Raw genomic sequence first — 57,671 nt, 5'->3', positions numbered from 1 at the left:
CGGCCAGGAGCGTGGACTTGCCGGAGCCGTTCGCGCCGGTGATGGCCACCCGGTCGGCCCAGTCGATCTGCAGGGTGACCGGGCCCAGGGTGAAGTCGCCGCGGTGGACCTCGGCCTCGCGCAGGGTGGCCACTACCGCGCCGGCGCGGGGAGCGGTGGCGATCTCCATGCGGAGTTCCCACTCCTTGCGTGGCTCCTCGACGACCTCCAGGCGCTCGATGAGGCGTTCGGTCTGCCGGGCCTTGGCCGCCTGTTTCTCGCTGGTCTCGCCGCGGAACGCCTTCACGTTCTTGTCGTTGTCGGTGGCCTTGCGGCGCGCGTTGCGCACACCCTTCTCCATCCAGGCACGCTGGGTGCGCGCCCGTTCCAGGAGGTCCTCCTTCTTCTCCGCGTACTCCTCGAACTGCTCACGCGCGTGCGCCCTGGCCCGCGCGCGCTCCTCCAGGTAGCTGGCGTAGCCGCCGCCGAAGAGATTCACCCGCTGCTGCGCCAGGTCGAGTTCGAGGACCTTCGTGACGGTCCGGGTGAGGAACTCGCGGTCGTGGCTGACCAGCACGGCTCCGGCGCGCAGCCCGGCCGTGAACGCCTCCAGGCGGGCCAGCCCGTCCAGGTCCAGGTCGTTGGTCGGCTCGTCGAGCAGGTACAGGTCGTAGCGGCTGAGCAGCAGCGACGCCATGCCCGCGCGGGCCGCCTGCCCGCCGGAGAGCGCGGTCATCGGCAGGTCGACGATGTCGGTGAGCCCGAGTTCGGCCGCCGCGGCCCAGGCGCGTTCCTCCAGGTCGGCGCCGCCGAGGTCGAGCCAGCGTTCGAGGGCGGCGGAGTACCGGTCGTCGGCGCCCGCGGTGCCTGCCGCGAGGTCTTCCGCAGCGGCGTCCATGGCCGTCTGTGCCGCGGCCACGCCGGTGCGCCGGGCCAGGAACGCGCGCACGGTCTCGCCGGCGCGCCGCTCCCGCTCCTGCGGCAGATATCCGACGTTGGCGGTGGGCGGGCTGAGTGAGACGGTTCCGCTCTCCGTGGGGATCAAACCAGCGAGGGTACGGAGTAACGTCGTCTTTCCCGCTCCGTTGACCCCCACCAGGCCGATCACGTCTCCCGGCGCGACCACCAGGTCCAGTCCCGAGAAGAGAATGCGGTCCCCGTGCCCGGCGGCGAGTTCCCGGGCGATCATCGTGGCGCTCATCAGGACGCCATCGTAGTCAGCCCAGTTTCGCCCCGTAGACGTGCTCCACCGCGATCACGAGCAGGACCCGCCGGTCGGACACCATGACCGACCGGTACTCGTCCCAGTCCGGGTGCTCGCCGGCCGCCGCCCGGTAGTAGCCGACCAGCGCCTCCACCTCCGGCCCGTGCGGGTCGGTGCCGGGGCCGATCAGCGTGGCGGTGCCGTCCGCGGTGGCCCACGCCCACCCGTCCTTGCTGGTCACCTCGATGCTGACCCGCGGGTCCCGCCGCAGGTTCGCGGTCTTGGCGCGCCCCTCGACGATCGAGACGTGGATCAGGTCCTTCTCGCGGTCGTAGTGGTGTGTCACCGGCGAGAGCTGCGGCCGGCCGTCCGCCTTGATGGTGGCGAGCACACCGAGCCGGCTCTCCGCGATCAGTGTGCGCGGGTCGAACTGGGTTGTCGTCATGTCCTGTGCCAAGTCCGCCCGCGCGCCGCCTATTCCTCGATCGGCACGGCGGCGCCGCTGACCCGGACGCCGGGTTCGCCGGCGACGAGGCGGACGGTGATGCGGCTCGGGCGGCCCAGGTCGTCGCCCTGGCGCAGGTGCAGCGTGGCGTCGTCGCCGGTCAGGCCGAGTGCGCGCAGGTAGCCGCCAAACGCCGCGGCGGCCGCACCGGTGGCCGGGTCCTCGTAGACGCCGCCGACCGGGAACGGGTTGCGCACGTCGAACTCGGTGTCGCCGGCCCGGAACACCAGCTGGATCGTGATCCAGCCGCGCGCGGTCATCAGCTCGGTCAGCGCCGGCACGTCGTAGTCCAGGGCCGCCAGGCGCTCGCGGCCGGCTACGGCGATGACCGGGTGGTGCGCTCCGGCGTAGGCGACGCGGGGCGGCAGAGCGGTGTCCAGGTCCGCGGGCTTGAAGCGCAGCGCCTCGAGCAGCGCGGCCAGGTCGGGCTCGGCGAGGTCCGTGACGGACGGCGGCACGCTGGTCAGCGTCGCCACCCCGGCGGTCACGGACACCGGCACCTCACCGGCGTTGGTCACGAACAGGTGGTCGCCGGGGCCCAGCGCCACCGCCGTCGCCACCGTGGCGTGACCGCAGAACGGGACCTCGGTGAGCGGGCTGAAGTAGCGCACCCGGTACGCACCAGCGGGGCGGCCGGTCACGAACGCCGTCTCCGAGTAGCCGACCTCGGCCGCGATCGCGAGCATCGCCTCGTCGCCGAGGCCGGACGCGTCCAGCACCACGCCGGCCGGGTTGCCCCCGTCGGGATCCGCGCTGAATGCCACGTACCGTTGAATTTCCGTCATGCTGCGAAGCGTGCCTCGCCTCGCCCGGCGCAAGCCAGAGCCAATCTCGCGTGCCTGGATGTGTCGCCCGGCACAGCGCTCGCACAGTCGATGTTTGTCACCGGGCCGGAGTAGCGTTCGTTCGGTGACAGAGGCGATCACACCGAACCAACCCGACGGCCTTCCGCGCACCCTGGGCGAGCTGCGTGCCACCGGGCACGAGTTCCGCACCGTCAAGGAGGAGCTGCGCGACAACCTGCTCCAGAGACTCAGCTCCGGCGAGCCGCGCTTCCCCGGCATCGTGGGCTACGACGAGACCGTGCTCCCCGAGGTGGAGCGCGCGCTGCTGGCCGGGCACGACATGGTGCTGCTCGGCGAGCGCGGCCAGGGCAAGACCCGGCTCATCCGGGCGCTGGGCGGCCTGCTCGACGAGTGGACCCCCTACATCACCGGCTCCGAGCTGCACGAACATCCCTATCACCCGCTGACCCCCGCCGCGCGCCGGCTGGCCGCCGAGGCCGGTGACCTGCTGCCGGTGTCCTGGCTGCACCGCTCCGAGCGCTACGGCGAGAAACTCGCCACCCCGGACACCAGCGTCGGCGACCTGATCGGCGACGTCGACCCGATCAAGGTGGCCGAGGGCCGCGCCCTGGGCGATCCGGAGACCATCCACTTCGGCCTGGTGCCCCGGACGAACCGGGGCATCTTCGCGGTGAACGAGTTGCCCGACCTGGCCGAGCGCATCCAGGTGTCGCTGCTCAACGTCCTGGAGGAGCGCGACATCCAGGTCCGCGGCTATCAGCTGCGCCTGCCGCTCGACCTGCTTCTGGTGGCCTCCGCCAACCCGGAGGACTACACCAACCGCGGCCGGATCATCACCCCGCTCAAGGACCGGTTCGGCGCGGAGATCCGCACCCACTACCCGGTCGACCTGGAGCTGGAGACCGCCCTGATCCGGCAGGAGGCCGCCCTGGTCGCGGCCGTGCCGGAGCACCTGATCGACGTGCTGGCCCGCTACACCCGGGCGGTGCGCGAGTCCCCGTCGGTCGACTCCCGCTCCGGGGTGTCGGCCCGGTTCGCGATCGCGGCGGCCGAGACGGTCGCCGCCTCCGCGCTGCGCCGGGCCGGCCTGCGCGGTGAGCGGGAGGCGGTGGCCCGGATCTGCGACACCGTCTCGGTCACCTCGACACTGCGCGGCAAGGTCGAGTTCGAGAGCGGCGAGGAGGGCCGGGAGACCGAGGTCCTGGCGCACCTGCTGCGGGTGGCGACCGCCGAGACGTTCCGGGCGCGGCTGGCCGGGCTGGACCTGTCCGGCTTCACCGACCTGGTCGCCGAGGGCGCCATCATCGAGACCGGTGACCTGGTCAGCGCCGAGGAACTGCTCGCGCAGATCGGCACGGTGCCGGGCCTGGCCAAGGTCCTCGACCGGCTCGGCCTCGGCGACGCGCCGAGCCCCGGCCAGGCCGCCTCGGGGGTGGAGTTCGCCCTGGAGGGGCTGCACCTCACCCGCCGGCTGGCCAAGGAACTCACCGATGACGGCCGCACCCTCTACGGGAGCTGACCGATGAGCGCGTTTCGATATGGGGCGTGGCGCGACGGGCCGGACCCGCTGGCACCGCCCTTCGACGTGCGGGCCGCGGTCGACGAGATGGGGGAGCGCGTCCTGGAGGGCGAGAGCCTGCGGGACACGCTGCGTGACCTGATCCGGCGCGGGCCGCGGGACGGCCGCGGGCTGGACTCGTTGCGCGAGCGGGCCCGGCGGCTCCGGCGCGAGGCCCTGCGCCGGGGCAACCTGGACGGCGCTGTCACCCGTGCCCGGCAGATGCTCGACCAGGCGCTGGCGGCCGAGCGGGACGCGCTCGCCGCGCGGGACGACGACGCGGCGCGCTTCAACGAGGCGGTGCTGGACAGCCTGCCGCGGTCGGTCTCGCAGGCGGTCTCGGAGCTGTCCGACTATCAGTGGGCGTCGGACGAGGCGCGGGCCGTCTACGAGCAGATCCTGGAGGGGTTGCGGCAGGAGGTCGTGTCGCAGCGGTTCGCCGGGATGAAGCAGGCGTTGCAGGACGGCGACTTTTCCGACATCTCCGAAATGTTGGCTGATCTGAACGACCTGTTGGGGCGGCATGCGCGGGGCGAGGACACTGACGACGCCTTCCGGGAGTTCATGGCGAAGCACGGCCGGTTCTTCCCGGACAATCCGGGCAACGTCGAGGAGCTGATCGACTCCCTCGCACGGCAGGCGGCGGCGGCCGAGCGGCTGATGCGCTCGCTCAGCCCGCAGCAGCGCGAGGAGCTGCAGAGCCTGATGGAGCAGGCACTCGGTGACGGGCCGCTGCGGGGGCAGCTCGGCGAGCTCACCGACAACCTGCGCGCGCTGCGCCCCAACCTCAACTGGGGACGCGGCGAGCGCATGCGCGGCCCGAACGATCTGGGGTACGGCGACGCGGCCTCGGCGCTCGGCGAGATCGCCGACCTGGACGAGCTGATCGACCAGCTCGGCCAGGAGCACCCGGGCGCCACCCTGGACGACGTCGACGTGGAGGCGGTCGAACGCCAGCTCGGCCGCGGCGCCGCCGACGACCTGCGCCGGCTGCGCGAGCTCGAACGCGAGCTGCGCCGCCAGGGCTGGGTGCAGCGCGACGCCGAGGGGCTCGTCCTCTCCCCGAAAGCACTGCGGCGGCTCGGCCAGACCGCGCTGTCGCAGATCTTCCGGGACATCGCCGGCAAGCGCGGCGAGCACGACATGCGCGACGCCGGCGCGGCGGGCGACCTGATCGGTTCCTCCCGGCGATGGGAGTTCGGCGACGACCAGCCACTCGACGTGGTCCGCACGATCGGCAACGCGGTCCGCCGCCGGGCGTCCTCCGCCACGGTCCAGCCGCTGCCCGTTCAGTTGCGGCCCGAGGACTTCGAGGTGGCCGAAACCGAACGCCGCGCCTCAGCAGCCGTCGCGCTCTGCGTCGACCTGTCCTACTCGATGTACGCCGACGGCCGCTGGGGCCCGATGAAACAGACCGCCCTGGCCCTGTCACATCTGGTCGCCACGAAATACCCGCAGGACGCGCTCCAGGTCATCGGCTTCGGCAAATACGCACAGAACCTCTCCCAGGGCGAACTCGCCGCCATCGAGCCAACCGTGGAGAAGGGCACGAACCTGCAGCACGCCCTCAAACTGGCCGGCCGCCACCTGCGCCGCCACCCGGGCGCCGAACCCGTCGTCCTGATCGTCACCGACGGCGAACCCACCGCCCACCTGGAGGACGACGGCGAGGCCGTCTTCTGGTGGCCACCGCTGTCCGAGACTGTTCAGGCCACCGTCCGCGAGGTGGACCAACTGACCCGCTTCGGCGCCACCCTGAACGTCTTCATGCTCGGCGAGGACCCGGGCCTGCGCCGCTTCGTCAGCGCGGTCGCCCAGCGCAACGGCGGCCGCGTCTTCAGCCCCGAACCGGGCGAACTCGGCCGCTACGTCATCGACGACTACGTCCGGGCCCGCCGAGGCCGCCCCTGACGCCGCTAGGCCTGAGGTTCACTGTCTTGTCCGGGGCGCAGCCGTTTCTCGCTGCTCGGTCCTGTGTGTGCTTTGGAGGCAGAACGATCGTTCTTTCTGCTGCGCTGCTCGGTAGACAGAACGCGCGTTCTGTCTACCCGGGCGGCACCGAGTGGAATGTCGCGGCGCAGCTGACCCGGGCGGCGTCTCGCGGCGTGCCGAGGCTGACCCGGGTGTCAACCGCGCGCACAGCTGACTCGGGCGGCAGGTGTCGTGGCGTGGCCCAGCTGAGGCGGCCACCACAGCCTCACCCGCGCGTGTGAGTTTCGGGCGCCTCGGTCGGCCGAACTCGACACGCCGGGGTGGGGTGCGCTTGGTGTGTGGAGCTGGGGTTTGTGGGTGGGCCGAGTTTGACACGGTGGGGTGGGGTGCGTTTGGTGTGTGGAGTTGGGGTTTGTGGGTGGGCCGAACTCGACACGGTGGGTGGGGTGGGGGGTGGGGTGGGGCGCGCGTGGGGTTAGCGGCGGAGGGTGTCTACCGGGGCCTCGCCGTAGCGTTGGCGGTAGACGGCGGCGAAGCGGCCCGCGTGGGTGAAGCCGTAGCCGTAGGCGATCTGCGCGACGGTCGTGCCGGGCAGGGCGTGGCGCAACTCGTCGTGGACCAGGCCCAGGCGGAGCTGGCGGAGGTAGGCCATCGGGGGCATCCCCGCGTACCGCTGGAAGCTCTGCTGCAGTGACCGCACGCCCACGCCGGCGATGCCCGCGAGATCGGCCACGGTGAACGGGCGGCCCGGTTGCGCGCGCATCGCCTCGACCACCCGCTTGATCGCGCCCGGCGCGGCGAGGACCGGGCGCTGGCGCTCCAGCTGGTCGCGGTAACGGTGACCGGTCGACAGCAGCAGGCCTGTGATCATGCTTTCCCGCAGGCGTGCGCCGACCACCGGGTGGGAGGTGAGGCCGCACGGGGTTCCGGTGTCCTCGGCGATGATGCGGACCAGCCGGGCCCAGGTCGCACCGGGGCCGCGGGTCAGGTCGAGTTCGCGGCCGAGGTCGAGTGGGCCGCGGATCGGGCGTTCCAGCATGGCGGAGAGCTGGTTCTCCAGCTCCGTGAGGCTGATTTTGACGGCGAGGATCCGGCAGTCGCCGTCCCACTGGTCGATGACGGTGTCGCCGAGCGGGTGCAGGACGGCGGCGCGGTCGGTGGTCGCGCGGAGGATCTCGTCGCGGCCCTGGTGCCAGTTGAAGCCGCCGGCGAGGGGCATGTTGACGTGGTAGCTGTTCAGCTCGCCGGCGGCGACGCGCACGTCCACGCCGAACCGCAGGTTGCCGAATGTCACGCCGGGGTCGCCGGCGATCGCGAAGCTGGCGGTCCAGGCCTTCGGCCAGCGGATCACGTCCACGTCGATCGCGTAGAAGTGCCGTGACAGTACGGCACGAGCCTCGTCGACGTCCGTGAGCGAGTGAGTCGTTGCACGCACGTCTAACAGCTTGACGATTCAACGAACACGTTGACAAACGTCGTGCAGCGCGTCAGTGGCCCCGAAGGCCTGGTCAATGCGGGCAAAACGCCGTCAATTAGGGCGCCTTTGTCACCTGATGTGATGGTTGGGTAGCAGATCTTGCCGACCTGGACACAGCGACCGTGTTCCGGCCGACTGGGCGATATCGGGTGGCCGGACGGCGGACCGCCCACCCCGCCTTCGCACGGTGATCGGCAGTGAACTAGCCTCCTAGGAAGCCTTAGAGGGTGTGACTGCGCGTCGGTGGGGAAGACGCGGCTGGTTATAGTTGCTCGGCGCGCTGCCGCCCCGGGGGACGCGGGCGGCGATGCAACGCCGGGCCGAGGGGGAGAGGAAGTCGCGATGTCGCAGCAGCCTGCGCCGTCCATCGAGACCTCCAACCGCATCTTCACCCTGCCCAACGTGATCAGCTTCCTGCGGCTGCTCGGCGTGCCGCTCTTCCTCTACCTGCTGCTCGTCGCGGAGCAGGACATCGCCGCGGTGATCGTGCTGGCCGTGGGCGGGTCGACCGACTGGGTCGACGGCTACATCGCCCGCCGGACGAATTCGGTGAGCCGGCTGGGTGAGCTGCTCGACCCGTTCGCCGACCGGCTCTACATCCTGGCCACCCTGATCGGCTTCACCGTCCGCGACGTGGTGCCGTGGTGGTTCACCGGCGCACTGCTGCTGCGCGAGGCCGTGATGGCCGTGGTGCTGCTGATCCTGCGGCGCCGTGGCTTCGGCCCGCCGCCGGTGCACTACGTCGGCAAGACCGGCACGTTCCTGCTGCTCGCCGCGTTCCCGATCATTCTGCTGGCCAAGGCGGTGCCGTCGATCGACTGGTGGGCCGTGCCGGTCGGCTGGGGCCTGGCCTGGTGGGCGCTGGGGCTCTACTGGGCGGCCGCCGGCCTCTACATCGTCCAGGCCGTCCAGATGCTGCGCTCCGAGACGGTTGAGCCGTGACGGTTCCGGATCCGGACGGCGGCCCGGGGAAAAGGGATCCGGACGGCGGTTCGGGAGAAAGGGATCCGGACGGCGGTTCGGGGAAACGGACCTATGCGCCGGACTTCCTGACCGAGCTGTTCCGCAATCCGCTCGACCCCGGCTATGCCGACGCAGCCGCGCGCCGCGAGCGGACCGGCGGCCGGAGCGGGACGCGCAAGCGGGTGGCCGGTGCCTCGTCGGCCGTCGTGCTCCTGCTGATCGGTTTCCTGCTGGTGGTGGCTTACCGGCAGACGATGGAGGAGGAGCCGGCCCGCACGCAGGCGCGCCAGGAGCTGGTCGAGCAGGTGGAGCGGCGCCGGGAGGAGACCGAGCGCCTGCAGGCGCGGGCGGACAAGCTCTCCGGTGAGGTCGCCGAGCTGCGCGAGCGCGAGCTGGGCGAGACCGCGGTGGCCCAGCTGCGTGATCTGGCCGCGGCGGCGGGGCTTGAGACGGTACGCGGTAACGGCGCCAAGATCACGGTGGCGGACGGCCCGACGTCGATCGACGCCGTCACGGGGGAGCGCCGGACCGACGGCCAGGTGAAGGACACCGATCTGCAGCTGGCGGCGAACGCGCTGTGGTCGCTGGGTGCCGAGGCGATCGCGATCAACGGGGAGCGCCTGACCGTGACCTCGACGATCCGCCAGGCCGGTGAGGCGATCCTGGTCGGTGTCCGTCCGGTAACTACGCCGTACGAGGTGGTGGCGATCGGTCCCGCCAAGCTGGCCGACGAGTTCCGCGGTGGGTACGCCGGCCAGTTCTTCGACACCCTTTCCGACCGTTACGGCATGTCGTTCGACGTGGCCGAGGTCAAGAACGTGACTCTGGACGCGGCGGCCGAGCTGAAGCTGCGCGCCGCCGAACCGAGTGTTGCCCCGCCCGCCCCGTCGGGCTCGTCGTCGCCGGCCGGCTCCCTGTCTCCCGTGCCGTCCGGTTCAGCCTCGGAAGGCGGCCGATGATCGCTGTACTGGCCCTGCTCGCCGGTGTCCTGCTGGGCATCGTGTTCAACCCGTCGGTGCCGCCGGAACTGGTGCCGTATCTGCCGATCGCGGTGGTGGCGGCGCTGGACGCGGTGTTCGGCGGGGTGCGGGCCAAACTGGACGGGATCTTCGACGACAAGCAGTTCGTCGTCTCGTTCATCTCCAACGTTCTGGTGTCCGCGCTGATCGTGTACGTCGGTGACCAACTGGGTGTCGGCGGGCAGCTGTCGACGGGTGTCGTGGTCGTGCTCGGCGTGCGGATCTTCGGTAATGTCGCGGCGATCCGCAGGCACCTCTTCCGGGCATAGGACTGGCGATGACCGACAGCGAGGCAAGAGGCGACGAGCCGACGGTGCCCATGGACAGCTCCAAGGTCGTGACGGAGCAGCCACTAACGGGTGAAGACGAGAGTGCTCCTCCCGTACCCGAAGAAAGTGATCTTGATCCTGAAGAGCCCGAACCTGCTGGCGGTGGTCTGCGGATCAAGCGTCCCGCCCCGGCCGGAACCCTGATCTGGGTGCTGCTGGCGCTGCTCGGGTTCACCCTCGTCGTGCAACTGCGCAGCAACGACGCGGACCACGGGCTGGCGACCGCGCGGCAGGAGGACCTGGTCCGGATCCTGAGTGACCTGGAGGCGCAGGACAGCCGCCTGCTGGCCGACATCCAGGCGCTGCAGAGCACCCGGCAGCAGCTCAACTCGGGTGTCCAGGGCCGTGAGGCGGCGCTGGCGGAGGCGACCAAGCGTGGTGAGGAGCTGGGTCTGCTGGCCGGGACGGTGGCCGGGCGCGGGCCGGGCCTGGAGATCCTGCTGGACCGGGTGAAGGCCTCGGACATCCTGAACGCCGTGCAGGAACTGCGCGGGGCGCGCGGCGAGGTGATGCAGCTCAACGGTGCGAACGGCTCGGCGGTACGGGTGGTCGCGTCGAGCTATTTCGTGGACGCCACCGGTGGCGGGATCGTGGCGGACGGGAAACATCTCACCGGTCCGTTCCGGCTTCTGGTGATCGGGCAGCCGGACACGATGCGCACGGCATTGCAGATCCCGGGCGGGGTGGTGGCGTCGGTGCAGAACGACGGCGGTAGCGTGACCATGGACTCGCGTTCACTGGTCGAAGTGACCGAGGTGCGTAAGGCGGCAACCTTGCAGTACGCGCGTCCGGTTTCGTGATTTACGGAGGAAGCGTTGATTCCTGAAGATCTGCGGTACACCGCGGAGCACGAGTGGGTGGCCGGTGACGGCAGCGGGCCCGTGCGGGTGGGCATCACCCACTTCGCGCAGGACGCTCTCGGCGACATCGTCTTCGTTGACCTGCCCGAGGAGGGCACGGTCGTGCAGGCGGGCGACTCGCTGGGTGAGATCGAGTCGACGAAGAGCGTCTCGGAGATCTACGCGCCGATCGCGGGCACCGTGGTGGCGCGCAACGCCACTCTCACCGATGAGCCGGAAATCATCAACGGCGAGCCGTATGCGGCGGGGTGGCTGGTGGAGATCGCGCCGGATGATCCGGCGGCGCTCGATTCTCTGCTGGACGCGGCCGCTTACCGGGCTATCACCGAGAGTTGAGTTCGGATCCGGCACGCGCCGGATCTGAACGGAAGTCAATTGGTCTCCGCGAGTCCGGTTGCCCAGCGATATTGGCGCTGACTAGGCTCGCGGAGCAACTGTTATCCCTTTGAAACCGATAGTCGTGCGTCGGGCCGAATCGGCCTTCGGCGAAGCCGCCAGGCGACGACCAACTGATCCGTGAGGTGGTCCGATGACGCGCCCAGACGACGAGTTCCCCCCACTCGACGTCACGTCCACGCTGAACCTTGGCGCCCTTGACGAGGTGCTCGAGGGACCAGAGACCGACGTGGTGCCCAGCCGCATGTCCGGCTCGCTCCCGCCCGGCATGGCCCTGCTGGTCGTGCGCCGCGGCCCGAACGCGGGCGCGCGCTTCCTGCTCGATCACGACGTGACGACCAGCGGCCGGCACCCGGACAGTGACATCTTCCTCGACGACGTGACGGTGTCGCGCCGCCACGCCGAGTTCCACCGTGACGGTGGCACCTTCACCGTCCGCGACGTCGGCTCGCTCAACGGTACGTATGTGAACCGCGAAAGGGTTGAAGCCGCGACGCTCAGCAATGGCGACGAGGTCCAGATCGGCAAGTTCCGTCTGGTCTTCATCGCCGGTCCGCGCCCGGAGGGCGAGGGCGGCCGGGCGTGACGTCGTCGGGGGCGGCCGCGCGTGATCCGGGGGCTTCGCGCCCTCAGGACGGGCGTGAGGGTGCGCTGATGAGCATCGGGGAGGTGCTGGCACATCTGCGCACCGAGTTCCCCGACACCACGATCTCGAAGTTGCGCTTCCTGGAGGCGGAGGGTCTGGTCGACCCGCAGCGAACCGCCTCCGGGTACCGCAAGTACTCGTGGAACGACGTGGCCCGGCTGCGGTTCGTGCTGACCGCGCAGCGCGATCAGTATCTTCCGTTGCGGGTGATCCGCGAGCAGCTGGACCGGCTGGAGCAGGAGCCCGCCGTGCCGCAGCGCCCGACGCTGGTGGCGGTCGGCACGCAGCGCGCCGCGGACCCGGCGGACACCCGGATCCCGAAGGCGGACCTCCTCGAGCGCACCGGGGTGGAGGAGGCGCTGCTGGCCGAGCTGGAACAGATCGGCCTGGTCACCGCGCGCCCGCCGGGGTGGTACGACGCCGACGCGGTGATCATCGTGGAGGCGGTGGTGGGTCTCACACGGTACGGCCTCGAGGGCCGGCACCTGCGCGCGTTCCGCAACGCGGCCGATCGTGAGGTGGGCCTGTTCGCACAACTGCTGGCGCCGATGGTGCGCCAGCAGGACCCGGCTGCCCGGGCGCGGGCGACCGAGACGGCACGTGAGCTGCAGGCGCTCTCGCAGCGGCTGCACGCGGCGCTGGTCCGCTCCGGACTGCGCGGCGAACTGGGGCGCTGACGCCGGTTCGGCCTACCCTGTGGGGGGTATCCCGCGCGGGTCGGTTTCCGATGGTGTGCGTGTACCGTGCAGGTAGGGGCGGCTGTGCGACAGCGCGGCGACAACACAACGACACGGAGGCGGGCGGTGCGCGAGCTGAGCGTGGTCGGGGTACGGGTGGAGCTGCCGAGCAACCAGCCGATCGTGTTGCTGCGGGAGGTTGACGGCGACCGGTACCTGCCCATCTGGATCGGGGCGGTGGAGGCCACCGCCATCGCGTACGAGCAGCAGGGCGTCAAGCCGGCCCGGCCGCTGACCCACGATCTTCTCCGGGACATCCTCGCGGCGCTGCAGGCACCGCTGAAGGCCGTGGAGATCACCGAGCTGAAGGACAACGTCTTCTACGCCGACCTGCTGATCGGCGAGAGCCTGCGGGTGTCGGCCCGGCCGAGTGACTCGATCGCCCTGGCGCTGCGGGTGGGTGCGCCGATCCGCTGCGCGGACCAGGTGCTCACCGAGGCCGGCATCGTCATCCCGGACGAGCAGGAGGACGAGGTGGAGAAGTTCCGCGAGTTCCTCGACCAGGTTCGTCCCGAGGACTTCGCCGGTTAAGGGATCGAGAGCCGCCGCTCCTCCGAAAGCGGCGTGTCGTGCGGTTACCTCCATGTTTCGCCTCGTCCTGAGATATACGCTCGTGAAGTCCAGGTGAACCGGCACACCGCCCAGATCTTGATCATGGGCAGCGGGGAGGTAGTCGCGTGCACGAGCAGCCTCTGGAAGGACCACTTCTCGGCGAGGACGGCTCGGTCGGATACCGCGGGGTCACCGCCTGCCAGGCGGTCGGGATCAGCTATCGCCAGCTCGACTACTGGGCCCGGACCACGCTGGTGGTGCCGAGTGTGCGGGACGCCTCCGGCTCCGGCACGTCCCGGCTCTACTCCTTCCGTGACCTGGTGGTTCTGAAGGTCGTCAAGCGACTGCTGGACGCCGGTGTGTCGCTGCAGAACATCCGGCGGGCCATCGACACCCTGCGTTCACGCGGTGTCGACGACCTCGCGGAGATCACGCTGATCTCGGACGGCACGACGGTCTACGAGTGCCGGTCCCCGGAGGAGGTCGTCGACCTGCTGCAGGGCGGTCAGGGCGTGTTCGGCATCGCCATCGGCGGTGCGTTCAAGGAGATACAGGGTTCGCTGTCGCACCTGCCGGCCGAGCCGGCCGTGCCGCAGCCGGTGGGTTCGGACGCGCCGGACTCCTCACCGGAGGGTGACGAGCTGGCCGCGCGGCGGGCGCGCCGCCGGGCCGGATAGCGGACAGGTTCTGACCGCGAGCCGGGGTAACTTTCCCCGGTGACCCACATCGCAGACAGCCACGATGTCATCCAGGTCCGCGGGGCCCGGGAGAACAACCTTCGCGACGTCTCGCTCGACGTGCCGAAACGCCGGTTGACCGTCTTCACCGGGGTGTCCGGTTCGGGCAAGTCCTCGCTGGTGTTCGGCACCATCGCCGCCGAATCCCAGCGGATGATCAACGAGACGTATTCGGCGTTCCTTCAGTCGTTCATGGGCAGCCCGGCGCGGCCGGACGTCGACGCGCTGCACAATCTGAGCGCGGCGATCGTCGTGGATCAGGAGCGGATGGGCGCGAACGCGAGATCGACGCTGGGGACGGCGACCGACGCGTACACGATGTTGCGGATCCTTTTCAGCCGGCTGGGGTCGCCCAGTGCCGGTTCCGCGCTGGCGTACTCGTTCAACGCCGAGGGGATGTGCCTCACCTGTGAGGGCCTCGGGAAGGTGTCCTCGATCGACGTCGACCAGCTGATCGACCGCTCGAAGTCGATCAACGAGGGTGCGATCACGGTTCCCAACTTCAGTGTGGACGGCTGGTATGTGAAGGCGTATTCCGAGTCGGGCTTCTTCGATCCGGACAAGCCGCTCGCGTTGTTCACCGAATCAGAAATGTCTGAACTTCTCTATAAAGAGCAGATCAAGGTACGGGTAAACGGCATCAACACCACCTACGAAGGTCTGGTGCCCAAGGTCCAGCGGATGTACCTGACCAAGGAACGTGAGTCGGTGCAACCGCACATCCGGGCGTTCATCGATCGTGCCGCCACGTTCGCCCCCTGCCCGGACTGCGGCGGCACCCGGCTCAAGCCGGCCGTCCTGGAGTCCCGCATCGACGGCCGCAACATCGCCGAGTGCTCGGCCATGCAGGTCAGCGACCTGGCGGACGTCCTCGCCGGCATCACCGCGCCGTCGGTCGGCCCGGTGGTGACCAACCTGCGGCACACCCTCGACTCGCTCGTCGAGATCGGCCTGGGCTACCTGTCGCTCGACCGGGAGTCGGCGACACTGTCCGGCGGCGAGGCGCAGCGCGTGAAGATGGTGCGCCACCTCGGGTCCAGCCTCACCGACATCACCTATGTCTTCGACGAGCCGACCGTCGGCCTGCACCCGCACGACATCCAGCGGATGAACGGCCTGCTGCTGCGCCTGCGCGACAAGGGCAACACCGTCCTGGTCGTCGAGCACAAGCCGGAGACCATCGCGATCGCCGACCATGTCGTGGACCTCGGTCCCGGTGCCGGCCCGGCCGGTGGCCGGGTTCAGTTCGAGGGCACGGTCGGCGATCTGCGGACCAGTGGATCGCTCACCGGCCGCTACCTGTCGCACCGGGTGGCCCTGAAGGAGAACGTTCGTTCCTCCTCGGAGAAGATCGAGATCCGCAACGCCACCACCCACAACCTGCGCGACGTCTCCGTCGACATCCCGAGCGGGGTGCTGACCGTCGTGACCGGCGTGGCCGGTTCCGGCAAGAGCTCCCTGATCTACGGCTCGCTGCCGCGGCGCGAGGGTGTCGTCGTGGTCGACCAGTCCGCCATCCGCGGCTCGCGGCGCAGCAACCCGGCCACCTACACCGGCCTGCTCGACCCGGTCCGCACCGCGTTCGCCAGGGCCAACGGTGTCAAACCGGCCCTGTTCAGCGCCAACTCGGCCGGCGCCTGCCCGAACTGCAAGGGCATCGGGCTGGTCTACGTCGACCTGGCCATGATGGCCGGTGTCGCCAGCGTGTGCGAGGAGTGCGAGGGCAAGCGGTTCACCGCCGAGGTCCTCGGCTACCGGCTGCGCGGGCGCGACATCAGCGAGGTCCTGGCCATGCCGGTCAGCGACGCCCTGGACTTCTTCACCGAGAAGCCGGTCCGGGCCGTGCTGGACCGGCTCGCCGCCGTCGGCCTCGGTTACCTCACCCTCGGCCAGCCGCTCAACACGCTGTCCGGCGGCGAGCGGCAGCGGCTGAAACTGGCCGTCCACATGGGCGGCGGCACCGTCACGTACCTGCTCGACGAGCCCACCACCGGCCTGCACCTGGCCGATGTGGACCAGCTGCTCGCCCTGCTGGACCGCCTCGTCGAGGACGGCAACACGGTGGTGGTCATCGAGCATCACCTGGCGGTGATGGCCCACGCGGACTGGATCATCGATCTGGGGCCCGGCGCCGGCCAGGACGGCGGCAAGGTCGTCTTCACGGGTACGCCGGCCGAGCTCGTCGCCGAGTCGGCCACCCTCACCGCCCAGCACCTGCGGGACTACGTCAGCTCTTCTGCGCCAGGAAGCTGAGGGCGGTCGTCGCGAACAGCGGCGAGTCGACCAGGTTGTAGTGGGTGAGGCCGGGCAGGATCGCGAGCGCGTGCCCGCCGCCGGGCCGGCCCTCACCCATCCAGCCGCCGTCGCGCTGCCCGCCGCCGAGCAGGGCGAACACCTCGACGAAGTGCGACGGCGGGCACATGTCGGCGTCGGCGGCCATGATGAGCGTGGGCACCCGCAGTCCACGGACCTGCTCGGTGAAGTCGAAGTCCTGCGCCATCGCCGCGCCGATCTTGTCGAGCAGGCGGGGGAAGTCCCCGGGGCGCGGCGCCACCCGGGCGTACAGCTCGTACATCGGGGTGTCCTTCATGAACTCGGCGGCGGCACCGGTCACCTGGCCCTGCTGCTCCAGGATCTCCGCGTAGGTGGCGCCGCGCCGGATCCCGGCCGAGGCGGACACGAGCCGGCCGACCTTCTCCGGGTGGCGGATGGCCACCTGCAGGGCGACACCGCCGCCGAGCGAGAAGCCGACCACGTCCGGCCGGTCCAGGCCCAGGTGGCCGATGAGCGCGGCGACGTCGTCGGCCATCAGCGGGATCTCCAGCGGCCGGTCGATGTCCGCGGTGCGGCCGTGTCCCTGCAGGTCGACCAGGTACACCCGGTGCTCGGCGGCGAACTGGGGCAGGACCGCGGCGAACATCTCGCCGGAGCCGAGGCCGCCGTGCAGCAGGATCAGCGGGCTGCCCTCGCCGTGGATCTCGTAGTACAGGTTGATGCCGTTGACGTCCGCGTACCGGCCGGTCATGTCGAGCTCCTTCGTCGTTCTGCTCAGTGTCGCGGGGTAGACCGGCGGGATGCGGCGAACTCATCGCGACTGGCGAAGGAATTTCCCGGGAAGGTAGTTTCTGCAGCGTGACTGATGTGGCAGCACAGCTTGAAGTGTTCCGGCCGGAGCTGACCGGCTACTGCTACCGGATGCTCGGGTCCAGCTTCGAGGCCGAGGACGCGGTGCAGGACACGATGATCCGCGCCTGGAAGGGTATCGACAACTTCGAGGGCCGCTCCGCGCTGCGCTCCTGGCTGTACCGGATCGCCACCAACGTCTGCCTGACCATGCTGGGCAGCGCGCAGCGCCGGGTGCGGCCGATGGACCTCGGCCCGGCCGGTTCCGGCACCGCGACCCACGGCGGCGAGCCCCGGCCGGAGGAGATCTGGGTGGGGCCGGTCCCGGACGAAAGGGTGCTTCCCGAGGGTACGGACCCCGCGAACCTGGTCGCCGAGCGCGAGTCGATCCGCCTGGCGTTCGTGGCGGCGCTGCAACTGCTGCCGGCCAAGCAGCGGGCCGTGCTGATCCTGCGCGAGGTGCTCGCCTGGTCCGCGCAGGAGGTCGCCGACCTGCTCGGCACGTCGGTGGCCGGCGTCAACAGCGCCCTGCAGCGGGCCCGCGCCACGATCGCCGCCGCGGACACCGGCGCCGACCTGCACCAGCCCCTCGACGCCGAGCAGAAGGCGCTGCTCGGGCGTTACGTGTCGGCCTTCGAGGCGTACGACCTGACGGCGCTGACCGCCCTGCTGCACGAGGACGCCGTCCTGAACATGCCGCCGCTGCCGCTGTGGCTGCGCGGCACCACCGACATCCGCGCCTGGATGTCCGGCGCCGGCATCGGCTGCGAGGGCTCCCGCCTGCTCCCGGTGACAGCCAACGGCCTGCCCGCCTTCGCCCAGTACCGGCGCAGCACCACCGGCGCCGGCCACGACCCGTGGGCGATCATCGTCCTGGAGATCCACGACGGCCGCATCGCCACCGTCAACAACTTCCTCGACAACACCTTCATCCGCGACGCGCCGGCACTGTTCCCGCTGTTCGGCCTGCCCACCCACCTGCCGTGAGCGCTAGCCCTCGCCGGGCAGCAGCACCTCGCGCAGCCCGAGCAGCTCCATCAGCTGCCGCAGCTCGGCGCTGACACCCGTGAAGACCAGCCGCCCGCCGGCCCGGCGGGCGGCCAGCGCCAGCCGCGTCAGCATCTCAACGGTCACCACGTCCGGCCTGGTCACCGCGCTGACGTCGCAGACGATCTCACCGTCCCCGAGCGTGGCGGCCAGCCGGATCAGCGAGGCGCACACCACCGGGATGTCCGCGCGCGTGAACTCGGCGCCGAGCGCAAAGCTGGCCGTCATACCCTCTGGGACCCGCCGTCCCCCACGAACTCATCGGCCGGCCCCGTTCGTGTCCCCGACAGGCCGGGGCGAGCGCCGATACCCTCAGCTCGTGGCCAGATCCCGACTGTCCTATGCGGAAGCGGTACGCACCCTCACCGGCGGCGACGACCGCGTGGCGCTGCTGAGCCGCGTGGCCGGCGGCGCGCTGCTGGTGGCGGCACCGTTCGTCCCCGGCGTACTGTCCTGGTTCGACGCCAAGGGCGAGGCCAACACCCTGCTGCGCGACCTGGTCGGCGCGGCGCCCACCCGGATCCGGGCCAGCCGCGGGCGCCGCCACTACGAGCTGATCGAGGCCGCCCACACGGTGCTGGTGCTGTCGTCCTTCTTCGACGCGGTCGCCGAGGAGGCCGGCGAGGAACGCTTCACCGCCCTGGAACTCACCGACGACGAGAAACGCCACATCGCCCGCCTGCCGCGCGAGCACTTCGGCTCGGCCGCGCCGCCGATGCCGGGCGCGCTGACCGGTTTCCGGGAGAACCTTCCGGCCGTCGAGCGTGCCCTGGCCCAGATGGGTGGCGTCTTCAGCGACTTCATCGGCGGCCTGGCCGCCGGCCGTGGCGTCCATTCGATGTCGTCGGGACCGTCCGTCGCCCGTGCCCTCGCCATCTATCAGGAACGCTATGTCCGGCTGGCCGCCGACGTCCCGGAGTTCGCCATCTGGTCCCAGCTCGACGAACACGCCGCGACCCGCGCCGAGGTCCGGGGCCAGTCCGAGACCCTGACCGAGTTGGCCGGCCTGCTCCATGGCCTGGTCGACATGCCGACGCCGGCCGGCGACGCGGTCCGCGCGCTGGAACGGCACCACGTCCAGGGTCTGCAGAAGCTGCTGTGGCGCTCCGACACCCCGGCCCCCGACGGACTGCGGTTCCCGACGGTGGAGGCGGGCTTCATCAGCCCCCGGTTCCGGCTCGCGGTCCACGACAAGGACGCCCGGCTCGGTGACGAGTCCTGGTGGCACGGCCGGGAGGTCCGCGACGGCCTCGACGCCTTCATGGCCGCCTACCTCGCCGATCCGGAGAGCGCGCACCAGCCGCTGATCATTCTCGGGCACCCGGGCGCGGGCAAGTCACTGCTGACCGAGGTGCTGGCCGCCCGGCTGCCCACCGAGGCGTTCACCACGATCCGGGTACCGCTGCGGCGGGTGAACCCGGACGCCCCGGTCTACCAGCAGGCCGAGGCGGCGATCGAGCAGATCACCAAGGAACGGATCACCTGGGGCGACCTGCGCCGCGCCGCCGACACCACCAAGGTGGTCCTGCTCGACGGCTTCGACGAGCTGGTGCAGGCCACCGGCGTCACCCAGTCGCACTACGTGGACTCGGCCGCCGCCTTCCAGCGGGAGGAATGGGACCAGGAGCGGCCGGTCGTCGTCGTCATCACCTCCCGCACCCTGGTCATGGACCGCACCGTGGTCCGCGACGGCACGCTCGTGGTCAAGCTGGAACCCTTCAAAGAGGCCCAGGTCGACCGCTGGACCGCTGTCTGGAACCGGGTGAACCGGGACGAGCCGACCTTCCGGCCGCTGACCACGGCCGAGCTGTGGCGGCACCGGCAACTGGCCCAGCAACCGTTGCTGCTGGTCATGCTGGCGGTCTATGCGGCCGGTGCCGGGGATCTGGCGGCCGCCGACCTGTCGACCGATCAGCTGTACCGGCGCCTGCTGGACGAGTTCATCCGGCGCCAGGTCCGGGAGAAGGCACGAGCCCACCTCGGTGAGACCGAGTTCCGGAAACTGGAGAGGTCCAGCCGTCGTGACCTGGCCACGGTGGCCTTCGCGATGTTCAACCGCAAACGGCAGTTCGTCAGCGAGAAGGACCTCGAGGCGGACCTGGACGCGCTGCACCCGCAGGAGCGCCGCGACGCCGGGCCGGGTGAACCGGTGAGCCGGGCACAGGGCACGGCCGGCGCGTTCTTCTTCGTGCACGTGGCCCAGACCGACGATCCGGCCCGCAGTTCCGGGCGGCGATCCTACGAGTTCCTGCACGCGACGTTCGCCGAATACCTGGTCGCCGAGCGGACCGTGGAGTTGCTCAGCTCCGTCGTGGCGCACTGGCGGCTGTCCCGGGAGGACAGCACCGGCGCGGCGCCGGACGATCGGCTGCTGCGGGCGGTGCTCTCCCACCAGCCGCTCACCAACGGCGAGCAGGTGATCTCGTTCCTCCAACAGATGATCACGAGTAGGACTGCTGAGGACACGGCCGCGTTCGCCGAGGTGTGCCTGGAGCTGTTCCGCACGGTCCGGCGCCGCGCGGATGACGACGCCTACCGGCCGACGCCGTTCGACGTGGTCAACCGCAGCGCCGCCTACTCGGCGAACCTGGTGTTGCTGGCCATGCTCTGCCGTCCGGCCGGAGTCGACATCGGCGAGCTGCGCGGAGCGGACGGCCCGGGGATCGAGTCGGCGGTGCGGCTGTGGCGCAGCGGCCTCGACGACGAGGTGCAGAAGAGCTTCTTCCAGCAACTGCACAGGCGGGACGAGCTGCTGGTCCTCGGCGCGGCGCAGTCGGCGCCGGTCGAGCTGACCCAATCCGTCCTGACAGGCGACATCCTGCTGGAGAGCGTTCTCCGGTCCGGCTGGGCCACGTTCCACACGGACAAGTCCGGCGAGTTCTATCGCGAGACGATCACACCGTTCCAGCGGGATTTCCACCAGCGTGTCGTGGGTCTGATCGCCTGGCGGTGGCCGGCGTCCGCGATGGGCCGGATGGCGCCCTACGACGAGGAGTTCTACCGGACGCTGCTCGGCTGGCTCGAAACCTCGGGCCCGGTGGAACCGCTGGTTGTCAGCAGGTCACTGCTGGCGAAATGCGTGCTCCAGGACCTGCCTCACCTGGACCCCGGCACCGTGCGGCGCATCGTGCGGGAAGCCCTGCTGCCCGGCGAGAAGCCGAGCGGCCACGACGGCATGGCGATCGCCGTGCTGGCCCTGACCTATCCCCACCTGCTGGCGGAGTTTCCGGGCCTGCGCCCGGTCGTGGACGCGGCCGGCGAGCCCGCCTTCCTGCACGAGGTGGCAAGGACCCATCGTGACCGGGATCCGGCACAACTCGACCCGATCATCGAGTCACTGCGTGAGAAGGCCCGCGGCGAGATCGGTATCGCCACCCCGTCGATGGTGACCGGGCTGCGGCCGAGCGCGGACGACCTGAACCGGATTCTGATCGACATCAGCAGTTATGGGGATCTGAGCTGGTCGCAGATCCGCCCGAGCGATCTGCTGGACGCCGTCACCGCCGCCGGGACGATGACGTCGGGGAGGAAGCGGTTCGAGGATTTCATCAACTTCTGGCAAGGCCACGGGTGTGACGACAGCCAGGCCGGCGCCCTGGCGCGGCTCAGGGCGATGCTGGACGAGGGCCGGGACTGATCTCAGGCGGCGTGGCCGGTCTGGGCGGCGTGGGCGATCGCCCGGCGCAGGACCGCCACCGAGACCGTCAGGTCGCCTGCCATGTCGGTGAGGCCCAGCTCGATCCATTCGCGGACCAGCTGGGAGTAGGGGACGCCGGATTGTTCGGCCGCCGCTCGTACCCTCTGGGCGAGTGCGGGCGGGACCCGCACGCCGAGCGGGACCATCGGCTCGGTGTCCGGGGCCGGGGGGAGCACCGCGGTGACCGAGGTGTCGTAGCGGACGTCGCCGGCGGCGAAGGCTGCGGCCGCCGCGGCGATCTGACTGTCGTTGTAGTGCTGGGTCATGACCGCTCCCATGCCTCGAACCGGGCCAGTTCCTCAGGGGTCATCGCGCGGGCGCCGATGATCTGCTGGTGATAACCGCCGAGCAGCCGGACCGCCACGACCAGTGGCCTGCCCGCGTCCGTGCGGCCGCTGATCGTCAGGAAGTGCACCCCGGCGCTCTCCGCCGCCAGCGGCAGCCGCCGTTTCGCCGACAGCACCTGAGTCACCTCCCACGTCTCGACGTCGCGCAGCGCGGCCAGCGCCTCGGCCAGCCACTCGTATCCCACACCACCCAGCGTAAAACGTTCGTTTGACGCCGTCGAGTCGCGATGGCGACCCGCGGGGTCACGGCCGGGGTTCACCGCCTAGGGTTTTATCGATTCATGTGAATCTCTTACCCGAACGGGAGGGACCATGAGACGTTTCGTGACAGCCTTCGTTCTGATCGGGGCGGTGATCGTGGCGCCGGTGCCCGCGGCCGCCGGGGCCCCGGCCGTGCCGAACTCGGTGATCGTCTGGGACCGGCACGCGCAGACCGCGATCTGGGACTTCGGCCAGCAGCTGCCGTGGGTGCAGAGCCGCAGCTTCGCGATGGTCAGCGGTGCCGTTTACGACGCGGTGAACGCCATCGCGGGTAAGCCGTACGAACCGTATCTCGGCGCGCCGCGGGCCACCGGGCGTGAGTCGGCCGACGCGGCCGTGGCCACCGCGGCCTACCGGGTGCTCGCCACGATCCTGCCGGAGCAGGCCGACCGGCTGCGCGGGCAGTACGACGAGGCGCTGGCCGCGATCCCGGACGGGCCCGCCGAGCGGGGCGGTGTCGCGGTCGGTGAGCGCACCGCCGCCGCGATCATCGCCGCCCGCACCGGCGACGGGTCGGACGGCACCCAGCAGTGGGTGATCGGCACCGCGCCCGGGCAGTGGCGGCCCACCCCGCCCGCCTTCGCCTCGACGGCCGGGCAGGTCGCGTTCATCAAGCCGTTCCTGGTGCCCGACCCGGCCGCCTTCCGCACCGACGGGCCGGCCCCGCTGAGCAGCGCCGCGTACGCCCGCGACTTCAACGAGATCAAGGTGGTCGGCGCGCTGCAGAGCACGACCCGCACCGCCGACCAGACCGAGGCGGCGATCTGGTGGCACGACCGCAACAACACCGAGTGGCAGATCAAACGGCAGGTCGCCGAGACGCAGCGGCTGACCGTGCTGCAGACCGCGCGGATGTTCGCGATGATCGACATCATCGCGGTGGACGCCCAGATCGCCTGCTTCGACGACAAGCGGTACTGGAGCTTCTGGCGGCCGATCACCGGCATCCGGGAGGGCGACGGCGACGGCAACCCGCGGACGCAGGGTGACCCGGCGTGGGACTCGCTGCTGGTGGCACCGGCGTTCCCGGATCACCCCTCCGGGCACACCTGCGGCACCGCCTCGCGGATGGCGACCATGCACACGTTCTTCGGCCGGGACCGGATCCCGTTCAGCGCGTACAGCGAGGCGGCCGGCACGACCCGGTACTTCACGAGTTTCTCGCAGGCCTCGGCGGAGGTGCTGGGTGCGCGCATCTGGGGCGGCATCCACTTCCGGTCGGCCAGCGCGCAGGGCCGCACGCTCGGTGAGGAGGTGAGCGCCTTCGTCACCGCACGGCACTTCCGGCCCCGCCGATAGCGGGGCGCGGGAAATCACCGTGCGGCACGTCCGGCGCCGCCGGTGATCGCCGGCTCGGCCACCGTGATCGACCGTTCGACCTTGATGGCGTGCCACAGGCAGAACATCGCGACGGTCCACACCTTGCGGGAGCGGTCGGCGTCGCCGCGGCGGTGCTCGGCCAGCAGCCCGCGGGTGTACTCGAGGTCGATCAGGTGGCCGGCCTGCGATCCGGCGAGCAGCGTGTCCACCCAGTCACCGATCGGGCCGCGCAGCCACAGCCGGGTCGGGGTGGGGAAGCCGAGCTTGGTGGCGTTGCGGACCGACTCGGGGACGATGCCGCGCATCGCCTCGCGCAGGGCGTGCTTGGTGGTCTGCGAGCCGGCCGGCAGCTTCAGCTCGGTGGGCAGCCCGGCCGCGGCCGCGTACACCTGCTGGTCGAGGAAGGGCACGCGCAGTTCCAGGCTGTGCGCCATGGACATCCGGTCGGCCTTGGCGAGGATGTCGCCGGGCAGCCAGGTGTGCAGGTCGACGTACTGCATGGAGGCGACGTCGTCGACGTCCGCGGTCTCGGCGTACAGGTGGGCGGTGACGGCGGTGTGCGGCTGGGCGGTGTAGCGCAGCAGCCGGGCCTTCTCGTCCGTGGTGAAGATCCGGGCGTTGCCGTAGTAGCGCTGCTCGATCGGGGTGGTGCCGCGTTCCAGGAAGGAGCGGCCCCGCACCCCCTCGGGCAGCGCGTCGGCCAGGTGGCGCAGGCCGCGCTTCATGCCGTCCGGCAGCCGTTCGACGCCGGACAGCGACTGCGGTTCGCGGTAGATGCGGTAACCGCCGAACAACTCGTCGGAGCCTTCGCCGGAGAGCACCACGGTGACGTAGCGGGAGGCGGTCCGGGCCAGGAAATAGAGAGGGATCAGCGACGGGTCCGCGACCGGGTCATCCAGCAAATGGACGATTTGCGGCAAAAAAGATAAAACATCCTCGTCGGTGACGATTGTCGGTGTCAGCCGCACACCCAGCTGATCAGCGGTGTCCTGCGCGACCTCGATCTCGGAGTATCCGTGCGCCGCGAAACCGGCCGTGAACGCGTGGATCGACGGGTCGACCCGGGAGGCGAGGGCGACGATCGCCGACGAGTCGACGCCGCTCGACAGGAACGCGCCGACCGGCACGTCGGCGTGCAGGTGCCGCTGGACGCTGGCGCTCAGCGCGTCGCGGATCGCGTGGTGCGCGGCCTCCGGCTGCACCCGCAGCGGCCGCAGCGACGGCCGGAACCAGCGGTGCTCGCGCACACCGCCGCCGGGCGTCCAGACGAGGCGGTGCCCGGGCGGCAGGCGCCGGATGTGCCGGTGCAGGGTGAGCGGCTCCGGCACGTACTGGAAGGTCAGGTAGTGGGCGAGCGCGTCGGTGTCCAGCGCGCCGCCGGCACCGGCCGCGAACGTGTCGAGGGCCTTGCGCTCGCTGGCCAGGAACAGCCCGTCGGCGGTTTCGAGCAGATAGAGCGGCTTGATGCCGAACGCGTCGCGGGCCGCGTGCAGGGTGCCGGTGCGGTGGTCGAACGCCACGAACGCGAACATGCCGCGCAGCCGGGGCAGCGCCGCCTCACCCCAGTAGTGGAACGCCGCCGCGAGGACCTCCGAGTCGCCCTCGGTGGCGAACACGGCCTGGTGCTCGCGGATCAGGTCGGCCCGCAGCTCCCGGTAGTTGTAGATCTCACCGTTGAACACCACGGTCCACCGGTCCGCGTACCGGATCGGCTGCACCGAGTGCTCCCGGTCGATGATCGCCAGCCGGTTGAAGCCGAACGCGTACCCGTCGCCGTACTCGATCTGGGTGTCGTCCGGGCCGCGGTGGCGCATCGTCGCCAGCGCGGCGGCGAAGGCCGCCGCCGAGTCCGCGTCCGGCGGGCCGGCGTCCGGCCGGCTGCTGACGAAAGCGCTCAGTCCACACATCGAAGCCTCCAGCGACACAGGGAGGCCGAACGTAGGTCCGGGCATGTGAAGAACCTGTGCGATTCCCGCAGCGATCCGCACGCGCACCGGAACCCGCCCGCTTCTTCACCGGTTCCTGACATTTCTTTGCCGGGTGGACGGGCTGGGCGAGAATGCGAACCGTGACCGCCCGCATCCTGGTAGCCGACGACGATCCCAAGCATGCCCAGCTGATCCGGCTGTACCTGGAACGCGAGGGCCATCAGGTGCTGACCGTCGGTGACGGCCGGGCGGCCCTGGAACAGGCCCGCTCGCGCAAGCCGGACCTGGTGGTGCTCGACGTCATGATGCCGCTCGTCGACGGGCTGGACGTGTGCCGGATCCTGCGCGCCGAGTCGGACGTGGCGATCGTGATGGTGACCGCCCGCTCGGCCGAGAACGACATGCTGCTGGGCCTGGACATCGGCGCCGACGACTATCTGAGCAAGCCGGTCAGCCCGCGCGAGCTGACCGCGCGGATCCGGGCGCTGCTGCGCCGGCTGCGCGGCGGCGAGACCGCCGAGGTGCTGCGGGTGGGCGAGCTCGAGGTGGATCCACCGCGCTTCGAGGTACGCCGCAACGGCACCGTCATCAAGCTGACCGCCAAGGAGTTCGGCATCCTGGAACTGCTCGCCCGCGAACCCGGCCGGGTCTTCACCCGGGGCCAGATCCTGGACAAGACGTTCGGGTTCGAGAACGACGTCTCCGAGCGCACCATCGACGCCCACATCGTCAACCTGCGCCGCAAGATCGAGGAGAATCCGGCCGAGCCGCGGTTCGTGCAGACCGTCTACGGGCGCGGCTACCGGATGGCCGAGCGGTGAGTTTCCGGCTGCGGATCTTCCTGCTGGTCCTGGTGGTGGCCGGTACGGCGATCGGCGCCACCGCCTGGCTCACGCTTAGCCTGACCTCGCGGGAGGTGACGCAGGCCGACGCCGCCCGCGACCGGCACCAGGCCGAGATCGTCGAACGGATCCGCGTGTTCGGCGTGCGCAACGGCCGCTGGAACGGCATCGACCGGGTGGTCGCCGAGCTCGCCGGGTCCACCGGCCTGCACATCCGGGTGCAGGCCCGCGACGGCGACGACGTGCTCACCGACTCCGACGCGATGGCCGGCCGCTCGGTCGGGCCGGTGCAGCTGGTCTCGGCCGCGGTGGATCCGGTGCCCCGGCTCGACGAGGCGATCTCCGCCTGGGCCGGGGAGCAGGTCGACCGGGTCGAGCTGCGGGAGAACGGCATCCGGCAGCGGCGGATCAAGGAGCTGGGCAGCGCCGGGATCATCTCGCGCAAGAACCCGAACGGTGAGGTGCTGACCGCGCCGCGGCTGCCGGAGAACCTGTTCGGCCCGATACCCACCAGCGGGGCCTTCACCGACCCGGCCGTGCAGGCGCTGTACCAGCTCGCCCAGTACCGGGCGGCGCTGGTCTCGGTCCGGTGCGTGGCCGGCGACCAGGCGGAGAAGGCCGCCACCGCGACCGACCGGATGCCCTACCTCAACGCCGACCAGCTCGGCGAGCTGCGGTGCGTGCAGACCGCGCTGGCCAAGGTGCACGACGACCGCTACTGGCTGGACTCGTCGTTCACCCAGCTGGCGTCCTGCTGGGCCGAGGCGGCGCCAACGCCGTTCTCCAGCTGCCTGAGCGGGGCGTTCACCGAGGCGGCGTCGAGCACCACCGCCGTACCCGTGGAGATCTACTTCGGGGCGCAGGCGCGCAACGAACTCGACGCGCTGGGCCGCCCGGCGGTGTTCGGCGCGGCGGCGCTGCTGGTCGCGGCCGCGCTCGGCACGGCCTGGATAGCGCGCCGGGTCAGCCGGCCCGTGCGGCTGCTCACCGGGGCGTCGCTGCAGCTCGCGGCCGGGCGCCTGGACGTGCGGGTACCGACCCGCGGCGAGGACGAGCTGGCCCGGCTGTCGGCGTCGTTCAACGCCATGGCCGAGGCGCTGCAGCGCAGCGAGGAACGCCAGCGCCGGCTGGTCGCCGACGTGGCGCACGAGTTGCGTACGCCGCTGTCGAACCTGCGCGGCTATCTGGAGGGGCTGGCAGACGGTGTGATCGAGCCGAGCCCGGAGCTGTTCGCGTCGCTGCACGAGGAGACCCTGCTGCAGCGGCGCATCCTCGACGACCTGCAGGTTCTCGCGCTGGCCGAGGCGGGGGAGCTGGAATACGCGAAGGTGCCGGTGGACCTGGCCGAGCTGGCCGAGACGGCGGTGACGGCGCACCGGGCGGTCGCGGCGGCAGCCGGTGTGGATCTGGTGGTCGACGCTCCGGAGCCGGTGCGGGTGGAGGCCGACCCGGACCGGACCCGCCAGGTGCTGGGCAATCTGCTGAGCAACGCGATCCGATACACCGACGCGGGCGGGCGGGTGGAGATCCGGGTGGAGCGGGATTCGCATGCGGCGATTTTGAGCGTACGGGACTCCGGCGTCGGCATGACGACGGAGGAGGTGACGCGGGTGTTCGACCGGTTCTGGCGCGCCGACCCGGCCCGGCAGCGTGCCACCGGCGGCTCGGGGCTGGGCCTGACGATCGCCCGTCGCATCGTCGCCGACCACGGCGGCACCCTGGACGCGACCAGCACGCCGGGGCTCGGCACCACGTTCACCGTGCGGTTCCCCAGCGTCGCGGCCACCGCGGCGGCCACCCTATCGAGTGTCCTGTCGAGCCGCGCCCGCCGTGAGATAGACGGCTAGCAGACGGCGGCCGCGGCTGATGTGGGTGCGGACCGTGTTGACCGGCAGATCCAGTTCCGCGGCGATCTCCTCGTACGATCGCTGCTCCCACTCCCGCAGCCGCAGCGCCTCGCGATAGCGGTCCGGCAGCAGCCGCATCGCGTTCTCCACGTCCAGCCGGGTGGCCGCGATCGAGCTCATCCGCCGCAGCTCACCGGCGCGCAGCGCGGGCTCCGGCAGATCCTGCGAGGGGATGCCGCCGCGGTCCCTGCGCCGCAGCACGTCCAGGGCCGCGTTGGTGGCCACCCGGTGCAGCCACGTGGTGAACCGGGCCCGCCCGGCGAACGTGCCGATGCCGCGGCTCACCGCGATCAGCGTCTCCTGCGCGGCGTCCTCGACGTCCGCCGCGTCGGCCAGCACCCGGCGCAGCGCCGGATGCGCCAGCCGCCCGGAACTGATCGCCGACAACAGCCGCCGCAGCGCGGCCGGATTACCGCCGGCGGCCGCCGACGCCCATTCCTCCACCATTTCCGAATCAATTTCTGATTCGTGTTTCGTCGGTTCCGGCACTCGTTTCCCCGGGATGTCGGCGGTGATATAAGAATGCGCAGAGAGCTGTCGGACAGAATTGGCGGGACCACTGTGCAGGATACCGGCCGGATCGGCAGATACCGCATTGTCAGCCCATTGGGTGAAGGCTCCTTCGCGACGGTTCACCTGGCGGTCGACGAGGAACTGGAGAGCCGCGTCGCGATCAAGGTGCTGGCGCCGCGGTGGAACCTCGACGCCGGGGTGCGCGAGCGGTTCCTCGACGAGGCCCGCCTGCTGCGCCGCCTGGAGAGCCGCCGCCTGGTGCGGATCTACGACATCGGCCAGCTGCCCGACGGCCGGCCCTACTTCGTGATGGAACACGCCGACCTGGGCACCCTGCAGGACCGCCTCGACGCCCTCGCCGCGGCGGGGGAGCGGGTCACCCTGCCCGCGGCGGTCGCGGTGGCCCGGCAGGTCGCGCTGGCGCTCAGCGAGGTGCACCGCGCCGGTGTGGTGCACCGCGACATCAAACCCGGCAACATCCTGCTGTTCACCGGCCGGCCCGAGGAGGGCGCGGACGGCGCCGAACCGGTGCTGGCGGCCGGCGAGCGGCTCGCGCTGGGCGACTTCGGGCTGGCCAAGGACCTGAGCCGGGCCGCGAGCGGATACAGCGTCGCGGTGGGCACGCCCGGCTACATGGCACCCGAGCAGGCGGCGGCGGCCGCGGTCAGTCAGGCCGCCGACGTGTACGCGTGCAGCGCTCTGCTGTTCCGCATGCTCGTCGGCGCGCCCCCGGCACCGGACTCCGAGCGCCTGCTCGCGGAAAGTCCGGCCGGTCCTTGCGTACGCAATGCGATTTTGACCGGTCTTGACCCGGCACCCAGCGCTCGCCAGCCCACCGCGCTGTCCTGGCTGAAGGTCCTCGAAGAGGCCCTGGCTCGCGACTCCGGCCCGGTCACGCCCCGCAGGCGTGCCCCGCGCCCACGCCGCGCCCTGCTCGCCGCGGCCGTGACCGGAACCGTGCTGGCCGTCGCCACCGGCATCCATCTGTCCGCTCGCGCACCCGCCCGGCAGGCGGCACCGCCGGTGGCCTACCACCGCGTGACCGACGACACCGGGCGGCTCTCGCTGGAGGTGCCGGACACCTGGACCCACCATCTGGGCAACGGCTGGCACCCCGGCCTGGACCCGTACTTCCGCGAGGTGAACGTGGGCCCCGGCCTGAACGCGGCCCCGAACGTGAACGACTGGTTCGGCCGCAACGCGATGCCGGGCGCGTTCGCCGGCGGCTCCACCCGCGTGGTCACCGAGGCGAAATTCACCCCGGACTCCCTCGCGAAGGTGTTCGGCCCCAACGGCTGCAAACTGGAACAGTCCGGCCCGTTCACGCTGGACCGGCTCGCCTTGACCGGCCGCTGGGGGACATGGGAATGCGACTACGGTGCGCGGTGGCGATATGCATATGCGTGGCCGGCCGACCATCGCTATCTGCTGGCTGTGGAGATAAAAATGACCCGGCCGGAGGACGAGGCCGTCTGGCAGCACATGCTGGAGACCCTCACCCTGCACGGGAAATGGTGACCAGGGTGGCCAGCAGAGCGGTGATCTCGGGGCGTGGGGTGGGCAGGCGGCGCGACGCGGCGATGATGCGGCGCGTCACCGGTGGGGTCAGCGGGCGGGTCGCCACCCGGTAGCGGAGGTCGATCGCCAGGCTCGGCAGCATCGTGATCGAGCCGCCGGCCTCCACGTGCTGCAGCGCGATCATGTAGTTGTTGAAGCGGCAGATCACCGACGGCTCGAAGCCGGCCTCCCGGCACAGGCGGGTGGCCAGCCCGGACATGTAGGAGCCGGTCACGTCGAACGTCCACCGCTGCTCGGCGCAGGCTTCCAGGGCGACCGCCTCGGCCGCGGTCAGCGGGTGACCGGCCGGCAGCACCAGCACGATCTCGTCGGCGGCGATCGGGACCAGGTCGATCGCCGGGTCGAGTTCGGCGCCGGGGAAGTCGGTGGTGGTGATGATGACGTCCACGTCGCCGCGGCGCAGCGCCGGCATGCTCTCGTGCGGTTCCAGTTCGAGCAGGACCACGGTGACGTCCGGGTGCCGGGCGGCCAGCCGGGTGACCGCGGGCTGGGCCAGGGCGTGCACCGCGCTCTGGAACGCGGCGAGGGTCACCGTGCCGGCAGGTTCGTCGGCCAGCCCGCGCAGTTCGGCCTCGGCGGCGTCCATCGCGGCGAGGATCTCCCGGGCCCGGCCGGCCAGCAGCACCCCGGCCGCGGTGAGCCGGACCCGCCGCCCGGTGCGTTCCAGCAGCGCGGTCCGCGTCTCCCGTTCGAGGGTGGCCAGCTGCTGCGACACCGCCGACGGGCTGAGGTTGCCGCGCTGGGCGACCGCGCGGACCGTGCCGTACGTCGCCAGATCGGCCAGCAGCCGCAGCCGCCACGGATTCAGCACTGTACGACTCTACTTAACAGTGCGACCAGAAACGTGAGATGGACGTGACGCTCGGCGGGTTCTTAGCGTCGACATATGGCTGACTCCTTCTGGTCCGGCGCTGAGCGTCACCTCGTCCGCTACTCCGGCGCAGGCCGGTTCACGCCGGAGATCATCGAGCGGGCCGAGGGCAGCTTCGTCTTCACCGCCGAAGGCCGCCGGATCCTCGACTTCACCTCCGGGCAGATGAGCGGCATCCTCGGCCACTCGCACCCGGCCGTCGTGGCCACCGTCCAGCGGCAGGCCGCCACCCTCGACCACCTGTTCAGCGGCATGCTCAGCCGTCCCGTGGTGGAGCTCGCCCGGCGCCTGTCCGAGTCACTGCCCGACCCGCTGAGCAAGGTGCTGCTGCTGACCACCGGCGCCGAGTCCAACGAGGCCGCCATCCGGATGGCGAAGCTGGCGACCGGGCGCCACGAGGTCATCTCCTTCGCGCGGTCCTGGCACGGCATGACGCAGGCTGCGGCGAGCGCCACCTACAGTGCCGGGCGCAAAGGGTACGGGCCGGCCGCGCCGGGCAATTTCGCCATCCCGGCACCCAACACCTACCGTCCCGACTTCACCGCGCCGGACGGCTCACTGGACTGGTGCCGGCAGCTCGACTACGGCTTCGAATTGTTCGACGCCCAGTCCGTCGGCAGTCTGGCCGCGTGCATCGTCGAGCCGATCCTGAGCTCCGGGGGCGTACTCGACCTGCCACCCGGCTACCTGGCGGCGCTGCGCGACAGGGTCCACGAACGCGGCGGCCTGCTGATCCTCGACGAGGCCCAGACCGGCCTGTGCCGCACCGGCGACTGGTACGCCTTCCAGCGCGACGGCGTCGTACCCGACATCCTGACGCTCTCCAAGACCCTCGGCGCCGGCCTGCCCCTGGCCGCCGTCGTGACCACCCCCGAGCTGGAACAGACAGCCCACGAACGCGGCTTCCTGTTCTTCACCACCCACGTCTCCGACCCCCTCGTGGCCGCCGTCGGCAACACCGTCCTGGACGTCCTGCAGCAGGAGAAACTCGACGCCCGCGCGGCCTCACTCGGCGACCACCTGCGCGCCGGCCTCCTCTCTCTCGGCGAGCGCCACCCGGTGATCGGCGACGTCCGCGGCCGCGGCCTGCTGATCGGCCTCGAACTGGAGGCCGCACCCGGCGGCTCGGCCGACGAGCGCGGCGCCGCCGTCACCCGCCGCTGCCTGGAGCTGGGCCTGCACATGAACGTGGTCCAGCTGCCCGGAATGGGCGGCGTCTTCCGCATCGCACCCCCACTGACCTCCACCGAGGAGGAACTGGACCTGGGCCTGTCCATCCTGGACCAGGCCCTGGCCGACACGGCGAGCTGAGGGAACCGTCACCACGGCTCGCGGCGAAGGCGGGTTACCCCGTGTGTCGAGCAGAGGAGTGGTGGCGATGGCCTACGTCGGGATCGATGCGGACGGTACGCGTGAGCTGAGCCGGGCGCTGTACGACGCCGCCGGGCAGGCGGACGAGGTGCGGCATACGGTGCTGACCGCCCTCGGCATGGCCGACGTGTCCAGCCAGAGCGCGTTTCTGCTCGGCGACGTCCAGGACCGGCTGTCGAAGCTGGGCGCGGGTCTCGGCGGCAAGGCGGACCAGGTGGATCAGCAGGTCTTCGCAGCCCAGCCGATCACGCTGGCCGCGGCGTCGTCGCCGGCGCTGCAACTGCCGGCCACCGATGCGGACACGGACGGTTTCCTCGCCGAGATCCGGTCCCGGCTGGCCGAGAACCCGTTCGACCCGATCCGCTTCACCGACGGCAACGTCACCGGGATCATCCTCAAGAACCCCGAGGGCTTCCCGGTGCTGCGTGAGAGCGGCGGGACGCTGACCGGCGCCGCGGCCGCGAAGGACACACCGGCGTTCGAGGTGGTCATCGACGGCGAACTGCTCGCCTTCGAGATCCCGGTGCTCGGCAAGATTCTGGGCGGCATCCAGTACAACGTGACCGGCGACATCTCACCGATGCTGGTGGACGTCGAGGGCCTGGTCATTCAGGACGGCAAGACGATCGTGGGCGAGTCCTCCCCGCTCACCAACCACCTGGTGGTCAAACCCGACCCGGACGGCTCCGGCGCCACCTGGCGTCTCGGCGCCGGCGACCCGCCGCTCGACTCGGCCCTCGCGTTCGGCGGCGGCATCCCCATCCTCAAGGACGGCCTGCCGTTCGGCGTCGGCAACGTCTACCGCGACGACGCGCCGGCCGGCCTGCCGCCGACCGGCCCGCCCGGCGCGGGGAACGAGCAGTTCCTGGTGCAGCGCAACAACGAGGGCTTCGCCAGCTTCGAGAAGCTGGGCCGCGACGTGGGCAAGGTGGTGACCGGCCTCGGGCCCGACGGCACAGTCATTGTCCTGGTCCAGCCGCACGGCACCGACGGGCCACTGATGTCCGAGCTGCGTGACTCGCTGATCCGCATGGGCGTACGCGACGCCGTCGCCTGGGACGGCTCCGGGTCGGCCACGCTGGTCGTCGACGGCAAGGTGGAGATCGCGCCCGAGGAGATCCGCGACCACGCCCTGCTCGCCGGCATCGGCCTGCGGCTGCCGGTCAGCGCGGAGGGCCTGTCGAACTGGGTCGACGGCAACCCCCTCTACGAAGGCACCGAGCTGAGCTTCGCCCCGCCCGCCGAACAGACCGACTGGATGAACGACTGGTGGTCCCCGGTCCCCGCCGACGGCGACTTCGGCACCCCCGAGCTCCTCGACTGGAGCAACCTGACCGGCAGCTTCGGCGGCGACCTCTACGACGTCGGCAACTCGTTCCAGTACTACGGCGGCTCACCGTCGATGAGCGCCCCCATGCCGGAGACCTGGGACTTCGGCAGTCTGGAAGGCTTCGGGGAGAGCACCGACTACTGGAGCGGCCTGGACTTCTCCGGCTACGACTTCGCCGAGTACGACGCCTTCGACAGCTACAACTTCGGCATGGACAGCATCGACTTCGGCCCCGTCGACGCCTACACCTGGGAGTAGCCGCCGGCGAGGGTGACGACCGCGGCCATCGCCACCGCCGCAGCCGCCGCGATACCGGTGACCGCGACCGAGGCCGTCGCCAGGAAGACCCCGCCGACACCGATGAGCGTCCCATTGATCACCAGGACCAGCCCCGGACCGCCACCCTCCTGGGGAAGCTCCCGGCGCCTGCCCGCTCTGCCTGCCATGTCTCAACCTCCGCTGAAGTCTCCGTCATGGAGAGAGAGCGGGTGCGGGCCCGGGTTGTGAAGTGCTGTCACCCGTCAGCGGGGGCCGACCGCCGTCACCCTGATCGCGGCGGAGCCGGATTCGTCGGAGGCGGACAGGTCGACGAGGGCTTCGATGCCCCAGTCGTGGTCGCCCTCGGGGTCTTCGAAGATCTGGCGGACCGTCCAGGCCTCGGTGCCCTGCTCGATGTGCAGGAAGGCTGGGCCGCGCGCCGCCGGGCCGGTGCCCATCGACGAGTACTCCTCGAAGTACTCGGTGATGGCCTTCTGCCAGCGTTCGGAGGTCCAGCCGGCCTCGGCGTCCAGTTCGCCGAGCAGGTCCCAGCGGCGCAGGGCGGCGAGTTCGACGCGGCGGAACATGGCGTTGCGGACCAGGACGCGGAAGGCGCGGGTGTTGCGGGTGACCGCGGGTGGTTTGTCGTCGATGCGGACCTCTTCGACGGCGGCGCCGGGGTTGCGCAGGCGTTCCCATTCGTCGAGGAGGCTGGAGTCGACCTGGCGTACGAGTTCGCCGAGCCATTCGATGAGGTCGGTGAGTTCCTCGGTGCGGGCGTCCTCGGGGACGGTCTGGCGCAGCGCTCGGTAGGCGTCGGCCAGGTAGCGCAGGACCAGGCCCTCGGAGCGGGACAGGCCGTAGAAGGAGATGTACTCGGTGAAGGTCATGGCGCGCTCGTACATGTCGCGGACCACGGATTTCGGTTTCAGCTCGTAGTCGGCGACCCACGGGTGGCCGCGGCGGTAGGTCTCGTAGGCGGCTTCGAGGAGTTCGCGCAGCGGCATCGGCCAGGTGACGTCCTCGAGGAGTTGCATGCGCTCCTCGTACTCGATGCCCTCGGCCTTCATGGCGTTGACCGCCTCGCCGCGTGCCTTCTGGCGCTGCGCGGAGACGACCTGCCGCGGGTCCTCCAGGGTCGACTCGATCACCGAGACGACGTCCAGGGGATATTCAGGGGACTCACGGTCGAGCAGCTCCAGACACGCAAGCGCAAACGGCGACAATGCCTGATTTAATGCGAAATCGAGCTGCAAATCCTCGACCAGGCGGTATGTCCCGGCCGAGACGCGTTCGATCACCCCGCCGGCGATCAAGGCACGAGCGATCGCAATGGCGCGGCGAATATGGCGGCGCTGCGCAGAAGGATCTTCGTGGTTCGACGTCAGCAAATGCTTCATGGCGGCGAACGGATCACCGCCCCGGTTCATCACGTTCAGCAGCATCGCGTGCGACACCTGGAACGACGACGTCAACGGCTCCGGATCGGCCGAGACGAGACGGTCGAACGTGGGCCGCGCCCACCCGATCTGCCCCTCCGGCGGCTTCTTGCGCACCACCTTGCGCCGCTTCTTCGGATCGTCACCGGCCTTGGCCAGCGCCCGCTCGTTGTCGATCACGTGCTCCGGGGCCTGCACGATGACGGTGCCGATCGTGTCGTACCCGGCTCGGCCGGCCCGCCCGGCGATCTGGTGGAACTCCCGGGCCTTGAGCAGCCGGGTCTTCACCCCGTCGTACTTGGACAGACCGGTGAACAGCACGGTCCGGATCGGCACGTTGATGCCGACGCCCAGGGTGTCGGTGCCGCAGATGACCTTCAGGAGGCCGGCCTGCGCCAGGGTCTCCACGAGGCGGCGGTACTTGGGGAGCATGCCCGCGTGGTGCACACCGATGCCGTGGCGCACCAGCCGCGACAGGGTGCGCCCGAACCCGGCCGTGAACCGGAAGCTGCCGATGGCGGCGGCGATCGCGTCCTTCTCCGCCCGGGTGCTCATGTTGATGCTCATCAGCGCCTGGGCGCGCTCCAGAGCCGCAGCCTGGGTGAAGTGCACGATGTAGACCGGCGCCTGCCTCGTCGACAGCAGTTCCTCGATCGTCTCGTGCAGTGGCGTCATCGCGTACTCGAAAAGGAGCGGGACCGGACGCTCAGCGTTGCTGACGACGGCGGTCTCGCGCCCGGTGCGCCGGGAGAGATCCTCGACGAAGCGGGTGGTGTCGCCGAGCGTCGCGGACATCAGGATGAACTGGGCCTGCGGCAGCTCGATGAGCGGCACCTGCCACGCCCACCCGCGATCCGGCTCGGCGTAGAAGTGGAACTCGTCCATGACCACCTGGCCGACGTCGGCCTCGGCGCCCTCGCGCAGCGCCAGGTTGGCCAGGATCTCCGCGGTGCAGCAGATGATCGGGGCGTCCGCGTTGACGCTCGCGTCGCCGGTCAGCATGCCCACGTTGTGCGCGCCGAAGGTCTGGCAGAGCGCGAAGAACTTCTCGCTGACCAGAGCTTTGATCGGTGCGGTGTAGAAGGTCGTGCGCTCGGAGGCCAGCGCCGCGAAGTGCGCGCCGGTCGCGACCAGGCTCTTGCCCGAGCCGGTGGGGGTGTTCAGGATGACGTTGGCGCCGGTCGCGATCTCGATGAGCGCCTCCTCCTGATGCGGGTACAGGGTGAGGCCCTGTTCCGTCACCCAGGACTGGAAGGCATCGAAGACGGCGTCGGGTTCGGCGTTACCCGGAAGGCGATCGGTCAGCGTCATGATCCTGCAAGTCTGTCAGTTCGCCCCGAACACCGCGTACAGGGGACCGGCGATCCCACCGGCCAGGCTCACGACGGCGGCGACCACGGCCACCGCCGCTCCGATTCTCTTTCTCATGATCAGCAGCCTTGACGGCCGCGGTTGCCGCACCGGTGCGGGCGGGGTTGCCGTTCGGTTGCGGTGAGTGGTTAGGTTCGCCCCGTGGGGATTCCAGTGCCGGCGCGTCCTTCGGACGGCGACCGGGAGCGGGTGGCTGAGCTTCTGCAGCAGGCGTGCGGTGAGGGGCGCCTCACTCTTGAAGAATTCAGCGTACGGGTCGGAGCCGTCTGGTCCGCGGAGAGCGAGTCCGAACTCGCGCTGGTGACCAGGGACATCGCCCCGACACCGGTGGTCGGGTCCGCCCGCACCGTCGAGAAGATCGTCACCGTGTTCAGCCAGACCAAGCGCCGCGGCCGCTGGCGGTTGCGCAGCCGGCGTCTGGGCACCTACACGGTCTTCGGCTCCACCAAGATCGACCTGCGGGACGTGGCCACCGCCGAGGACGTCATCGAGATCAACGGCTGCTGTGTCTTCGGCGAGCTGAAGATCATCGTCCCGCAGGGTGTCGAGGTCGAGGTGACCGGCGTCGTCGCGCTGAGCAGCCAGGAGACGCGTCTCGCGGCGGTTCCGCGCCTGCCCGGCACCCCCGAGATCCGGGTACGCGTGACGACCTGGTTCAGCAACCTCGAGATCCGCTCCCGCCCGCCGTCGCTGGAGCCCGCCATCCAGGACGACTGACCCGATTGGGTCAGTGTGTCCGCGTTCACGCTGCGTGACACACAGTTCGCCCGCGGGCCTGCCGACGGTTCGGCCATGTCACCACGCGGGATCCGCCTGTTCCTCGGGGGCGGCGGCGCTTGCCGTCGCCGCGTCCTTCCTGGCTTACGACACGGGCCCGGGTGACGTCCTCTACTTCGCCACGTATGTGGCGCTGTGCGTGGCGGGCTGGCTGGCGGCTCGCCGCGTCACGGCCACCGACCGCCGCCCCTGGACGCTGGTCGCCACGGCGCAGACGCTGTGGCTGCTCGGCGACGCGATCGAGATGGCCTATTCCGTCCTGCGCTCCGCGGTGCCGCCGGTCGGTGTCGCCGACGCGTGCTGGCTCGCCGGGTACGCGCTGCTAGCCGTCGCCCTGACCATGATGGCCCGCCGCCGCGCGCCGGGCCGCCTGCGCAGCGCCGTTCTCGACGGGCTGACCCTGACGGTCGCCGCGGCGCTGGCGAGCTGGCAGTTCCTCATCGTGCCGACGCTCGGCCAGGGATACACGACCGCCGAGGTCGTGATCCCGGCGCTGTACCCGGTCGCCGACGTGGCGCTGCTCGCGGCGATCCTGTTCATCGCGCTGTCGCCGGGTGACCGGGGCGCGCCAACTCGCCTGGTCCTCGCCGCCGTGGTGCTCTACCTGGCGATCGACATCTCCTACAACGTGCTGCCGTACTTCCTCGACTACGAGCTGGTGGCCCGCCTCGGCGCGCTGATCATGCTGGGCAACGCGTTGCTCGTCGCGGCGTGCCTGCACCGCGGGCGCGCCGAGCTGACCACCGCCGGGCAGCGGGCCAACGTGCTGCATCCCTCCCGTGTCCTCTTCCTCGGGCTGGCGTTCCTGACCGCGCCCACGCTGACGCTCTTCCAGTCGGGCCTGCAGCGCAACGCCGTGATCGCACTGGCCGCCACCGCGCTGAGCACCGCCTTCGTGCTGGCCCGCTTCACGATCGCGGTCCGCGAGCAGGAGCGGGCCCAGGCGCGGCTCGCCGAGCAGGCCCGCCGGGATCCGCTCACCGGCCTGGCCAACCGGACCGTGCTGGCCGCCGAGATGGAGCGCGAGCAGTCCGGCCCGGTCGCCGCCCTCTACCTGGACCTCGACGGTTTCAAGGAGGTCAACGACGCGCATGGGCACGAGGCCGGCGACGAGGTGTTGACCACCGTGGCCCGGCGCCTGTCCGGGATCGTGCGCACCGGCGACCTCGTGGTCCGGCTCGGCGGCGACGAGTTCGTGCTGCTGTGCCCGTCGCTGCCGGGCCCGGAGGCCGTCCGGCTGGCGGAGCGGATCATCGCGGAGGTGGCCCGGCCGATCCCCTTCGGGGAGCACCGGCTGGAGGTCGGCGCCAGCGTCGGCATCGCCGCCCACGGCCCGGACGCGGTGCCCGGCCGGCAGATGCTGCGCTCCGCCGACGCCGCGATGTACGAGGCCAAGCGCGCCGGCCGAGGACGATGGGTGCTGGCACAGCCCCGGTAGACCGCTGCTCAGTCCCGGTAGACCGCCGCCGGCGGCCGCGCCGGGCCGATGCGCGAGGCCAGCCAGCGGTCGTAGCTGCGCTGCCACGTCCCGTCGGCTCGGTTGCGCTCCAGGACCGCGTTGACGAACCGGACCAGCTCGGGTGAGTCCTTGGAGACGCCGACACCGGCCGGCTCGTCGGAGACCGGGGTGCCGATCACCTCGGTCGCCGGGTCCTGCGCGGCCAGCCCGGCCAGCAGCACGTCGATCGTGGAGACCGCGTCGACCTGGCCCTGCTGCAGCAGCACCAGGCAGTCCAGGGTGCTGTCGGTGCTGACCGGGATCGGCTTCGACGGCTGCGCCGCGATCTTGATGATGCTGGTGCTGCCGCGGGTGGCGCACACCTTGCGTTTCGCCAGATCGGCGAACTCCTTGATGCCCTCGCCCCTGCGGACCAGCAGCCGCTGACGGGAGCTGAGGTACTCGGTGGAGAACGACACCTTCTGCCAGCGTTCGCAGGTCATCGTCATGGTCCGGATGACCAGGTCGACCTCCTTGCGCTCCAGCACCGGGATCCGGTCGGCCGTGGTGATCGCCCGGAACTGCACGGCGCCGCGGTCGCCGAGCATCGCCTCGGCGATCTCGCGGGCCAGGTCGATCTCGAAGCCGGCCAGGTCACCGGTCTGCGGATCGCGGAAACCGAACAGGTAGGCGTTCTGGTCGATGCCGACGATCAGCCGGCCGCGCTGGGCGATCCGGGCCATCGCGGTATTCGAGGGCATCCGGCCCGGACGCGGCAGCGCACCGGTGGGGCGCAGGCTGGCCCGGGGCACGCAGGACGGTGCCGGTGCGGCGCTCGGCACCTCGGCCGGGTCCTGCACGTTCTGCGGCAGCGGCAGCACGGCCTCCGCGGGTGCCTCCCGGACCTCGTCGGGTGCGCTGCAGGCAGCGACCATCAGGACGAGAGCCACGCCGGCAGCCCTGAGCTTCATCGGTATTCTCCGATCCGCGGCCGGAAACCCAGGACCACCGCTGCCAGCTGCCCGGCGGTGAGCAGCAGGACCAGCGCGGTCAGCCCGGTCAGCGCGCCGGCGGCCCGGCGGGCACGCTCCCGAACCCGGTCGTTCGCGGCGGTCAGTGCCGCGTCCAGGGTCATGTCGAGCTCCCGGAAGGTCTGCGAGAGCCCGGCGGGTTCGGGGTCGGTCGCCATCGCCACGGCCGCCCGGTAGTCGCCGGTGTCGTCGTGTTCGCGCATCTCGCCGTGCAGCTGGGTCCAGCGTCTCAGCGGGATATCGGTGCCGGCGATGCTCACCCGCCCCAGCGTCCCGGTCAGCTCGTCGAAGACCCGGGCGTAGTCCTCCTCGAACCGCGCCCCGTTCCCCCGGGCGATCAGTGTCAGACCCTCGTCCGCGCGCGCCTGCAGCGCCGAGCGCCGGGCGGCGGCGAGGTGCAGCACCTGCGACGAGCCCTCGGTCTGCCCGGCCCGCGCCTGCTTCCCGGCGGCGTTCAGCGCCACGGTGGTCCAGCCGAGTGCGACCACGGCGACCAGGAACGCCGCGATCAGGCCGCGGTTGAACAGCCGATTGGTGCGCCGGGCCAGCAGCACCTGAGCGGCGACCAGCGCGGCCAGCCCGGCCAGGCCGCTCAGGTAGACGGTGATGGGCGTGCCGGTGGCGTCCCGCTGGGCGTCGATCACGCGCCGCTGCGCGGCCGCCAGCAAACCCTGCGCCTCCGGCAGGAGGGTCTGGCGCATGAGGGTGGAGGCTTCCATGAGGTACGCGCCTCCGAGCGGCAGCCCGAGCCGGTTGTAGGAGCGGGCCGTCTCCACCAGGCCGGTGTAGACGGGCAGCCGGTCAGCGAGGGTCCGCAGCCGCACGGCGTCCTCGTCGTCGGCCTCCCGCAGCGCGACGGTGAGCGCCGCGGTCGCGCGGGCGATGTCGTCGAGGTAGCGTTTGCGCAGCTCGGCCGGCTCGACACCGGGGGACAGGAAGGCGGTCGCCGCGGTGGCGTCGGCGTCCGAGAGTGCCCGGTAAAGCTCCTGAGCGCGCCCGCTGAGTGGCCCGCTGACCGCGGTGACGTCGTGCATCAGTGCCTGCCGCTCGCGGACGGCGGCCAGCTGCGCGGCGCCGGCGGCCAGCCCGAGGGCGATCAGCGCGGCCGCCACCAGACGGTAGAGCTGCGGTGTCGTCAGCCGCCCGGCGGCCTTCGGTGCGACGTCGGGCGCGAGCAGGACAGCCGGCACAACCACCCCCGGTGCTCCACAGGAGACTCAGCGCAACCGAGGGTGCACCATGCCCGCAACAGCGCCCGGAGCCGGGGCGGGCTCCGGCCGCTGCCGCGGTCAGAGGCAGAGGAGAAGGCTCAGACCGCTGTCGGTGGACGAGCCGGCGGTGAGGCCCTGCTCGGGCTCACCGATCTCGTCGTCAGCGGACAGCTCTTGCAGCGCGAGGATCTCTTCCATGCGGTATCCCTTCGAGTCGCTTTCCCTTGCCGGCCGGTAGCGGCCGGAGACCGATGAGGGGGGTGACCAGGGGAAGGGCCGGGCGCCGGAGAGTGGCCAGGGCGAGCAGCACGCCCGCTGTCCCGGTGTGCAGGTCCATCGAGAGCCGGCGCAGGCTGGTGCCGGGGTACGCGACCCCGTCCGCGTACCCCGCCGCGTGCAACCGCAGCCCGGCCAGGTGCCGGTCCGCGTCGGTGGTGACGGTGAGCAGCCCGGCCCGCCCGTTGAGCAGTCCGGGATACACGGTGAACGCCGCCTCGCAGGCGCGCAGCAGCTCCGGCAGTTTGCGGACAGCGAGCGCCGTGGGCCGGTGACGGGCGAGCTCGGCCAGCACCACGGCGACACCGGCGCTGCCCTGCTCCAGGTAGGGCAGGGTGGTCTCGCCGTCGGCCACCGCGAGCCCGTGCCCGGTGTCCACACATCCGGCGAGTGCCTGGTCGAGGGCGTGCTCGGCGCGAGACAGCCAGCCGGCGGCGCCGGTGACGGTGTGCAGGCGCAGGAACGCGAGCGCGACACCGGCCGCGCCGTTGAACAGGCCCGGCGGCAGGGCGTCCGGGTCCAGGCCGTCGGCGAGGGCGGTGGCCCGTGCGGTGAACCGGTCGTCGTGCCGGCTCTCCGCGAGGTCGATCAAGGCCAGCGCCGCCCCGGCCCGGCCGTGCGCCAGGCCCGGCCCGCCGACCCGGTCGTCGGGGCAGCCGGCCAGGACGGCGTCGGCCTGCGCGGGCTCGCCGAGCAGCTCCAGGGTCCACGCCACGCCGTGCGCGCCGGTCCAGAAACCGGGGTGGGCGGGCGGCTCCTCGCGGACCCGGTCGAGCAGCCACTGCCGGTAGTGTCCCGGGACCTGCTCGCCCGCTGCGTGCAGGGCGTACAGCACACCGCAGGCGCCGTGGCCGAACCCGAGCCCGCCGCTGTCGAACTGCTCGACGTCACCGGGGAAGAGCCGGTCGGTGCGCTCCGGTGTGGCGCTGGCGTGCACGGAGCGGATCAGCGCGGCTCGCAGCCCGGCGGCGTCGGTGATCGGGTCGGCGGGCCGGGCCCGGTAGCGGCGCTCGCCGGAGCGCAGGGTGCGCCGCAGCGACTCCAGGTCGGCGACCGGCACGCCGAACCACTCGTGCACCCAGTCGAGCTGATCGTCGCCGACCGGCGGCACCAGCTCGTCCATCGCGGCCAGCGGCAGCCACAGCCACCACCTGATGGCGGCGAGGGCGTAGTGGTCGACGGCGGTGCCGCGCAGCTGCGGATGGCGGAACCCGGGCGTGCCGAGCGCCGGGCGGTGGTCCTCGCCGGCCGGGAAGGCGACCTCGGCGTCGATCAGCACCGGGTTGTCCTCGTCGTCGACCAGGACGTTGCGCGGGTGCAGGTCGCCGAAGACCCAGCCGCGCTCGTGCAGGCCGGCGACCACCCGGGTGAGCCGGTCGGCGAGGGCAACGGCGCGGCGGGCGTACGCGGCGCGCTCCTCGGGGCTCGTCTCGGCGTGCAGCGGGTAGTGGCGGGCCATCCAGCGGCCCAGGTGCACGCCGGGCACGTCCTGCATGGCCAGGAACGTGTGCTCCCAGGCGGTGAACAGCTCGTGCACGCGGGGCACGCCGGGCAGCCCGGCGAGCTCGGACCACACCCGGTGCTCATGGCGCAGCCGCTGCACCGCGTCCACCCCCCGGTCGTCGAGGCCGGCGTGCGGGCGGGCCTCCTTGAGCACCACGGCCTGCTCGTCGGCGATGCGGGTGGCCCGGTAGACGCCACCGCCGTTGGAGAAGTGCAGGGCCCGGGCGACCCGGTAGGGCAGGTTCCCGCCGCCGGTGCGGGCCGCCAGGTGCGGGGCGAGTGCCTCGGGGACCGTCACCCACTCCGGGACGGTGAACGCGGCGGTGCGGCGGTCGGGGACGAGCGTGCCGTCGGGCCGGCGTATCGCGGCGACTCGCCGGCCGCCGTCGGTGGCCCACATCGGGCGGAAACCGCCGTAGCGCACGTAGAGCGGGCCCTTGCCGATCCGCAGGTCGCTGAGCACGTACGCGCCGGGCCGGCCGCCCAGCTTCGCGTCGAGGGCGGTCAGGGCGGCGGCCAGGCTCTGCTCGTCCGGCGGGTAGACGGTGACGAACTTGCCGCTGGCCCCGCGCGGCGCGTACTTGCTGTTGCGGCGCAGCAGGGCGACGGGGGAGACCAGGTGCTTGTAGGCCAGGGCGTGGCGTACGCAGTAGTCGTGGACGTTCTGCAGCACCTCGACCGCGGTGGACGCGACGGCCGACACGTGGATCTTCCAGCCCTGCTCGGGCAGGACGGACTGCTCAGGGCGTACGTGGCGCCACTCCCGTTCGAGCCGTGTCACCCAGCCCGGCGGCGCCGGCGCCCAAGTGGCGTAGCCGTCCCCGGGCTGCCCTCCGATGTCGAAGAACGGCCCGGGCACCTGACAAGCCTGGTCATAACGGACATCCACAGGGACTAACTAATCACGGACCCGGCCGGCTTCGTGATCAGCCACGCAGACGGAGTGTCCGTTTCACCTTCCCGGTGGCCCGCTCGGTCAGTCGCTGGAAGCGTTGCTCGTAGCTGTGGTCGACCCGGTCGCCGAGCGACTCCGCGTGGCCGAGCATCCCGATGATGGCCTCGATCGCCGCCGCCAGGACCTGGCTGTCGCCGAGTTCCGCGGGCGCGGGCCCGGGAGCCTCCCGTACGCCGGCCGGCCGCAGTTCGCTGAGATCACCGACGATGTCGCACGGGTATTCGGCGAGTTCCTTGATCTGCTGTTCGGCGAGGTCGAGCACCCATTCCGCGCGGTCCGGCCCGACGCGCAACGGCACCGTGTTGCCGCTCTTTCGCAGAACGGCGTTGACCAGATGACGCTGCACCACTTTCTGGTACGGCGTGCGATGCGGATAACGGTCGCCGAGCGCCTGATTGACCCGGCGCAGCACCTCGGTCTCGGCCGCGCCCAGTGAGGTGTTCGCGGTGGGCTCGCCGATCTCGCAGACGCCGTCCGGGATGCCGAGGACACGCGCGAACCGCTGCCACAGGGTGCCGTGCGGCGCCCCCGCCGGCGGAACCGTGATCAGGTGCCGGTGCGCGGCCGGGACCAGGTCGCCCCAGCGGCGCAGCATCCGGTTGCCGGTGTGCATCTCCCAGAACGTCTCGAACCTGCCCTGCTCGACCGCGCTGAGGAAGGCCTCGAAGGTCCAGATGTTGCGGGACCGGATGCTCTGCTGCCACATCGACGGGAACGTGCGCCACAGGTCGCGGGTGGCCACCACGATGTGCACCTCGGCGGGCGCGAGACTGGACACCGCCCGGGCCGCCTGCGCCGGGGTGGCGCCGCCGAGCGCCTCGTTGCTGATGACCACGTCGCCGTGCCAGCCGGCGGCCTTGGCGGCCAGCCGGTCCCAGGTCCAGGTGGCGGCGGGGTCGCGCCACGTCACCTCGCGCAGGTCGGTCATCGCCTGGTCGTGTGCGGACGCGCTGCCGGGCAGCAGAATTCCGGCGCGTTTCAGTGCGCTCCTGTTCTGGAAGAGCACATTCTGCACAAAGGTGCTCCCGGTCTTCGGGGCGCCGATGTGAAGGAAAACGCGTTTTGCCATCCGTGCAGGATGGCACATCGTAAGGGCCGCTCGAATGACCGGGTTTACAACTGAGAATTAAGTGTTACGACACCTTCAATTAACGAGATCCGCCCGCGCGCATTCAGTGTGATAGGGCATGTCGAAACTGCCGCGGCCGAGCAGCGCGGGGTGGGTGGCCAGCAACTGCCGGACCTGCGCGAGCACCGCGGCGCGCTCGTCGGCGGGCAGCAGGATGATCCCGCTGCGGGAGGCGACCAGGTCCAGCAGCTGATCCGGTTTGACGGTGTTGGCCCAGGAGAACACCGTGGTCGCGGCGGCCCCGAACGGCTCGGTGATCCGGTTGCCCCGGTCCAGCTCGGCGCCGCCGATGATGCCGCCGAGCCGGGCCACCCAGTCGGCGGTCTCGTCGCGCACGTTCCAGATCAGGCCGAGCCGCCCGCCCGGAGTCAGCACCCGGGCGATCTCCGGCAGCGCGCGCGCCGCGTCCACCCAGTGCCAGGCCTGCGCGACCAGCACCAAGTCGACGCTGCGGTCCGGCAGCGGGATGTTCTCCGCGTCGCCGAGGTGCGCGGGCACGCCGGGCAGCACCCGGCGCAGCTCGCCGAGCATCCCGGCGGACGGGTCGACCGCGACCACGTCCAGGCCGCGGTCGCGGATCTGCCGGGTGAGCTTGCCGGTGCCGGCACCGAGGTCCAGGACGCGGGGCTCGCCGCCGGGCAGGAGCCAGTCCAGCGCCTCCTGAGGGTACGGGGGACGACCTCGCTCGTACTCCTCGGCAGCCGCTCCGAACGACGACGCGTGGTCATTCATGGTGATCACCGTACCCGCGCATTTCGTTTCGACTCGCTGCTCAGCGGGCATCACTGTGAGGAGTCAGTAACGAGCTGCGCGACCACGGAGGGTTGACGATGAGCATCGCCGACAAGGTCAAGAACAAGGCCGAGGAACTCGCCGGCAAGGCGAAGCAGGGCATCGGCGAGGCGACCGACAACGAGCGCCTCTACGCCGAGGGCCAGGCCCAGGAGACGCGGGCGCACGCGAAGCAGGCCGGTGAGCACGTGAAGGACGCCGGGCGCGACGTCCGCGACGCCCTCAGCTGATACCGAAGTGACGAAACGGGCCCCGGGTATTCCCGGGGCCCGTTCTCATGCGGCCTGTTCCTGCTCCTGCTTGCGCCACCAGTCCTGCCCGGCCTGCGGCAGCGTGTCGATCGGGTCGTAGTACGCGTACAGCTTGCTCAGCGCCTCGCTGTCCTCGGCCTCGATCGAGGTTCGGTAGTTCTTCGTCCAGTACGAGATGCCGTTCTCCCGGTCGTACTCGGCGACCATGTGCACCCAGCGCTTGCCGACGAACGGGACGTCGCAGACGATCCGCGGTGTCGCGTAACCGGGCAGGTAACCCATCAGGTCGTGCTGCAGCTGCTGGGCGTGCCAGACCGGCACCCGCCAGTGCTCCGCGTTCGGGATCATGTCGCACATGTAGAAGTAGTACGGCAGGATGCCGGCCTCGCCCTGCAGCGCGAAGCAGAGGTCCAGCAGGTCGCCGGTCGTCGCGTTGACGCCACGCATCAGCACGCCCTGGTTGCGCACGTCGCGGACACCGACCTCCAGCAGCGTGCGCACGGCGCGCGCCACCGACGGGGTCAGCGAGTTCACATGGTTGACGTGCGTGTGCACGGCCAGGTTGACCCCGCGCCGCTCGGCCGTCACCGCGACCCGGTGCATGCCCTCGACCACGTCGTCCTGCAGCCAGTGCTGCGGCAGGCCCATGAGCGCCTTGGTGGCCAGCCGGATGTCGCGCACGGTCGGCACCGACAGCAGCCCCATCAGGTAGGCCTCGAGCTGCTTCCACGGCACGTTCGCCACGTCGCCGCCGGAGACCACCACGTCGCGGACGCCGGGGTGGGCCTTGAGGTAGTCGAGGTGTGCCGCGTAGCGGTCGACGGGCTTCTGGACGAGCTTGAGCTTGGCGACCGCCGGGGTGCTGTTGCCGACCAGGTCCATCCGGGTGCAGTGCCCGCAGTACTGCGGGCAGGTGGAGAGCAGCTCGGCGAGCACCTTGGTGGGGTAGCGGTGGGTGAGGCCCTCGGCCACCCACATGTCGTGCTCGTGCAGGGAGTCACGGCTGGCGTTCGGGTGTGACGGCCAGTCGGGGAGGCGGTCGGAGGCGACCGGGAGCATGTAGCGCCGCACCGGATCCGCCATGAACGACGCCGTGTCGGGCGTGCGGTCGGGGACCATGGTGTTGAGCATCTGCGGCGGGATCAGCATCGACATGGTGGCCAGCCGCTGCTGGTCGGCCTCCAGATCGGCGTAGAAGGTCTCGTCCAGCAGGTCACCGAGGACGGCGCGCAGCTGCCTGACGTTCTTCACGCAGTTGACCCGCTGCCACTGGGCCGACTGCCACTGGGCGGCGGTGACGTCACGCCAGCCGGGGAACCGGGTCCAATCCGGCTCGATCAGCTCACGCCGCTGGTACTCGTACGGCTGCACCGGCTTCCTCCCTTGTCAGCTTGTGGCTGGTCGCCAACGTACTGGAGAATCTCCGGTCTAGCCATCCATGATACGAAAGATTTACGGTAGACCGGCGAGCGACGACAGATGTTTCCTGTGAGGGGGATGGGTATGGCGGGGTCCGTGGGCCTGGCGAGAGTGCTGGAGCCGGCCGGTGTGCTACCGCAGGCGGCCTGGCGGCTCGACGCCTCACCCGAGATCGGGCCGGACGAGGTGCGGATCCGCGTGCAGCGGCTCAACCTCGACGCCGCCAGCTATCGGCAGCTCGCGGGCAAGCATGAGGGCGACGGCGCGGCGATCCGGGCCGAGGTGTGCGAGATCGTCGCGACGCGCGGCAAGATGCACAACCCGGTGACCGGGTCCGGCGGGATGCTGATCGGGGTCGTCGAGGAGGTCGGGCCGGAGTCGCCGCTGCCGGTCAAACCGGGGGACCGGGTGGCCACCCTGGTGTCGCTGACGCTGACCCCGCTGCGGATCACCGACGGCCTGGCCGGCTGGGACGGGCTCAGCGAGCAGGTGCCGGCCGACGGGACGGCGATCCTGTTCGGGCGCTCGATCGTCGGCGTCCTGCCCGACGATCTCGCTCCGGAGCTGGCCCTGGCCGTCTACGACGTGTGCGGGGCGCCCGCGCTCACCGACCGTGTCGTGCGGCAGTACCCGGGCAACGCGACCGTGGCGGTTCTCGGCGGGGCGGGCAAGAGCGGGTCGCTCACCCTCGCGGCGGCAAAACGTGCGGGTGCTCGTACCGTGGCTGTGGTTGTCAGTGAGAAAGAGCGCGAGGCGCTGCAGGGAGCCGGACTGGCCGACCGGATCGCGATCGCCGACGCCCGGGACCCGGTCGCGGTGGCGGAGGCCGTCGGGGAACCCGCGGACATCACCGTCGTCTGCGTGGACGTGCCCGGCTGCGAGCACGGGGCGATCCTGGCCACCGCACCCGGCGGCACCGTGATCTTCTTCTCGATGGCGACCAGCTTCTCCGCCGCCGCCCTCGGCGCGGAGGGCCTCGCCGCCGACGTCACCATGCTGGTCGGCAACGGTTACGTGCCGGGGCACGCCGCGTTCGCCGTCGATCTGCTGCGCGGCGTTCCCGCGGTGCGTGCGTTGTTCGAGGCGCGGATCGCGGCAGACTGACGCGCATGACTCAGACTCCCCTGGTCCGTTACCTGAACGGTCGCATCTACTCGCCCGCCGACCCGCGCGCCACCGCGATGCTGGTCCGGGGCGGCACCATCGAGTGGCTCGGCGACAGCGCCGCGGCTCCCGCCGCCGACCACACCGTGGACCTGGACGGCGCGCTGGTCACCCCGGCGTTCGTCGACGCGCACCTGCACGCCACCGACACCGGGCTGGCCTTCGACGGCCTGGACCTGTCCGGGGTGCGCTCGCCGGCGGAACTGCTGGACGCGGTGGCGGCGTTCGCGGCGACCCGGCCGGCGGACGGCGTGGTGCACGGGCACGGGTGGGACGAGTCGACCTGGACGGTCATGGTGCCGCCGACCGCCGCCGAGCTGGAGCGCGCCGGCGGCGGCCGCCGGGTCTACCTGTCGCAGGCCTCGGTGCACTCGGCGCTCGTCTCCTCGTCGCTGCTTCCGGCCGCGCTCGGCGTGGACGGCTACGACGAGTCCGGCTGGGCCCGGGAGCAGGCCCACCACGCGGTGCGCGCGGTCGCGCTCGGTTCGCTGACTCCCTCCCAGCGGGCCACCGCGCAGACGACCGCGCTGACTCGCGCCGCCTCGATGGGTATCGCGGCGGTGCACGAGTGCGCCGGGCCCGGCACCTCCAGCGAGGAGGACTTCGCGTCGGTGCTGAGGCTGTCCGGGCAGGGACTGCCGCAGGTGTTCGGCTACTGGGGCGAGCTGGGCGGTGCGGAACGGGCGCGGGACCTGGGCGCGCACGGTGCCGCCGGAGATCTGTACGCGGACGGAGCCCTCGGATCCCGCACCGCGTCGGTCCGCGCGCCCTACCTCGACGGCGACCACGGCTGCGGCGAGGCGTTCGTGACCGCCGAGCAGGCCGCCGAACACCTCCTGGACTGCATCCGGGTCGGCTTCCAGGGCGGTTTCCACGCCATCGGCGACGCCGCCATCGAGACTGTCCTGGAGGGTTTCGCGATCGCCGCCAAGTCGGTCGGCGTCGACCGGCTGCGCGAGGGGCACCACCGCATCGAGCACGTCGAGCTCATCGACAAGGCGATGATCGCGCGGATGGTCGAGTTCGGCGTGGTCGCCTCGGTGCAGCCGGTCTTCGACGCGCTCTGGGGCGGCACCGACCGCATGTACGCACAGCGCCTCGGCACCGAACGGGCGCTGGCCAGCAACCCGATCGGGGCGATGCACGCGACCGGGGTGACCCTGGCGTTCGGCTCGGACTCGCCGGTGACCGCTCTCGACCCGTGGGCGATGGTCGTGGCCGCCGCCGCGCCGCGCAACCCGCGGTTCCGGATGACCGTCCGGTCGGCGTTCGCGGCGAGCAGCCGGGGTGGCTGGCGTGCGGCGGCGGTCGAGGACCGCATCGGCGTGCTGGCGCCGGGGCACTCGGCGACGTTCGCCGCCTGGGACACGCCGGGCGGGCTGACCGACGGGCTGCCGGCGCTGCTGCCCGACATCGAGGGCACCGTGCCTGAGCGGCCGGTCTGCCGCCGCACGGTGCTGCACGGCGAGACGATTTTCGAAGATTAGGAGCATTGTGGCCGGGAAGCTGGATCTTGACCCGCGGTTGGTCGCGCGGGCGCGGGCGCTCGCCGAACGGGCCGGGCGGCCCGTCGTCGACCTCGCGCGGTCGCACACCACCGTGTCGGTGGAGCGGGCGGTGCTGCGCCTGGCCGGGGTGCACGGCGCCGACACCGACGGGATCCCGTGGGTGAACCGCCTGGTCGACGCGGTGCGCGCGGACGTGGGGCTGGGGCACGGTGTGGCCGTGCCGGTGTTCCACGCCCTCGCGACCTCGGGCGTCGAGGACGTGACCGTGCTGGCGCAGAAGGCGGCGGCGGGTGCGGTGCGGTTCGAGATCCCGTCGCGCAAGCCGGAGATCACGGCGGCGCGGCGGGCGGCCTCCCGGGCGGCCAAGGCGGGGATCAGGCTGATCGACCGGCGGCGGGCTGAGCGGGAGCGTTTGATCAAGAGGTACGGGGATCCCGCTCGGCGTCCATGGATCTACCTGATCGTCGCTACCGGGGACATCTACGAGGACATTCCTCAGGCGCAGGCGGCTGCTCGGGCGGGTGCGGACATCATCGCGGTGATCCGGTCGACCGGGCAGTCTCTCCTGGACTACGTGCCTGAGGGTGCTACTCGTGAGGGGTTTGCCGGAACCTATGCGACTCAGGAGAATTTCCGGCTCATGCGGGCGGCACTTGACGAGACTTCTCGCGAACTAGGGCGATATATCCGACTTACCAACTATGCTTCTGGCCTCTGCATGCCGGAGATCGCTGCTCTGGCCGGCATGGAGCGTCTGGACATGATGCTGAACGATTCGATGTACGGTATTTTGTTCCGCGATATCAACCCGATCCGGACATTTGTCGATCAGCGATTCTCGCGGCAGGTCCACGCGCGCGCCGGGATCATCATCAACACCGGTGAGGACAACTACCTGACCACCGCTGATGCCGTCTCCGCTGCGCACACGGTGACGGTCTCCCAGCTGTTGAACGAGTACTTCGCCCACGAGGCGGGGCTTGCGGACTGGCAGCTCGGGCTGGGGCACGCGTTTGAGATAAATCCGGATTTGCCGGACTCGTTCCGGCTCGAGCTGGCGCACGCGCTGCTGGCGCGGGAGCTCTTCCCGGACGCGCCGCTGAAATGGATGCCGCCGACCAAGCACATGACCGGCGACGTCTTCCGCGGCAACCTGCTCGACGGCTTCTTCAACCTGGCCGGCGCCCTCACCGGTCAGGGCATCCTGCTCGTCGGGATGATGACCGAGGCGGTCGTCACGCCATGGCTCTCGGACCGCGACATCGCTCTGCAGAACGTTCGCTACGTGCTGGGCGCCGCCGGCAACCTGCACGAGGACTTCATGCCGGGCCCGTTCATCCGCTCCCGTGCGGCCGAGGTCCTGGGCGAGGCCGTCGAACTGCTCGAACGGATCGTCGACGACACCCTGCTGGACGCCATCGCCGACGGCACCTTCGGGATCATGAAGCGGCCCGCCGATCGGGGCAAAGGTCTCGACGGCGTCGCCGCGCACGAGGACGGCTACTTCAACCCCGTCACGTCGGCCCTGGAGGCGCTGTGACCATCATCCGGCCCTACGGGGACACCACCGGGGACGGGATGGTGCAGCTCTCCTTCACGCTGCCGATCCCGCACGACAAGCGCGCCGAGGGTGCCGCGCTCCAGCTCGCCGGCAAGATGGGCATGGACCCGGCGATGCTCGTGCACGCCAAGCAGATGGGCGACGGGTACACGTTCTTCGTCGTCTACGGCAAGGTCGGGCACCTCGTCGACACCGACAGGGTGCAGGTCGTCGAGCGTGACTTCCCGCTGCTGAGCGCGAAAGAGGTCAACGCCACGATCAAGCGGCGGCTGCGGCGGCGGCTCAACGTGGTCGGCGCCTGCATCGGCACCGACGCGCACACGGTCGGCATCGACGCGATCCTCAACCTCAAGGGCATCGCGGGGGAGAAGGGCCTGGAGTACTACTCCGAGCTGTCGGTCACCAACATGGGTGCCCAGGTGTCGGTGCCGGACCTGGTGGAGACGGCGCGCGAGAAGAAGGCGGACGCCGTACTGGTCTCCCAGGTGGTCACCCAGCGCGACGCGCACCTGCAGAACACCCGGGCGATGTCGGCCGCCTTCCGTGAGGCGCTGCCGGCCGGCCGGCGCCCGCTGCTGATCGTCGGCGGGCCGCGCTTCGACGAGCTGATGGCACCGGAACTCGGCGTCGACCGGATCTTCAGCCGTGGCACCACACCACGGGAGGTCGCCTCCTATCTCGTACACGCCCTGACCGGGAGCTCTTCATGATCACTGTCACGCACCGCCGGTATGTGCCGTACTCGCACGCCCACTACGCCGGGAACCTGGTCGACGGCGCGTACTCGCTCGGCCTGTTCGGCGACGTGGCCACCGAGGTGTGCATCCGGCTGGACGGCGACGAGGGTCTGTTCGCGTCCTACGACGACGTGCAGTTCAAGGCGCCGGTGCAGGCCGGGGACGTCCTGGAGGTCACGGCCACGGTGGTGAAGATGGGGACCCGGTCGCGGCGGATCTCGTTCGAGTCGAAGGTGGTGTGCCGGGGGAGCGGCGGGTCGGCGGCGACCGTGCTCGACGAGCCGATCGTGGCGGTCACGGCGGTGGGCACCGTGGTGGTGCCGGCCAAGTGAACACCGCGGTTTGCGTGGACGTCGGGTCCACGTACACCAAAGCCGCTCAGATCGACCTCGACGGCGCGCGACTGATCCGCCGGGCGGAAGTGCCCACCACCTCCGGTTCTGATGTTCTCCGCGGGCTGGACGCGGCGGTGGCGGCGGTGGGCGGCGGAGAGCACCTCTATGTCTGTTCGTCGGCCGGGGGTGGGCTGCGGCTCGCCGTGGTGGGTTACGAGGCTCTGGTGACCGCTGAGGCCGGGCATCGGGTGGGTCTGTCGGCAGGGGCGCAGGTGGTGCACGTGGCGTCGGGTCCTCTCGACGCCGGGGGTGTTCGTGCGCTGCGTGCCGCTCGGCCGGATGTGATCCTCCTGGTCGGTGGCACGGACGGTGGTGACAGTTCGGTGCTCCTGCACAACGCCTCTCGGCTTGCCAACGCTCGCCTCCGGCTTCCGATCGTGCTGGCCGGCAACGCCGACGCTCAGGCTGCCGCTCGCGCCCTATTATCCGAAATTTCGGTTATATCAGCCTCTAACGTGCTGCCTCGCATCGGTGTCCTTGACCCCCTGCCTGCCCGTGCCGCCATCCGTGACGTCTTCCTCCGCCATGTCATCGGTGGGAAGCGGCTCTCCCGCGGGCGTCGCTTCGCCTCGCTCGTGTCCGCCGCTACCCCGGACGCCGTGCTGGCCGGAGTCGAGCTCCTGGCCGATCTGACCGGCACCGGCGTCCTGGTCGTCGATGTCGGCGGGGCCACCACCGACGTCTACTCCGCGCTGGTCCCCGACGCGGAGATCTCGACCGGCCCGCGCCGGGACGTGGCCGGCACGCTCTGGCGCTCCCGCACGGTGGAGGGCGACCTGGGCGTGGCCGTGGGTGCCGACGGAACCCGCGCCGCCGCTCTGGCGGAGAAACTCCCGTCACCCGGCGACGATCAGGAACTGGCCGCCGCCGCGGCGGTGATCGCGCTGCGCCGGCACGCGCGCGGTCACTCCGCCGGGCCCGGTCAGCCGCGCACCGGCGGACGTGATCTTCGTGACATTCGTCTCGTCGTCGGTTCGGGCGGTGTCCTGCGGCATGGCGGCGGTGAGCGGGTCCTCGACGCGGTTCTCGGCGACGTCGTCGGCGGCTGGGCGCCACCGGAACGTGCCAAAGCTGTGATCGACGATCAATACGTTCTCGCCGCCGCCGGACTCCTCGCAGTCGATCATCCGCAGGTCGCGGGCGCACTGCTCGGTGACGCGATCGGTATGCGTGCATGACACGCCGATGAACGCGACACGCCAGGATGCGGACTGCTGGTTGACAGGTGGGCGGTGTGGGGACGTACCGTCTTCAGGTCGTGTTCACGGCGAGCGGTAGCGATAGCTCCGTTCCTTCACCCACTGGCCGCAGTCCTCGCAGGGGTCGCGCGTTCAGCCAGGTCCAGGGGGTGAGGGTGCGCGGAGAGGCGCGGACCGGGCCGCGATCAGGTGATCCCTCGGGGATCGCGCGACGGCCAGTAGACAACGGCACGGAGCGGGCACCCGGCTCGCGGCGCGTCGGTCCGAAGGTCGGGGTGCGATATCCGAGCCCACCGGCCGAGGACAGACGGAAGCACTCGAGGGGCGTGGCCGAAACGTGGCCGCGCCCCTCCGTCGTCGCAGGCCAAGGGCGGGTAGCCTGCCTGGCGTGGAAATGACGATGCCGCCGCCCGCCCTCGCTTCGCCGGGCAGCCCCGCCGACGAGCCGCCGCGCCCGCTGCGGCTGCCGGTCGCCGTGGCTCTGGCGGTGGCCGCCGGGCTGGCCGTGCTCGCCGCCCTCCCGCCCTACGACCTGTGGTGGCTCGCCCCCGTCGGCGTCGCCCTGCTCGCCGCGGCCGTGCACCGGCGCCGTCTCCGCGCGGGTTACGGGCTCGGCGTGCTCACCGGTGCGGCATTGTTCGTGCCGCTTCTCCAGTGGACCAGCATCGCCGGTGACTGGCTGCCCTGGATCATCCTGGGCGTCTCGCAGTCGGCCATCCTCGGGCTGATCGGCCTCGCCGGCGCCTGGACCTCGCCGCTCGTGGACCGGTGGCGCTGGCTCTGGCCGCTGGTGGCCGGTCTGCTCTGGACGGCTCAGGAGGCGCTGCGCGACCGCGCCCCGTTCGGCGGCTTCCCGTGGGGGCGGCTCGCCTTCAGCCAGGGTGACGCGCCGTCGCTGCGGCTCGCCGCGATCGGGGGCGCGCCGCTCGTCACGTTCGTGGTCGCGGCGGCCGGTGGTGCCCTCGTGGCCGTCTTCTGGAGGCGCTCTCTTCTCGCCGCCGGTGGGTTCGCCGCTGTCGCCGTTGTTCTGATGGCCGCGCCGGCCGCTGTCCCGCTGACCATGCCGTCCGGTGAGACCGCCACGATCGCACTCGTGCAGGGCAACGTGCCGCGCCTCGGGCTCGACTTCAACGCGCAGCGGCGGGCCGTGCTCGACAACCACGTCAACGCCACCCGCCGGCTGGCGGCCGACGTCGCGGCCGGCCGGCAGAAGAAGCCCGATCTGGTGGTCTGGCCGGAGAACTCCAGCGACATCGACCCGCTGCGCAACGCCGACGCGGCCGCCGCGATCTCCGGGGCCGCCGACACGATCGGCGCACCCATCCTGGTCGGCACCCTGCAGCGCACCGACAAGCCCGGCGACATCTACAACGTCGGCATCCTCTGGAACCCCACCACCGGCCCCGACCTGGCCCAACAGTATGCGAAACGCCACCCCGTCCCGTTCGCCGAGTACATGCCGCTGCGCTCGATCGCGCGGCTGGTCAGCGAGAAGGTCGACCTGGTGCGCAACATGCTGCCCGGCGACCACCCCGGCGTCATCGACACGGGCGACGGCGGGATCGTGGGGGACGTCATCTGCTTCGAGGTGGCGTACGACGGGATCGTCCGGGACACCGTCGACGGCGGGGCGCAGCTGCTGGCCGTACAGACCAACAACGCCACTTTCAACGAGGCCGAGGCCCGCCAGCAGCTCGCCATGGTCCGGCTGCGTTCCGTCGAACACGGGCGGAACGGGCTGATGGTGTCCACCGTTGGGGTGTCCGGTTTCGTGGATGCCGAAGGCAAGGTTCATGATTCGACCGGTTTCAACACGGCTGCGGTGGTGGTCCGTGACATCAACCTGGGTGGACCGCGTACGCTGGCGACTCGTTCGGGCATCTGGCCCGAGGTGATCGTCGTCGTTCTGACGGTGATCGCCCTCGCCGCCGTGCTGCCCCTGCGCCGTCGGCGCGAGACTGACAGCAGCAACGGCGAGCAGGCTACGGAGGAACGGTGACTGCGGCGGAAGGCTACCCGGGAGTCGGACGGGTCCTCGTGATCATCCCGACCTACAACGAGGCGGACAACGTCCGGTCGATCACCGAGCGGACCCGCACGGCGGTGCCGGACGTGGACATCCTGGTCGCCGACGACAACTCGCCCGACGGCACCGGCGCGATCGCCGACGAACTCGCCGTCGCGGACGACCACATCTTCGTGCTGCACCGGGCCGGCAAGGAGGGGCTGGGCGCGGCGTACAAGGCCGGGTTCGCCTGGGCCAAGGACAAGGGGTACGACGCGGTCGTCGAGATGGACGCGGACGGTTCACACGCGCCTGAGGAACTGTCGAAGCTGCTCGACGCCCTCGCCGGCAACGACGTGGTGCTCGGCACCCGCTACATCTCCGGCGGCAGCGTGCACAACTGGCCGATGCACCGGCTGCTGCTCTCGCGCGGCGGCAACATCTACATCCGGATGGCACTCGGGATGCCGTTCAAGGACGCGACGGGCGGCTACCGGGCGTACCGCATCGGCGTCCTCGACAAGATCGACGTCGCGACGATCGCCTCCACCGGCTACTCGTTCCAGGTGGAGATGGCCTGGCGTTCGTACCGGCAGGGATACCGCATCGTCGAAGTGCCCATCACGTTCACCGAACGCGAACACGGCGTCAGCAAGATGAGCGGCAACATCTTCAAGGAACAGCTGCTCAGGGTCACCCTGTGGGGCGCGCAGGCCCGCAAGGAGAGCCTGCTGGGTCTCCTCAACCGCAAACCGCGACAGGGTTCCACCTGGCCGTGAGGTGGCATGCTTGACCCGGGCCCGGATGTCACGGGCCCGGGACCGGAGGACGTTGTGAAGCGGCGAAACAGACTGGCCTACCTACCGATCGCGTTCCCGCTCCTGGCGTTCGCGGAGATCACGGTCTTCCTGCTGGTGGCGCACGCCATCGGCACGCTCCTGGCGGTCCTCCTCCTGGTGATCTCCACCATCATCGGCTTCACCCTCCTCCGCCGCGAGGGCATCCGCGGCTGGCACGCCTTCCAGGACGCCGCCCAGGCCGGCCGCCCACCCGGCCCCGAGGTGTCACACTCCCTGGTCGGCCTGGCCGGCGCCCTCCTGCTGGCGATCCCCGGCTTCGTGACCGCCGTGGCCGGCCTCCTCCTGCTCCTCCCACCGGGCCGCACCCTGGCCCGCCGAGGCATCGAACGCTTCGCCCAGCGCAACCTGGGCGGTGCCGTCACGGGAGACCTCTTCGGCCCCCGCCGAGTCCGCGTCCACCCCGGCACGCCGGTAACAGTCGTGGTCCCAGACGACACCCCACCCCCACCCGCCGGAGCCATCGAGGGCGAAATCGTCCGCTGACGTCCCCGCCCACCCGCCGCTTGTGCCCTCGTCGACGGCCCACCCCCACGAGCCGTCCGACAGAACCCTCCCGC

General features: G+C 71.0%; 51 protein-coding genes (1 of these 51 running past the window's edge). 32 read left to right on the top strand and 19 right to left on the bottom strand.

Going from position 1 to position 57,671, the window contains the following annotated elements; translation table 11 throughout:
• The 3 genes in view from AB0M02_RS29405 to AB0M02_RS29395 are tightly spaced (at most 29 nt apart) and all read right to left on the bottom strand, a layout consistent with a single transcriptional unit that may run on beyond the window.
• Positions 1–1,180 carry the 5' portion of an ABC-F family ATP-binding cassette domain-containing protein gene (locus AB0M02_RS29405; RefSeq protein WP_364232512.1) on the bottom strand. Its footprint begins 455 nt before the window's first position, so the window shows 1,180 of its 1,635 coding nt (coding positions 1–1,180); the start codon lies at positions 1,178–1,180; the stop codon falls past the left edge of the window.
• A gap of 16 nt (positions 1,181–1,196) precedes the next feature.
• Positions 1,197–1,628 carry a PPOX class F420-dependent oxidoreductase gene (locus tag AB0M02_RS29400; RefSeq protein ID WP_364232510.1) on the bottom strand — a complete coding sequence of 144 codons (432 nt, stop codon included), beginning with the start codon at positions 1,626–1,628 and terminating at the stop codon, positions 1,197–1,199.
• A 29-nt stretch (positions 1,629–1,657) separates the two neighbouring features.
• Positions 1,658–2,473, bottom strand: coding sequence for a PhzF family phenazine biosynthesis isomerase (locus AB0M02_RS29395; RefSeq protein ID WP_364232507.1), 816 nt, complete (start codon positions 2,471–2,473; stop codon positions 1,658–1,660).
• A gap of 124 nt (positions 2,474–2,597) precedes the next feature.
• Between AB0M02_RS29395 and AB0M02_RS29390 the strand changes: the two genes are divergently transcribed.
• Complete coding sequence (locus tag AB0M02_RS29390) at positions 2,598–4,013, top strand: sigma 54-interacting transcriptional regulator (RefSeq protein WP_364232505.1); 1,416 nt, start codon at positions 2,598–2,600, stop codon at positions 4,011–4,013.
• Positions 4,014–4,016: 3 nt separating this feature from the next.
• A complete protein-coding gene (locus tag AB0M02_RS29385; RefSeq protein ID WP_364232503.1) occupies positions 4,017–5,963 on the top strand; it encodes a VWA domain-containing protein in 1,947 nt (648 codons plus the stop codon).
• 496 nt (positions 5,964–6,459) lie between these two features.
• On the opposite strand, the gene AB0M02_RS29380 is transcribed toward AB0M02_RS29385, so the two are convergent.
• Positions 6,460–7,419, bottom strand: a complete 960-nt coding sequence (locus tag AB0M02_RS29380) for an AraC family transcriptional regulator (protein WP_364232500.1) — start codon at positions 7,417–7,419, stop codon at positions 6,460–6,462.
• Positions 7,420–7,803: 384 nt separating this feature from the next.
• Between AB0M02_RS29380 and AB0M02_RS29375 the strand changes: the two genes are divergently transcribed.
• The 10 genes from AB0M02_RS29375 (at position 7,804) to AB0M02_RS29330 (ending at position 15,953) form a co-directional block, all read left to right on the top strand.
• Positions 7,804–8,403 (top strand): CDP-alcohol phosphatidyltransferase family protein, encoded by a 600-nt coding sequence (locus tag AB0M02_RS29375; RefSeq protein WP_364232497.1) that lies wholly within the window; start codon positions 7,804–7,806, stop codon positions 8,401–8,403.
• Entirely contained in the window at positions 8,400–9,383 is a 984-nt protein-coding gene (locus tag AB0M02_RS29370) for a DUF881 domain-containing protein (protein WP_364232495.1), read from the top strand. Before AB0M02_RS29375 ends, AB0M02_RS29370 begins: the two co-directional genes overlap by 4 nt.
• Complete coding sequence (locus AB0M02_RS29365; RefSeq protein WP_360208438.1) at positions 9,380–9,712, top strand: small basic family protein; 333 nt, start codon at positions 9,380–9,382, stop codon at positions 9,710–9,712. The genes AB0M02_RS29370 and AB0M02_RS29365 overlap by 4 nt, the downstream gene beginning before the upstream one ends.
• Before the next feature lie 8 nt (positions 9,713–9,720).
• Positions 9,721–10,572 (top strand): DUF881 domain-containing protein, encoded by an 852-nt coding sequence (locus AB0M02_RS29360; RefSeq protein WP_364232492.1) that lies wholly within the window; start codon positions 9,721–9,723, stop codon positions 10,570–10,572.
• Positions 10,573–10,587: 15 nt separating this feature from the next.
• Positions 10,588–10,968 (top strand): glycine cleavage system protein GcvH, encoded by a 381-nt coding sequence (gene gcvH, locus AB0M02_RS29355; RefSeq protein ID WP_364232489.1) that lies wholly within the window; start codon positions 10,588–10,590, stop codon positions 10,966–10,968.
• Positions 10,969–11,161: 193 nt separating this feature from the next.
• Positions 11,162–11,614 (top strand): FHA domain-containing protein, encoded by a 453-nt coding sequence (locus AB0M02_RS29350; protein WP_014445292.1) that lies wholly within the window; start codon positions 11,162–11,164, stop codon positions 11,612–11,614.
• A 68-nt stretch (positions 11,615–11,682) separates the two neighbouring features.
• Positions 11,683–12,351 (top strand): MerR family transcriptional regulator, encoded by a 669-nt coding sequence (locus AB0M02_RS29345; protein ID WP_364232486.1) that lies wholly within the window; start codon positions 11,683–11,685, stop codon positions 12,349–12,351.
• A 126-nt stretch (positions 12,352–12,477) separates the two neighbouring features.
• Positions 12,478–12,942, top strand: a complete 465-nt coding sequence (locus tag AB0M02_RS29340) for a bifunctional nuclease family protein (RefSeq protein WP_364232484.1) — start codon at positions 12,478–12,480, stop codon at positions 12,940–12,942.
• Between the two features lie 146 nt (positions 12,943–13,088).
• Complete coding sequence (locus AB0M02_RS29335; protein WP_364232483.1) at positions 13,089–13,640, top strand: MerR family transcriptional regulator; 552 nt, start codon at positions 13,089–13,091, stop codon at positions 13,638–13,640.
• A 39-nt stretch (positions 13,641–13,679) separates the two neighbouring features.
• On the top strand, positions 13,680–15,953 hold the full coding sequence (locus tag AB0M02_RS29330) for an excinuclease ABC subunit UvrA (RefSeq protein WP_364232482.1): 2,274 nt from the start codon (positions 13,680–13,682) through the stop codon (positions 15,951–15,953).
• Here AB0M02_RS29330 and AB0M02_RS29325 read toward each other — a convergent pair.
• Positions 15,928–16,725 (bottom strand): alpha/beta hydrolase, encoded by a 798-nt coding sequence (locus AB0M02_RS29325; protein WP_364232480.1) that lies wholly within the window; start codon positions 16,723–16,725, stop codon positions 15,928–15,930. The two genes, AB0M02_RS29330 and AB0M02_RS29325, sit on opposite strands and share 26 nt — an antisense overlap.
• A 107-nt stretch (positions 16,726–16,832) precedes the next feature.
• Between AB0M02_RS29325 and AB0M02_RS29320 the strand changes: the two genes are divergently transcribed.
• Positions 16,833–17,810 (top strand): sigma-70 family RNA polymerase sigma factor, encoded by a 978-nt coding sequence (locus tag AB0M02_RS29320; RefSeq protein WP_364232477.1) that lies wholly within the window; start codon positions 16,833–16,835, stop codon positions 17,808–17,810.
• Positions 17,811–17,813: 3 nt separating this feature from the next.
• Here AB0M02_RS29320 and AB0M02_RS29315 read toward each other — a convergent pair whose 3' ends face one another.
• Positions 17,814–18,098: an STAS domain-containing protein gene (locus tag AB0M02_RS29315; protein WP_364232474.1), complete on the bottom strand. Its 285-nt coding sequence runs from the start codon at positions 18,096–18,098 to the stop codon at positions 17,814–17,816.
• Positions 18,099–18,189: 91 nt separating this feature from the next.
• On the opposite strand from AB0M02_RS29315, the gene AB0M02_RS29310 reads away from it, so the two are divergent.
• Positions 18,190–21,507 (top strand): AAA family ATPase, encoded by a 3,318-nt coding sequence (locus tag AB0M02_RS29310; protein WP_364232471.1) that lies wholly within the window; start codon positions 18,190–18,192, stop codon positions 21,505–21,507.
• Between the two features lie 2 nt (positions 21,508–21,509).
• On the opposite strand, the gene AB0M02_RS29305 is transcribed toward AB0M02_RS29310, so the two are convergent.
• Both AB0M02_RS29305 and AB0M02_RS29300 read right to left on the bottom strand, forming a co-directional pair.
• On the bottom strand, positions 21,510–21,833 hold the full coding sequence (locus tag AB0M02_RS29305; RefSeq protein WP_364232469.1) for a hypothetical protein: 324 nt from the start codon (positions 21,831–21,833) through the stop codon (positions 21,510–21,512).
• Complete coding sequence (locus AB0M02_RS29300; protein WP_364232467.1) at positions 21,830–22,099, bottom strand: hypothetical protein; 270 nt, start codon at positions 22,097–22,099, stop codon at positions 21,830–21,832. Before AB0M02_RS29300 ends, AB0M02_RS29305 begins: the two co-directional genes overlap by 4 nt.
• 127 nt (positions 22,100–22,226) lie before the next feature.
• On the opposite strand from AB0M02_RS29300, the gene AB0M02_RS29295 reads away from it, so the two are divergent.
• Positions 22,227–23,474: a vanadium-dependent haloperoxidase gene (locus AB0M02_RS29295; RefSeq protein WP_364232464.1), complete on the top strand. Its 1,248-nt coding sequence runs from the start codon at positions 22,227–22,229 to the stop codon at positions 23,472–23,474.
• A gap of 14 nt (positions 23,475–23,488) precedes the next feature.
• Here the strand turns inward: AB0M02_RS29295 and asnB are convergent, their stop codons facing one another.
• On the bottom strand, positions 23,489–25,402 hold the full coding sequence (gene asnB, locus AB0M02_RS29290) for an asparagine synthase (glutamine-hydrolyzing) (RefSeq protein WP_364232461.1): 1,914 nt from the start codon (positions 25,400–25,402) through the stop codon (positions 23,489–23,491).
• 152 nt (positions 25,403–25,554) lie between these two features.
• Between asnB and AB0M02_RS29285 the strand changes: the two genes are divergently transcribed.
• Together AB0M02_RS29285 and AB0M02_RS29280 are read left to right on the top strand one after the other, a co-directional pair.
• The gene (locus AB0M02_RS29285; RefSeq protein WP_364232458.1) at positions 25,555–26,244 is read left to right on the top strand and encodes a response regulator transcription factor; all 690 of its coding nucleotides are present in this window, start codon (positions 25,555–25,557) and stop codon (positions 26,242–26,244) included.
• Positions 26,241–28,112 carry an ATP-binding protein gene (locus tag AB0M02_RS29280; protein ID WP_364232455.1) on the top strand — a complete coding sequence of 624 codons (1,872 nt, stop codon included), beginning with the start codon at positions 26,241–26,243 and terminating at the stop codon, positions 28,110–28,112. Before AB0M02_RS29285 ends, AB0M02_RS29280 begins: the two co-directional genes overlap by 4 nt.
• On the opposite strand, the gene AB0M02_RS29275 is transcribed toward AB0M02_RS29280, so the two are convergent.
• Positions 28,065–28,619, bottom strand: a complete 555-nt coding sequence (locus tag AB0M02_RS29275; RefSeq protein WP_364232452.1) for an RNA polymerase sigma factor — start codon at positions 28,617–28,619, stop codon at positions 28,065–28,067. The two genes, AB0M02_RS29280 and AB0M02_RS29275, sit on opposite strands and share 48 nt — an antisense overlap.
• 75 nt (positions 28,620–28,694) lie before the next feature.
• Between AB0M02_RS29275 and AB0M02_RS29270 the strand changes: the two genes are divergently transcribed.
• Positions 28,695–30,203 (top strand): serine/threonine-protein kinase, encoded by a 1,509-nt coding sequence (locus tag AB0M02_RS29270; RefSeq protein ID WP_364232449.1) that lies wholly within the window; start codon positions 28,695–28,697, stop codon positions 30,201–30,203.
• Here AB0M02_RS29270 and AB0M02_RS29265 read toward each other — a convergent pair.
• Positions 30,181–31,074, bottom strand: a complete 894-nt coding sequence (locus AB0M02_RS29265; RefSeq protein WP_364232446.1) for a LysR family transcriptional regulator — start codon at positions 31,072–31,074, stop codon at positions 30,181–30,183. The genes AB0M02_RS29270 and AB0M02_RS29265 overlap by 23 nt on opposite strands.
• Before the next feature lie 75 nt (positions 31,075–31,149).
• Here AB0M02_RS29265 and AB0M02_RS29260 point away from each other — a divergent pair, with 75 nt between their 5' ends.
• Both AB0M02_RS29260 and AB0M02_RS29255 read left to right on the top strand, forming a co-directional pair.
• Entirely contained in the window at positions 31,150–32,445 is a 1,296-nt protein-coding gene (locus AB0M02_RS29260) for an aspartate aminotransferase family protein (RefSeq protein ID WP_364232443.1), read from the top strand.
• Between the two features lie 67 nt (positions 32,446–32,512).
• Positions 32,513–34,093 (top strand): phosphodiester glycosidase family protein, encoded by a 1,581-nt coding sequence (locus AB0M02_RS29255; RefSeq protein ID WP_364232441.1) that lies wholly within the window; start codon positions 32,513–32,515, stop codon positions 34,091–34,093.
• Here the strand turns inward: AB0M02_RS29255 and AB0M02_RS29250 are convergent.
• Positions 34,078–34,281 carry a hypothetical protein gene (locus tag AB0M02_RS29250; protein WP_364232439.1) on the bottom strand — a complete coding sequence of 68 codons (204 nt, stop codon included), beginning with the start codon at positions 34,279–34,281 and terminating at the stop codon, positions 34,078–34,080. The two genes, AB0M02_RS29255 and AB0M02_RS29250, sit on opposite strands and share 16 nt — an antisense overlap.
• A gap of 75 nt (positions 34,282–34,356) precedes the next feature.
• Entirely contained in the window at positions 34,357–36,843 is a 2,487-nt protein-coding gene (locus AB0M02_RS29245; RefSeq protein ID WP_364232437.1) for a DUF3516 domain-containing protein, read from the bottom strand.
• A 201-nt stretch (positions 36,844–37,044) separates the two neighbouring features.
• Between AB0M02_RS29245 and AB0M02_RS29240 the strand changes: the two genes are divergently transcribed.
• Positions 37,045–37,620, top strand: a complete 576-nt coding sequence (locus AB0M02_RS29240; RefSeq protein WP_364232435.1) for a DUF1707 domain-containing protein — start codon at positions 37,045–37,047, stop codon at positions 37,618–37,620.
• 34 nt (positions 37,621–37,654) lie between these two features.
• A complete protein-coding gene (locus AB0M02_RS29235; RefSeq protein ID WP_364232432.1) occupies positions 37,655–39,118 on the top strand; it encodes a GGDEF domain-containing protein in 1,464 nt (487 codons plus the stop codon).
• An 8-nt stretch (positions 39,119–39,126) separates the two neighbouring features.
• Here the strand turns inward: AB0M02_RS29235 and AB0M02_RS29230 are convergent, their stop codons facing one another.
• From AB0M02_RS29230 to AB0M02_RS29210, 5 genes are all read right to left on the bottom strand, one after another.
• Positions 39,127–40,089, bottom strand: coding sequence for a glutamate ABC transporter substrate-binding protein (locus AB0M02_RS29230; RefSeq protein ID WP_364232429.1), 963 nt, complete (start codon positions 40,087–40,089; stop codon positions 39,127–39,129).
• Positions 40,086–41,345, bottom strand: coding sequence for a hypothetical protein (locus AB0M02_RS29225; protein WP_364232427.1), 1,260 nt, complete (start codon positions 41,343–41,345; stop codon positions 40,086–40,088). Before AB0M02_RS29225 ends, AB0M02_RS29230 begins: the two co-directional genes overlap by 4 nt.
• Before the next feature lie 175 nt (positions 41,346–41,520).
• Positions 41,521–43,998, bottom strand: coding sequence for a class III lanthionine synthetase LanKC (lanKC, locus tag AB0M02_RS29220; RefSeq protein ID WP_364232424.1), 2,478 nt, complete (start codon positions 43,996–43,998; stop codon positions 41,521–41,523).
• Positions 43,999–44,065: 67 nt separating this feature from the next.
• The gene (locus tag AB0M02_RS29215; RefSeq protein WP_364232421.1) at positions 44,066–45,163 is read right to left on the bottom strand and encodes a hypothetical protein; all 1,098 of its coding nucleotides are present in this window, start codon (positions 45,161–45,163) and stop codon (positions 44,066–44,068) included.
• Positions 45,164–45,238: 75 nt separating this feature from the next.
• Positions 45,239–45,955 (bottom strand): class I SAM-dependent methyltransferase, encoded by a 717-nt coding sequence (locus AB0M02_RS29210; protein WP_364232418.1) that lies wholly within the window; start codon positions 45,953–45,955, stop codon positions 45,239–45,241.
• 98 nt (positions 45,956–46,053) lie between these two features.
• On the opposite strand from AB0M02_RS29210, the gene AB0M02_RS29205 reads away from it, so the two are divergent.
• The gene (locus tag AB0M02_RS29205) at positions 46,054–46,245 is read left to right on the top strand and encodes a CsbD family protein (RefSeq protein ID WP_364232415.1); all 192 of its coding nucleotides are present in this window, start codon (positions 46,054–46,056) and stop codon (positions 46,243–46,245) included.
• A gap of 45 nt (positions 46,246–46,290) precedes the next feature.
• Here AB0M02_RS29205 and AB0M02_RS29200 read toward each other — a convergent pair whose 3' ends face one another.
• Positions 46,291–47,637, bottom strand: a complete 1,347-nt coding sequence (locus AB0M02_RS29200; protein ID WP_364232412.1) for a lysine 2,3-aminomutase — start codon at positions 47,635–47,637, stop codon at positions 46,291–46,293.
• Between the two features lie 132 nt (positions 47,638–47,769).
• Here AB0M02_RS29200 and AB0M02_RS29195 point away from each other — a divergent pair, with 132 nt between their 5' ends.
• The 9 genes from AB0M02_RS29195 to AB0M02_RS29155 all read left to right on the top strand — a co-directional run bounded on the left by AB0M02_RS29195 (position 47,770) and on the right by AB0M02_RS29155 (position 57,597).
• A complete protein-coding gene (locus AB0M02_RS29195; protein ID WP_364232409.1) occupies positions 47,770–48,789 on the top strand; it encodes an L-erythro-3,5-diaminohexanoate dehydrogenase in 1,020 nt (339 codons plus the stop codon).
• A gap of 5 nt (positions 48,790–48,794) precedes the next feature.
• Positions 48,795–50,336: an amidohydrolase family protein gene (locus AB0M02_RS29190; RefSeq protein ID WP_364232407.1), complete on the top strand. Its 1,542-nt coding sequence runs from the start codon at positions 48,795–48,797 to the stop codon at positions 50,334–50,336.
• 7 nt (positions 50,337–50,343) lie between these two features.
• Entirely contained in the window at positions 50,344–51,897 is a 1,554-nt protein-coding gene (locus tag AB0M02_RS29185) for a lysine 5,6-aminomutase subunit alpha (RefSeq protein WP_364232404.1), read from the top strand.
• Positions 51,894–52,628: an OAM dimerization domain-containing protein gene (locus AB0M02_RS29180; protein WP_364232402.1), complete on the top strand. Its 735-nt coding sequence runs from the start codon at positions 51,894–51,896 to the stop codon at positions 52,626–52,628. Before AB0M02_RS29185 ends, AB0M02_RS29180 begins: the two co-directional genes overlap by 4 nt.
• Positions 52,625–52,987 carry a hotdog domain-containing protein gene (locus AB0M02_RS29175; RefSeq protein WP_364232399.1) on the top strand — a complete coding sequence of 121 codons (363 nt, stop codon included), beginning with the start codon at positions 52,625–52,627 and terminating at the stop codon, positions 52,985–52,987. The genes AB0M02_RS29180 and AB0M02_RS29175 overlap by 4 nt, the downstream gene beginning before the upstream one ends.
• Entirely contained in the window at positions 52,984–54,228 is a 1,245-nt protein-coding gene (locus AB0M02_RS29170) for a glutamate mutase L (protein WP_364232397.1), read from the top strand. Before AB0M02_RS29175 ends, AB0M02_RS29170 begins: the two co-directional genes overlap by 4 nt.
• Positions 54,229–54,643: 415 nt before the next feature.
• Positions 54,644–56,248 (top strand): apolipoprotein N-acyltransferase, encoded by a 1,605-nt coding sequence (gene lnt, locus AB0M02_RS29165; RefSeq protein WP_364232753.1) that lies wholly within the window; start codon positions 54,644–54,646, stop codon positions 56,246–56,248.
• Entirely contained in the window at positions 56,245–57,033 is a 789-nt protein-coding gene (locus tag AB0M02_RS29160; protein WP_364232395.1) for a polyprenol monophosphomannose synthase, read from the top strand. Before lnt ends, AB0M02_RS29160 begins: the two co-directional genes overlap by 4 nt.
• A gap of 54 nt (positions 57,034–57,087) precedes the next feature.
• Complete coding sequence (locus AB0M02_RS29155) at positions 57,088–57,597, top strand: FxsA family protein (RefSeq protein WP_364232393.1); 510 nt, start codon at positions 57,088–57,090, stop codon at positions 57,595–57,597.
• The last annotated feature ends 74 nt before the right edge of the window (positions 57,598–57,671 follow it).

The sequence above is a fragment of the Actinoplanes sp. NPDC051861 genome (assembly GCF_040681145.1).
Lineage (GTDB): Bacteria > Actinomycetota > Actinomycetes > Mycobacteriales > Micromonosporaceae > Actinoplanes.
This window is presented reverse-complemented; position numbering and strand designations above follow the sequence as displayed.

Coding starts and splice junctions, on each gene's coding strand:
- AB0M02_RS29255 (WP_364232441.1), top strand. CDS start 32,513: ATGGCCTACGTCGGGATCGATGCGGACGGTACGCGTGAGCTGAGCCGG.
- AB0M02_RS29375 (WP_364232497.1), top strand. CDS start 7,804: ATGTCGCAGCAGCCTGCGCCGTCCATCGAGACCTCCAACCGCATCTTC.
- asnB (WP_364232461.1), bottom strand. CDS start 25,402: ATGTGTGGACTGAGCGCTTTCGTCAGCAGCCGGCCGGACGCCGGCCCG.
- AB0M02_RS29350 (WP_014445292.1), top strand. CDS start 11,162: ATGACGCGCCCAGACGACGAGTTCCCCCCACTCGACGTCACGTCCACG.
- AB0M02_RS29230 (WP_364232429.1), bottom strand. CDS start 40,089: ATGAAGCTCAGGGCTGCCGGCGTGGCTCTCGTCCTGATGGTCGCTGCC.
- lnt (WP_364232753.1), top strand. CDS start 54,644: ATGACGATGCCGCCGCCCGCCCTCGCTTCGCCGGGCAGCCCCGCCGAC.
- AB0M02_RS29275 (WP_364232452.1), bottom strand. CDS start 28,619: ATGGTGGAGGAATGGGCGTCGGCGGCCGCCGGCGGTAATCCGGCCGCG.
- AB0M02_RS29345 (WP_364232486.1), top strand. CDS start 11,683: ATGAGCATCGGGGAGGTGCTGGCACATCTGCGCACCGAGTTCCCCGAC.
- AB0M02_RS29195 (WP_364232409.1), top strand. CDS start 47,770: ATGGCGGGGTCCGTGGGCCTGGCGAGAGTGCTGGAGCCGGCCGGTGTG.
- AB0M02_RS29250 (WP_364232439.1), bottom strand. CDS start 34,281: ATGGCAGGCAGAGCGGGCAGGCGCCGGGAGCTTCCCCAGGAGGGTGGC.
- AB0M02_RS29325 (WP_364232480.1), bottom strand. CDS start 16,725: ATGACCGGCCGGTACGCGGACGTCAACGGCATCAACCTGTACTACGAG.
- AB0M02_RS29285 (WP_364232458.1), top strand. CDS start 25,555: ATGCGAACCGTGACCGCCCGCATCCTGGTAGCCGACGACGATCCCAAG.
- AB0M02_RS29260 (WP_364232443.1), top strand. CDS start 31,150: ATGGCTGACTCCTTCTGGTCCGGCGCTGAGCGTCACCTCGTCCGCTAC.
- AB0M02_RS29210 (WP_364232418.1), bottom strand. CDS start 45,955: ATGAATGACCACGCGTCGTCGTTCGGAGCGGCTGCCGAGGAGTACGAG.
- AB0M02_RS29315 (WP_364232474.1), bottom strand. CDS start 18,098: ATGACGGCCAGCTTTGCGCTCGGCGCCGAGTTCACGCGCGCGGACATC.
- AB0M02_RS29295 (WP_364232464.1), top strand. CDS start 22,227: ATGAGACGTTTCGTGACAGCCTTCGTTCTGATCGGGGCGGTGATCGTG.
- AB0M02_RS29385 (WP_364232503.1), top strand. CDS start 4,017: ATGAGCGCGTTTCGATATGGGGCGTGGCGCGACGGGCCGGACCCGCTG.
- AB0M02_RS29215 (WP_364232421.1), bottom strand. CDS start 45,163: ATGGCAAAACGCGTTTTCCTTCACATCGGCGCCCCGAAGACCGGGAGC.
- AB0M02_RS29190 (WP_364232407.1), top strand. CDS start 48,795: ATGACTCAGACTCCCCTGGTCCGTTACCTGAACGGTCGCATCTACTCG.
- AB0M02_RS29205 (WP_364232415.1), top strand. CDS start 46,054: ATGAGCATCGCCGACAAGGTCAAGAACAAGGCCGAGGAACTCGCCGGC.
- AB0M02_RS29245 (WP_364232437.1), bottom strand. CDS start 36,843: ATGACGCTGACCGATCGCCTTCCGGGTAACGCCGAACCCGACGCCGTC.
- AB0M02_RS29305 (WP_364232469.1), bottom strand. CDS start 21,833: ATGACCCAGCACTACAACGACAGTCAGATCGCCGCGGCGGCCGCAGCC.
- AB0M02_RS29400 (WP_364232510.1), bottom strand. CDS start 1,628: ATGACGACAACCCAGTTCGACCCGCGCACACTGATCGCGGAGAGCCGG.
- AB0M02_RS29175 (WP_364232399.1), top strand. CDS start 52,625: ATGATCACTGTCACGCACCGCCGGTATGTGCCGTACTCGCACGCCCAC.
- AB0M02_RS29395 (WP_364232507.1), bottom strand. CDS start 2,473: ATGACGGAAATTCAACGGTACGTGGCATTCAGCGCGGATCCCGACGGG.
- AB0M02_RS29365 (WP_360208438.1), top strand. CDS start 9,380: ATGATCGCTGTACTGGCCCTGCTCGCCGGTGTCCTGCTGGGCATCGTG.
- AB0M02_RS29360 (WP_364232492.1), top strand. CDS start 9,721: ATGACCGACAGCGAGGCAAGAGGCGACGAGCCGACGGTGCCCATGGAC.
- AB0M02_RS29270 (WP_364232449.1), top strand. CDS start 28,695: ATGCGCAGAGAGCTGTCGGACAGAATTGGCGGGACCACTGTGCAGGAT.